Source organism: Micromonospora noduli, assembly GCF_003264365.1.
Taxonomy (GTDB): Bacteria; Actinomycetota; Actinomycetes; order Mycobacteriales; family Micromonosporaceae; genus Micromonospora; species Micromonospora noduli.
The window spans coordinates 111,844-167,932 of record NZ_PYAK01000012.1 but is presented as its reverse complement, the minus strand read 5'-3'; the positions used below and the strand labels follow the sequence as shown (position 1 = coordinate 167,932).

Annotated in this window: 47 protein-coding genes and 1 pseudogene; 28 read left to right on the top strand and 20 right to left on the bottom strand. The window is 70.1% G+C overall.

Annotated elements, in window-relative coordinates; genetic code table 11:
• Positions 1–174 precede the first annotated feature (174 nt).
• The 8 genes from GUI43_RS12905 to GUI43_RS12870 all read left to right on the top strand — a co-directional run bounded on the left by GUI43_RS12905 (position 175) and on the right by GUI43_RS12870 (position 10,209).
• A complete protein-coding gene (locus tag GUI43_RS12905) occupies positions 175–2,457 on the top strand; it encodes a transglycosylase domain-containing protein (RefSeq protein WP_112601338.1) in 2,283 nt (760 codons plus the stop codon).
• A 763-nt stretch (positions 2,458–3,220) separates the two neighbouring features.
• Positions 3,221–3,496 carry a hypothetical protein gene (locus GUI43_RS12900; RefSeq protein ID WP_146754527.1) on the top strand — a complete coding sequence of 92 codons (276 nt, stop codon included), beginning with the start codon at positions 3,221–3,223 and terminating at the stop codon, positions 3,494–3,496.
• A gap of 23 nt (positions 3,497–3,519) precedes the next feature.
• Entirely contained in the window at positions 3,520–4,482 is a 963-nt protein-coding gene (locus GUI43_RS12895) for a hypothetical protein (protein ID WP_112698877.1), read from the top strand.
• Positions 4,483–4,746: 264 nt separating this feature from the next.
• The gene (locus GUI43_RS12890) at positions 4,747–5,256 is read left to right on the top strand and encodes a hypothetical protein (RefSeq protein WP_112724969.1); all 510 of its coding nucleotides are present in this window, start codon (positions 4,747–4,749) and stop codon (positions 5,254–5,256) included.
• A 230-nt stretch (positions 5,257–5,486) separates the two neighbouring features.
• Positions 5,487–6,614, top strand: coding sequence for a peptidoglycan-binding protein (locus GUI43_RS12885; protein WP_146758791.1), 1,128 nt, complete (start codon positions 5,487–5,489; stop codon positions 6,612–6,614).
• 6 nt (positions 6,615–6,620) lie between these two features.
• Entirely contained in the window at positions 6,621–7,283 is a 663-nt protein-coding gene (locus GUI43_RS12880; protein ID WP_112583910.1) for an ABC transporter ATP-binding protein, read from the top strand.
• A 119-nt stretch (positions 7,284–7,402) separates the two neighbouring features.
• A complete protein-coding gene (locus GUI43_RS12875) occupies positions 7,403–8,527 on the top strand; it encodes an ABC transporter permease (RefSeq protein WP_167457704.1) in 1,125 nt (374 codons plus the stop codon).
• A gap of 179 nt (positions 8,528–8,706) precedes the next feature.
• On the top strand, positions 8,707–10,209 hold the full coding sequence (locus tag GUI43_RS12870; protein ID WP_112583908.1) for a glycosyltransferase family 87 protein: 1,503 nt from the start codon (positions 8,707–8,709) through the stop codon (positions 10,207–10,209).
• Between the two features lie 118 nt (positions 10,210–10,327).
• On the opposite strand, the gene GUI43_RS12865 is transcribed toward GUI43_RS12870, so the two are convergent.
• Together GUI43_RS12865 and GUI43_RS12860 are read right to left on the bottom strand one after the other, a co-directional pair.
• On the bottom strand, positions 10,328–12,472 hold the full coding sequence (locus GUI43_RS12865; RefSeq protein WP_112698875.1) for a putative glycosyltransferase family protein: 2,145 nt from the start codon (positions 12,470–12,472) through the stop codon (positions 10,328–10,330).
• On the bottom strand, positions 12,469–13,260 hold the full coding sequence (locus GUI43_RS12860) for a deoxyribonuclease IV (protein WP_112583906.1): 792 nt from the start codon (positions 13,258–13,260) through the stop codon (positions 12,469–12,471). The genes GUI43_RS12865 and GUI43_RS12860 overlap by 4 nt, the downstream gene beginning before the upstream one ends.
• 627 nt (positions 13,261–13,887) lie before the next feature.
• Here GUI43_RS12860 and rpsF point away from each other — a divergent pair.
• The 4 genes from rpsF (at position 13,888) to rplI (ending at position 15,537) form a co-directional block, all read left to right on the top strand.
• Entirely contained in the window at positions 13,888–14,178 is a 291-nt protein-coding gene (rpsF, locus tag GUI43_RS12855; RefSeq protein WP_036391391.1) for a 30S ribosomal protein S6, read from the top strand.
• Positions 14,179–14,258: 80 nt separating this feature from the next.
• On the top strand, positions 14,259–14,795 hold the full coding sequence (locus tag GUI43_RS12850; RefSeq protein WP_181518404.1) for a single-stranded DNA-binding protein: 537 nt from the start codon (positions 14,259–14,261) through the stop codon (positions 14,793–14,795).
• The gene (rpsR, locus tag GUI43_RS12845; RefSeq protein ID WP_051723758.1) at positions 14,795–15,076 is read left to right on the top strand and encodes a 30S ribosomal protein S18; all 282 of its coding nucleotides are present in this window, start codon (positions 14,795–14,797) and stop codon (positions 15,074–15,076) included. The genes GUI43_RS12850 and rpsR overlap by 1 nt, the downstream gene beginning before the upstream one ends.
• Before the next feature lie 14 nt (positions 15,077–15,090).
• Complete coding sequence (rplI, locus tag GUI43_RS12840; protein WP_112583905.1) at positions 15,091–15,537, top strand: 50S ribosomal protein L9; 447 nt, start codon at positions 15,091–15,093, stop codon at positions 15,535–15,537.
• Between the two features lie 197 nt (positions 15,538–15,734).
• Here rplI and GUI43_RS12835 read toward each other — a convergent pair whose 3' ends face one another.
• Entirely contained in the window at positions 15,735–17,288 is a 1,554-nt protein-coding gene (locus GUI43_RS12835; protein ID WP_112698874.1) for a hypothetical protein, read from the bottom strand.
• Positions 17,289–17,702: 414 nt separating this feature from the next.
• Between GUI43_RS12835 and GUI43_RS12830 the strand changes: the two genes are divergently transcribed.
• Positions 17,703–21,785 carry a replicative DNA helicase gene (locus tag GUI43_RS12830; protein ID WP_346265196.1) on the top strand — a complete coding sequence of 1,361 codons (4,083 nt, stop codon included), beginning with the start codon at positions 17,703–17,705 and terminating at the stop codon, positions 21,783–21,785.
• A 22-nt stretch (positions 21,786–21,807) separates the two neighbouring features.
• On the opposite strand, the gene GUI43_RS12825 is transcribed toward GUI43_RS12830, so the two are convergent.
• From GUI43_RS12825 to GUI43_RS12805, 5 genes are all read right to left on the bottom strand, one after another.
• Entirely contained in the window at positions 21,808–22,485 is a 678-nt protein-coding gene (locus GUI43_RS12825) for a maleylpyruvate isomerase N-terminal domain-containing protein (protein WP_112698872.1), read from the bottom strand.
• Between the two features lie 104 nt (positions 22,486–22,589).
• Positions 22,590–22,973, bottom strand: coding sequence for a TFIIB-type zinc ribbon-containing protein (locus GUI43_RS12820; RefSeq protein WP_091396643.1), 384 nt, complete (start codon positions 22,971–22,973; stop codon positions 22,590–22,592).
• A 22-nt stretch (positions 22,974–22,995) separates the two neighbouring features.
• The gene (locus tag GUI43_RS12815) at positions 22,996–23,628 is read right to left on the bottom strand and encodes a phosphoribosyltransferase (protein WP_112583901.1); all 633 of its coding nucleotides are present in this window, start codon (positions 23,626–23,628) and stop codon (positions 22,996–22,998) included.
• Positions 23,629–23,669: 41 nt separating this feature from the next.
• A complete protein-coding gene (locus GUI43_RS12810; RefSeq protein WP_112698871.1) occupies positions 23,670–25,019 on the bottom strand; it encodes a glycosyltransferase 87 family protein in 1,350 nt (449 codons plus the stop codon).
• A gap of 50 nt (positions 25,020–25,069) precedes the next feature.
• Complete coding sequence (locus GUI43_RS12805; RefSeq protein WP_170158721.1) at positions 25,070–27,592, bottom strand: putative bifunctional diguanylate cyclase/phosphodiesterase; 2,523 nt, start codon at positions 27,590–27,592, stop codon at positions 25,070–25,072.
• A gap of 743 nt (positions 27,593–28,335) precedes the next feature.
• Here GUI43_RS12805 and GUI43_RS12800 point away from each other — a divergent pair.
• The 5 genes from GUI43_RS12800 to GUI43_RS12780 all read left to right on the top strand — a co-directional run bounded on the left by GUI43_RS12800 (position 28,336) and on the right by GUI43_RS12780 (position 34,423).
• On the top strand, positions 28,336–31,440 hold the full coding sequence (locus tag GUI43_RS12800; protein ID WP_112698869.1) for an AfsR/SARP family transcriptional regulator: 3,105 nt from the start codon (positions 28,336–28,338) through the stop codon (positions 31,438–31,440).
• Between the two features lie 262 nt (positions 31,441–31,702).
• Positions 31,703–32,194, top strand: coding sequence for a cyclic pyranopterin monophosphate synthase MoaC (gene moaC, locus GUI43_RS12795; protein WP_088987073.1), 492 nt, complete (start codon positions 31,703–31,705; stop codon positions 32,192–32,194).
• Complete coding sequence (locus GUI43_RS12790) at positions 32,191–32,661, top strand: MogA/MoaB family molybdenum cofactor biosynthesis protein (RefSeq protein WP_112601339.1); 471 nt, start codon at positions 32,191–32,193, stop codon at positions 32,659–32,661. Before moaC ends, GUI43_RS12790 begins: the two co-directional genes overlap by 4 nt.
• A 77-nt stretch (positions 32,662–32,738) precedes the next feature.
• Positions 32,739–33,998: a molybdopterin molybdotransferase MoeA gene (locus GUI43_RS12785; RefSeq protein WP_112583897.1), complete on the top strand. Its 1,260-nt coding sequence runs from the start codon at positions 32,739–32,741 to the stop codon at positions 33,996–33,998.
• Positions 33,995–34,423, top strand: a complete 429-nt coding sequence (locus tag GUI43_RS12780) for a molybdenum cofactor biosynthesis protein MoaE (protein WP_091396665.1) — start codon at positions 33,995–33,997, stop codon at positions 34,421–34,423. Before GUI43_RS12785 ends, GUI43_RS12780 begins: the two co-directional genes overlap by 4 nt.
• A 4-nt stretch (positions 34,424–34,427) precedes the next feature.
• Here the strand turns inward: GUI43_RS12780 and GUI43_RS12775 are convergent, their stop codons facing one another.
• Both GUI43_RS12775 and GUI43_RS12770 read right to left on the bottom strand, forming a co-directional pair.
• Complete coding sequence (locus tag GUI43_RS12775; RefSeq protein ID WP_112583896.1) at positions 34,428–35,891, bottom strand: glycosyltransferase 87 family protein; 1,464 nt, start codon at positions 35,889–35,891, stop codon at positions 34,428–34,430.
• A gap of 215 nt (positions 35,892–36,106) precedes the next feature.
• Positions 36,107–36,652, bottom strand: coding sequence for a DoxX family protein (locus GUI43_RS12770; protein WP_112583895.1), 546 nt, complete (start codon positions 36,650–36,652; stop codon positions 36,107–36,109).
• Between the two features lie 133 nt (positions 36,653–36,785).
• On the opposite strand from GUI43_RS12770, the gene GUI43_RS12765 reads away from it, so the two are divergent.
• Positions 36,786–37,334, top strand: a complete 549-nt coding sequence (locus GUI43_RS12765; RefSeq protein WP_091396674.1) for a GNAT family N-acetyltransferase — start codon at positions 36,786–36,788, stop codon at positions 37,332–37,334.
• 24 nt (positions 37,335–37,358) lie between these two features.
• Here GUI43_RS12765 and GUI43_RS12760 read toward each other — a convergent pair whose 3' ends face one another.
• The 3 genes and pseudogenes from GUI43_RS12760 to GUI43_RS34545 form a co-directional block, all read right to left on the bottom strand.
• Entirely contained in the window at positions 37,359–38,600 is a 1,242-nt protein-coding gene (locus GUI43_RS12760) for an ATP-binding protein (RefSeq protein ID WP_091396677.1), read from the bottom strand.
• Between the two features lie 156 nt (positions 38,601–38,756).
• Positions 38,757–39,206 (bottom strand): LppU/SCO3897 family protein, encoded by a 450-nt coding sequence (locus GUI43_RS35025; protein ID WP_112584006.1) that lies wholly within the window; start codon positions 39,204–39,206, stop codon positions 38,757–38,759.
• A 464-nt stretch (positions 39,207–39,670) separates the two neighbouring features.
• Positions 39,671–40,153: pseudogene (locus GUI43_RS34545) on the bottom strand (LppU/SCO3897 family protein); the annotation flags it as partial.
• Between the two features lie 402 nt (positions 40,154–40,555).
• Between GUI43_RS34545 and GUI43_RS12740 the strand changes: the two are divergent.
• Together GUI43_RS12740 and GUI43_RS12735 are read left to right on the top strand one after the other, a co-directional pair.
• Complete coding sequence (locus tag GUI43_RS12740; protein WP_181549274.1) at positions 40,556–41,560, top strand: EamA family transporter; 1,005 nt, start codon at positions 40,556–40,558, stop codon at positions 41,558–41,560.
• Between the two features lie 10 nt (positions 41,561–41,570).
• The gene (locus GUI43_RS12735; RefSeq protein ID WP_112583893.1) at positions 41,571–42,224 is read left to right on the top strand and encodes a prepilin peptidase; all 654 of its coding nucleotides are present in this window, start codon (positions 41,571–41,573) and stop codon (positions 42,222–42,224) included.
• 133 nt (positions 42,225–42,357) lie between these two features.
• On the opposite strand, the gene GUI43_RS12730 is transcribed toward GUI43_RS12735, so the two are convergent.
• The 5 genes from GUI43_RS12730 to GUI43_RS12710 form a co-directional block, all read right to left on the bottom strand.
• Positions 42,358–45,537, bottom strand: coding sequence for a UvrD-helicase domain-containing protein (locus tag GUI43_RS12730; RefSeq protein WP_112583892.1), 3,180 nt, complete (start codon positions 45,535–45,537; stop codon positions 42,358–42,360).
• A 61-nt stretch (positions 45,538–45,598) separates the two neighbouring features.
• Positions 45,599–46,843, bottom strand: a complete 1,245-nt coding sequence (locus tag GUI43_RS12725; RefSeq protein WP_112583891.1) for a metallophosphoesterase — start codon at positions 46,841–46,843, stop codon at positions 45,599–45,601.
• Between the two features lie 13 nt (positions 46,844–46,856).
• The gene (locus GUI43_RS12720; RefSeq protein WP_091396696.1) at positions 46,857–47,111 is read right to left on the bottom strand and encodes a MoaD/ThiS family protein; all 255 of its coding nucleotides are present in this window, start codon (positions 47,109–47,111) and stop codon (positions 46,857–46,859) included.
• 2 nt (positions 47,112–47,113) lie between these two features.
• Positions 47,114–48,127 carry a GTP 3',8-cyclase MoaA gene (gene moaA / locus GUI43_RS12715; RefSeq protein WP_112698868.1) on the bottom strand — a complete coding sequence of 338 codons (1,014 nt, stop codon included), beginning with the start codon at positions 48,125–48,127 and terminating at the stop codon, positions 47,114–47,116.
• Positions 48,124–49,038 (bottom strand): fructosamine kinase family protein, encoded by a 915-nt coding sequence (locus tag GUI43_RS12710; RefSeq protein WP_112698867.1) that lies wholly within the window; start codon positions 49,036–49,038, stop codon positions 48,124–48,126. Before GUI43_RS12710 ends, moaA begins: the two co-directional genes overlap by 4 nt.
• A gap of 174 nt (positions 49,039–49,212) precedes the next feature.
• Between GUI43_RS12710 and GUI43_RS12705 the strand changes: the two genes are divergently transcribed.
• The 4 genes from GUI43_RS12705 (at position 49,213) to GUI43_RS12690 (ending at position 51,800) form a co-directional block, all read left to right on the top strand.
• Complete coding sequence (locus tag GUI43_RS12705; RefSeq protein ID WP_112698866.1) at positions 49,213–50,256, top strand: DUF4192 domain-containing protein; 1,044 nt, start codon at positions 49,213–49,215, stop codon at positions 50,254–50,256.
• A gap of 61 nt (positions 50,257–50,317) precedes the next feature.
• Entirely contained in the window at positions 50,318–50,569 is a 252-nt protein-coding gene (locus GUI43_RS12700; RefSeq protein ID WP_112583887.1) for a hypothetical protein, read from the top strand.
• On the top strand, positions 50,566–50,964 hold the full coding sequence (locus GUI43_RS12695) for a hypothetical protein (RefSeq protein ID WP_112698865.1): 399 nt from the start codon (positions 50,566–50,568) through the stop codon (positions 50,962–50,964). Before GUI43_RS12700 ends, GUI43_RS12695 begins: the two co-directional genes overlap by 4 nt.
• Before the next feature lie 119 nt (positions 50,965–51,083).
• A complete protein-coding gene (locus tag GUI43_RS12690) occupies positions 51,084–51,800 on the top strand; it encodes a GAP family protein (RefSeq protein WP_112583885.1) in 717 nt (238 codons plus the stop codon).
• Positions 51,801–51,813: 13 nt separating this feature from the next.
• On the opposite strand, the gene fdhD is transcribed toward GUI43_RS12690, so the two are convergent.
• Entirely contained in the window at positions 51,814–52,680 is an 867-nt protein-coding gene (gene fdhD / locus GUI43_RS12685; RefSeq protein WP_112583884.1) for a formate dehydrogenase accessory sulfurtransferase FdhD, read from the bottom strand.
• A 214-nt stretch (positions 52,681–52,894) separates the two neighbouring features.
• Between fdhD and mobA the strand changes: the two genes are divergently transcribed.
• The 3 genes from mobA (at position 52,895) to GUI43_RS12670 (ending at position 55,080) form a co-directional block, all read left to right on the top strand.
• Positions 52,895–53,629, top strand: coding sequence for a molybdenum cofactor guanylyltransferase (gene mobA / locus GUI43_RS12680; protein ID WP_112698864.1), 735 nt, complete (start codon positions 52,895–52,897; stop codon positions 53,627–53,629).
• Positions 53,626–53,892, top strand: a complete 267-nt coding sequence (locus tag GUI43_RS12675; RefSeq protein ID WP_112698883.1) for a DUF6457 domain-containing protein — start codon at positions 53,626–53,628, stop codon at positions 53,890–53,892. Before mobA ends, GUI43_RS12675 begins: the two co-directional genes overlap by 4 nt.
• Positions 53,893–53,973: 81 nt before the next feature.
• Positions 53,974–55,080, top strand: a complete 1,107-nt coding sequence (locus GUI43_RS12670) for a T3SS (YopN, CesT) and YbjN peptide-binding chaperone 1 (protein ID WP_112601295.1) — start codon at positions 53,974–53,976, stop codon at positions 55,078–55,080.
• A gap of 6 nt (positions 55,081–55,086) precedes the next feature.
• Here the strand turns inward: GUI43_RS12670 and GUI43_RS12665 are convergent, their stop codons facing one another.
• Positions 55,087–56,043 carry a zinc-binding dehydrogenase gene (locus tag GUI43_RS12665; protein ID WP_112698863.1) on the bottom strand — a complete coding sequence of 319 codons (957 nt, stop codon included), beginning with the start codon at positions 56,041–56,043 and terminating at the stop codon, positions 55,087–55,089.
• Positions 56,044–56,089 lie beyond the last annotated feature (46 nt).

The window sequence follows — 56,089 nt, the reverse complement described above, 5'->3', positions numbered from 1 at the left end:
CGTAGAGGCTCGCCTCGGGGATACGACGCATGACGGGCGCAGCGACCTCGATGATCAGCATCTCGGTGAGGAACTGGTCCGGGCGGTCCCGGGGGGCCAGGCGGTCGTGGGCCGGGCGGTCGTGGGCCGGGCGACTCGGGCGCCGCCGCGGCGCGGGCGAAGAAGCGCAAGCGGATGAACCTGCTGATCGCCGGGTTCGCCGTCTTCATCATGCTCGCCGGCATCGGCGTGGTCGGGTTCACCTACTACTCGACAAGCGTGGTGCTTCCGGACGAGATCACTCCGCCGCAGGCGACCACCCTGTACGCCTTCGACAACAAGACGATCATCGCCAAGGTGGGCGATCAGAACCGCACTCTGGTCACCATCGAGCAGATCCCGGAGTGGGTCCAGAACGCCGTCGCCGCAGCCGAGGACCGGAACTTCTACCGACACTCCGGTGTGGACTACAAGGGCATCGCCCGTGCCGCCTGGAACAACGTCTCCGGCGGCGACAAGCAGGGTGCCTCGACCATCACCCAGCAGTACGCCCGTAACGCCTACGACAGCCTGGAGGGCGATACGTACGCCCGGAAGGTGCGGGAGGCGATCTTCGCCTCCAAGCTCAACGACGAGTACACGAAGCCGCAGATCATGCAGCACTACCTCAACGTGATCTACTTCGGTCGGGGTGCTTACGGCATCGAGGCGGCGGCGCAGACCTACTTCGGTAAGTCGGTGAGTAAGCTCGAGCCGGCCGAGGGAGCGGTGCTCGCGGCCCTGATCAAGCAGCCGGAGCCAACCTCCACCCACCAGGGCTACGACCCGGCGATCAACCCGACCGCGGCCCAGGATCGCTGGAACTACGTGATCGAGGGCATGGTCAAGGAGGGCTGGCTCGGTGTGCCCGGCAAGAAGGACCGGCCCATCGAGTACCCGACAAAGACCCTCAAGGCTCCGAAGAAGGGCGGCATCGGCGTCGACTTCGGCGTCGACACGCCGTACGGCAACGTCATCAACTACGTCCGGGAAGAGATGCGGGACAGGGGCATCTGCGTCGACAAGGACACCCAGGTGACGGACGCCAAGCCGCTGTGCTCCCAGGCGCTGATGGCCGGCGGTTACCGGATCCGTACCACAGTCGACACCAAGATGCAGGCGGCGGCGGTCGCGACGGCCCAGCGCAAGTCCAAGGGCTCCGAGTTGGCCGGTGAGCGCAGCAACATCATGGCCGCGGTGGTGTCGATCGACCCCACCAACGGCCGGGTCGTCGCGTACTACGGCGGTGACAACGGCACCGGCACCGACTATGCCGGCAAGAACACCGACTCCACCGGGGCGATCAGCGGCGGCCACTCGCCCGGTTCAAGCTTCAAGATCTACACCCTGGCGGCCGCGCTCAAGGAGAAGAAGGCGCTCGAGTCTCGGTGGAAGGGCAAGGCCTTCAAGCCGGAAGGCACCTTCAAGGTCAGCAACGCGGGCGACGACAACCCCGACTGCGGTAACTCCTGCACGCTGCGGGTGTCCACGCTCAAGTCCCTGAACGTGCCGTTCTACTACGTCACGGAGGAGATCGGCGCGGACAAGGTCGTGGACATGGCCAAGCAGGCGGGCGTCACCACCATGTGGCGCACGGACACCAACCCGGCGAAGGCCTACGACCTGACCAAGACCGACCCGAAGGACATCACGCCAGAGCCGTTCTTCAACGTTGTCGGCTACGGCCAGTATCCGATCACGGTGCTGGACCACGCCAACGGCGTTGCCACCTTCGCCAACGGGGGCGTCTACAACAAGGCGCACTTCCTCTACTCGGTGGAGAAGCAGAACCCGAACACCGGTAAGTGGGACAAGGTCTACAGCGAGAAGCTCGACTCGAAGCGCAGAATCGACAAGAGCGTGGTGGACGACGTGACGTCGGTGCTGAAGGACTACCCGGCCGCTGTCAACCACCGGCTCGATGACGGCCGCAAGGCTGCCTCCAAGACCGGCACTTGGGAACTCAAGGACGGCAGCGAGGACAACGGCGACGCCTGGATGATCGGTTACACGCCACAGTTGGCCACTGCGGTGTGGGTGGGCAACGTGAGGGACCGGAAGCCACTCATTCTCAAGGACGGCCGTAAGGTCAGCGGTGGAAACCTCCCGGGCGAAATCTGGGAGCGGTTCATGGACGAGGCGCTGAAGGGCAAGCCCAAGCTCGACTTCCCGCCAGCGGCAAACGTCGGCGATCCGGATTCCGGAAACGGTGAAGCGCCTCCGCCGCCTCCGCCGCCTCCGCCACCGACCAACCCGGGCGGTCGGCCCGGCCAGGGCACCCCCTGTAACCCGCTGATCGACCTGTTCTGCCCCGGTGGCAACCCTGGAGGCAATCCCGGCGGTAACCCCGGGGGCAACCCTGGCGGTAATCCCGGTGGCGATGGCACAGGTGGTGGCGGCGGTGGGCTGTTGCCCAGCCTGCCACCCAACCGGGACTGAGCCACACCAGCGCACGACGCCGCCGCCGGCCGGACGACCTGTCCCGGCCGGCGGCGGCGTCTTCGTACCCGTCACTCCGCGCCGGGGCGTCTCTGCGTTGATCGGTGAGCCGTTTTGCGACCACGCGCCTGGGCTCGACCGGCCGGCGGGTCGGGAGTGGCGCTTCGGGACCGTCGTGCGGATTTTGCTGACGCTGGCGGCGCTGGTGTGCCTCACGCATCGGTGATCGTGACCCGAGCATCAGCCAGGGCAGTGGTTTTACGACCTCAACGCGGTCGTGCTGGCGCGCTCGTCTGAGGAATGGGGCCAGGCATCAACCCTTTTTTGCCCTGCAAGCGTGCCGTATCGCACAGTAGTGCGACCTACCTCACATCCAGAGTAGAAACTTAGCATCTCGTCAGCTTTGATCAGCCAAAACTTCTTGGGCTTCGAAAGGTCCGCTGGAGCCCGCGCTACCTAGCGTATTTGATTTTTGGACATCTCGGTCACGGCTTTGTCGTTCTCGAAAAAAGCGCCCCCTGCGGCAGTGCGCGCACTCGTATGCTTCGGCACCAGTAAGCCAGTTGATCTATCGAAGGAGGGGCTCATGCCAATGGGGTCAAAGGTCGTCCGCCAAATCACGCGGACCGCTGCAGTGGCCGGTGCGTTCCTGCTGGCATCGGCGTTGCTACCAGGCAGCCCGGCCGTAGCGGCGGACACCGGTGACGGCTGGGAGCCCTGCAACCGCGGGGAGATCTGCCTTTACCAGGCTCAGTATGCCTACGTGGACAGCAACAATGGCAGCCGGCAGTTCTGGTATGACGACATGAACCACCGGGACGACCGCTTCTGGCTGCCCAACCAGAACGAATACGGCATCGTTGTTATGGACAAGGTGAAGTCTGTCCACAACAAGGACACTCAGTGCGGCGTTCGTATGTGGGACGTCAACGGCTCGGGCACCTGGTACGTCTACCAGAACATCGAGTTCGGCGGCGCCTACTACAACCAGGAGAACACCAACCCGTACAACAACGGCCACGACCGTTACCCCTGCTGACCAATTGCAAGGATTTGGATCACATGATGAGCACGAAGGGGTGGCTGTCACGCCGTCCCGGGCACAGTGCTGCGGCCATCTTCATGGCCGCGGCACTGGTCGCCGGCTGTACGGCCGAAGCCAAGCAGGGTCCCGGAGGTACTCCCTCCGGCGCGGGCTCCTCGCACGAGGATGCAGCGCCGCAGCCGTTCGACGTCTTCCTTGGTGCAGAGTTGGGATTCATCGAATACGCCACCAAGAAGATCCGGGATGCATGCATGCGTGACGCCGGCTTCCCTCAGTTGCAAAAGGTGTCGACCGGCAAACCGGCCCGTCTGTTTGAGGAACTGATCGTAACTCCCGGAACCTTCATGCCAGCCAGCGATGAACTCGCACGGAGTCGGGGCTTCGGACGAGACCTGCCCGCCAAGCCGGCGAGACTGGTCTCGAAGGACCCCAGCTTCGACCAGAATCTCGAAAGGTGTGGCAAGCAGTCGTGGGAGGCGATTGGTCCTGACGCGAACCAAGTCTGGAAGACCTACTTCGAGTTGGGCAATGAGTTGACTCAGGCCATGGTGCCCGTCTATCGCGCGCACCCACCGAGCAAGGTGGGCGAAAGCATGGCTGAATGCCTTGCCGGTGAAGGCTACGTCATCCCTAACAAAGATCACTGGGTTAAAGAGCCGTCGATCAATGTTTTCGGTGTTCCCTTCGGCCGTCACGCTGAGCCAGTCGAGGCACGCTGGCAGCCAAGACGCGATGCGGGCGATGTGCAGATCGGACCGGCGGTGCCACCGGCCCCATATGTTCCCACCGAAGGCGAGAAGAAGCTCGCGACAGCCTGGCGGAAGTGTGGGACGGCAGCGGGATTCGACGACTTTTTTCTCGATATGTCAATGCGGCAGCAGAAGATCACGATTGATCGCCTTGAAACCCAGTTCACGGAGCTCAATCCGCAGATAACCAGTCTGGCCAAGAAAGCCGCGGCGCTCACGGAGTCAACGTAACCGCTGTGGCGGACACTGCCGCTTCTCGAGGATCCGGCTCCAAAACTCTTCGGCGTCTCGCCCGGAGACCTTGAGAACGGCGGCGACAAGTGGGAGCCGAAGCGGATCAGGTTCACTGTGCAGGTCGGACCATCCGTCTTGGCACCCGGTAGGTGGCGACGGCCGAGGAGTCCTGGCTGTTTCCTTGCTCCAGTGCCGGGCGCTCGCACAGGCCCAGCACCAGGTCGGCGATCGCTCCCTACCCTGCTCGAACACGGAGAACACATGAAAGACCGTGGTACCCGAAGCAGCGCGCTGTCGCTTCTGCCGCTGTCGACGGCAGCCGTCTACGCCGTAGTTTTGGTGGTAGTGGCGGAGGCGCTCTCGGGCCGCGCCGAGGCCGTGGCGTCCGGGTGTTGGTGGGTCGTCTCAGCGGTCGGCGTCGGCTGGCTCGGACGGCTGCTGGCCCTGAGGAGTGCGCGTCTCGTTCCGGTAGGCGTACTCGCTGTCGCCGTACCGGTGGTGGCGTCACCACTAGCCTTTACCTCGCTGCTCGGAGAGCACTCGATCGTCGCCCTGGCGGTACTGGCGGTACTGGCGATCTGGGCGGTCGCTCTGGTGATCGCTACCGTGCTCGTCGAAGAGATCCCGGCGGCCAGAGCCAGAAGGGCAGCTGTGGTCGCGGTGGGCCTCGGTAGAGCCGTCGTGCTCGGGCATCTCCCCGGCAGGACGGAAGCATCGCGACTGAATGCCCGAGACGGGTTCCTGGCCGATACCGTAGGGGTGGCGCGCTGATGAGTCGTCTTCTTACGGGCAGGTCATTCCGTTTCGTCGCCCTGGTAGGCCTTACCGTGGTCGCTGCCCTGGTCGCTGGCGCGGTGTGGGTCGGAAGCCAGCTTCGCTCTCCTGCCCAGGCAGCTGCGGATGCTGCCCCGCCGCCGGCCTCCAACGTGACGAGCCGGGTCGAACGGAGGATCCTCAGCGAGCCGGTTGTCCTTCGTGGCAAGGTCACGCCGGGAGCGAGCGTGAAGCTGATGCCTCCACCGGATGTCGTCGGGCCGAACAGCGTCGTCACGAAGGTGCACACGGCGAAGAACGAGCGGATCAGGTCGGGTGATCCGGTGGTGGAGATCGCCGGAAGGCCCCTGTTCGCTCTGAATCTCCCCTTCACGCTCTACCGAGACATACTCGGTGGCATGGAGGGCCCGGACGTGGTGGCTGTCCAGAAGGCTCTGCGCGCTCTGGGTTACTCCCCGAGCCGCAGCGGGAAGCTCGACCTGCAGACGCAGCAGGCCCTCGGCCGGTTCTACCGGGATCGTGGCTACCAGGCTCCGGTCGACAGCGAGGCCAGTGACAAGGCGAAGGTCGCCCGAGACGGACTCGAACAGGCGGAAGCAGCCTACAGAGCGGCCACGAAACCTCAGGGTGCTCCGACCGCGACTCCGGAGGAAGGCCAAGAGCCGAATCCTACGCAGCCAACGGTCGCCGAGGCGAAGGAGCAGTTGGCGGAGGCCCGGCGGCAACTCGCCAAGACCGAGGTTCTTGCTGGTCCGTCGTTGCCGCGAGCCGAGGTCATGCTGCTGCCGAAGAATGGCGGAACCGTGACGGCGCTACGCGTGAAGGTTGGAACGACGCTGAAGGCCGGGGACGAACCAGTCGCCGAGTTGGACGGTGCCCCCGTGTACATTTCCGCCGTCGTGGATAGCGAGCAGGTCAGCCTCCTGCGAGTTGGCATGCAGGGCAGCGTCTTCGACGATGCGACCGGAGTAGAGGCGCAGGCCGCCATCTCCTCGGTGGGCACGAAACAGGCTGTGGACAGCACGACCGGAGCAGCCGGCTACCAGGTGGCCTTCGCGTTCACAAGCTCCAGCATGGACGCCTCAGCAGACAGGTCCGTGCGGGTGACGATTCCGGTCGCCGCGAGCGCCCAGCCTGTACTGGCGGTTCCTGTGACCGCAGTTTCGTCGCGACCGGACGGCACTACCTTCGTGACACTCGACAACGAGCAGAGCGGCACGCAGGAAATAGGTGTTCGGACGGGTCAGGTCGCCGGCGGTTGGGTGGAGATAAAGCCGGAGGTGCTCGATCAGGTGGCCGAGGGGGATCTGGTCGTTGTAGGTGTTTCTGGATCCGGTCTATCAGGAACGGAATAGATTCTCTTGCTCGACCTGGTCGACGTTTCGCGCTCCTACGACGACGGTCACCTTATTGAAGCGTTGCGGCCGACGACGCTCGCGATAAATGATGGTGAGTACATCGCAATCACGGGCCCGTCTGGGTCCGGAAAATCCACGCTTCTCAACCTCCTCGGAATGATTGACAGGCCGACGTCAGGGCTCTATCGCATCAGTGGTATCGATACGACATCACTGACCGACACAGCACGGGGTGCAATCCGCGGTCAGATATTCGGGTTCGTCTTCCAGGCTTTCCACCTGCTGCCTGGGCGAAGCGCCGTCGAGAATGTGGAGCTTGGCATGCTCTACGGCCCGCATTCGAGACGTGGTCGCCGCAGCCGCGCGTACGAGGCGTTGGAGCGGGTCGGTCTGGCGGACAGGCGGGACTCCGACCCGCGAACGATGTCGGGCGGTGAACGCCAGCGTGTCGCGATCGCGAGGGCGGTAGCCGGACGTCCGCGGGTGCTTTTCTGTGATGAACCGACCGGAAACCTTGACAGCGCCAACACCCGCAAGGTGCTCGGACTTCTTCAGGAACTCAACGCTAGCGGGTTGACCGTCGTGGTGGTGACCCATGACGCCGACGTGGCAGCAGCGGCACCTCGACGACTGATGCTGTCCGATGGCACGGTGACGGAAGGATGACCTTGTTCAGGTTTCGATTCACCTCGACGAGGCGCCAGATCCGTGCCGTGTCCGAAACCCTCCCGGTGCGCACGGCGCGACTCCGTATGGCTGACTGGGTGCGTGAGGCATCCTTGTCCGTGAGCCGCAACGCCGGTCGATCCACGGTGACCGTGTTGGGAACAGCCCTCGGCTCCGCGGCTTTCGTTGCGACGCTCGGTCTCGGTTCGACATTGCAGCGGCAGGTATCGGACTCGTTCGACGTCCGGCGGGCCACCGAGGTCGTGGTACGGCCGGAAGACAAGAGCATCGACCATCAGTGGCAGTCGGACGCGAGTTTGGAGCGGGTACGCCGGCTGAACGGGGTCACCTCGGTCGGACGGCGGCTTTCCCTGCCGGAGCAGACAGTCACCCGGGCGCTGGCCGTGGAAGGTAGCGCCATGAACGTGATCGGCGCGGACCCCGGCGCACTTGCGGTCATCCAACCCAGAATCCTGCAGGGCCGCAGCTACGACGCATTTCATGAGCGGACTCGTTCCCGGGTAGTCCTGGTTCCCCAGGCGCTCGCTCAGTCGCTTGCCGTTGATCGGCCTGGTGTGGCCATCTTCATTCATGATCGCGCATACACGGTAGCCGGCATCTTCGACGAAGTGCAGCGCCGGCCGGAGTCTCTACTGGCAATTCTCATGCCCGCCTCGGCAGCACAGGAGCTGGAGAACTCAAGGCAGCCTGGCGAACGCGACGTCCTCGTGGCGACAGCGCCGGGAGCGGCTCAACTCATTGGCGGCCAAGCGGCATTGGCGCTGCGGCCCGAGGGGCCGGGCGTGTTGCGTTCCATCGCACCCGCCGATCCCCGGACGATGCGACGCGAGATCGAGTCGAGCATTACCACCTCGAGCCTTCTGCTCAGCCTCATCTCCTTGGTGGCCGGTGCGTTGTCGATCGCGAACGCCGCGATGGCGTCCATCGCCGTACGTACTCCAGAAATCGGTCTCCGCCGCGCGATCGGCGCTCGCCGAATCCATATCTTCGCGCAACTCATCGGGGAAACCACCGCCCTCGGGAGTCTCGGTGGGCTGGTTGGCGTCGGGGCCGGTGTCGTCGCCATCTGTGTGGTCAGCTTGATCAACACTTGGTCGCCGGTCCTTGATCTCAGGGCAACCGCGTTGGCGGTCGCACTCAGCGCTGCTACCGGGCTGTTGGCTGGCCTCTGGCCGGCGGCCAAGGCCATGCGAATCCAGCCGGTGGCGGCGCTGCAACGCTGACTGATCCAGGCGGGGACGTCGCGGATCCGGCTGCTGCCAGCGCCGGGGAGGCGAAACGGTGTGCCCGCGCTCGGTGGCTGACGCCGCATGTCGCCGAGGGGCGCGCGGCGCTGATTGCCGTAACAGATCCGGCAGAGTCGGCTTCTGGAGGCCACCGCAATAGGGCAGGATGCACCCTCATGAGCACGCAGTCGACGCAAGGCATCGACGACGCCGGAACCAACGATCACCCGTCCCGCTCCGACGGGTTCGTCCGCGGCATCTCCAGCGTCATCGGCGGGCCGTTGGGCGATCACGCGACCGCGCTGGACCGGCCGGCCGGTCGGGAGCGTCGCTTCTGGACCGCCGTGCGGATCGTGCTGGCGTTGGCGTGCCTCACGCTCGCGTTGCACTGGGTGCAGAAGTCGCCCTGCCAGGACGGCGCCTGGCAGAACAACGTCCAGTACACCCGGTTCTGCTACACCGATGTCCTTGCCCTCTACTACGCCGAAGGTCTCAACGAGGGCAAGGTGCCCTACCGCGACCACCCGGTCGAGTACCCGGTGCTGACCGGCTACTTCATGGGGGCGCTGGGCCTGCCGGTGCACGCCATCGGCGACGGCGACCCGAGCATCAACCAGGGTCAGTGGTTCTACAACCTCAACGCGCTGGTGCTGAGCGCGCTCGCGGTCGCGACGGTTGCGGTGATCCTGGCGTTGCGCCGACGACGACCCTGGGACGCCGCGCTGTTCGCACTCGCCCCGGCGCTGGTACTCACCGCCACCGTCAACTGGGACCTGCTCGCCATCGGGCTGGCCGCCTTCGGGCTGCTGGCCTGGGCCCGTAAACGACCGGCCGTGGCCGGCGTGTTGCTCGGGTTGGCCGGCGCGGCGAAGCTCTGGCCGCTGTTCCTGCTCGGGCCGATCCTCATCCTGGCGCTGCGGGCCGACCGGGTTCGTGCCGCGCTCGTCGCCATCGGTACGGCGATCGCGGCAGTGGTGCTGGTGAACCTGCCGGCCGCGCGGGCGTACCCGGAGAACTGGGACCGGTTCTTCGAGCTGAACACCACCCGGCCGATCGACTGGGGCACGTTCTGGTACATCGGGCGCTACCTGGACGGCAAGGTCGGCAACGACCCCGCCAAGCTAGGCCCGTTCGAGTGGCTGAACGCCAACATCCCGACCCTCAACACCCTGTCGTACGCGCTGTTCGGGCTGGCCTGCCTCGGCGTGGCCGTGCTGGCGCTGCGAGCGCCGCGCCGACCGCGGCTGGGTCAGCTCGCCTTCCTGGTGGTCGCCGCGTTCCTCATCTTCAGCAAGGTCTGGTCGCAGCAGTTCGTCCTCTGGCTGCTCCCGCTGGTGGTGCTGGCCCGACCGAAGTGGGGCGCGTTCCTGGCCTGGCAGATCGCCGAGGTCTGCTACTTCGTCGCCTTCTACGGCGAACTGCTCGGCGCGGCAACCAGCAAGCCGGTCTTCCCGGAGGGGGTGTTCGTGCTGGCCTCGACGCTGCGACTGGCCACTGTGGTGGTGCTCTGCGTGTTCGTCGTCAAGGAGATCCTGCACCCCGAGCAGGACGCGGTGCGGGCCACCTACCCGGACGACCCGGACGGCGGCGTTCTCGACGGCGCACCCGACGCCCCCTGGATGGACCGATGGCGCCGCCCCGCAAGAAGCGAGCACTCCGTGGAACCCATCACCACCTGACCCCTTGGGCTGAACGCGACCCGGACCAGGTCAGGGTTTTCGGGGGAGCCCGTCCGGCGCAGGGATCAAGCCTGACCGCCCGGAGCCGGGCGGGCTCCCCCGAAAACCGCCCTAAGCCTCAGAGGCGATAGACGACAGCGTCGCCGACGTCCTGCCGGCTGATGCCGAGCGACTCGACCGGCGCGTCGATGCTGATCTCCCACGGTGTGCCGGCCACCTGACCGCGCAGCAGCACCACCGTGCGGACGCCGAGCGTGCGCAGGTAGTCGACGCTCGTCTGGTCCGGGAACGACTGGCTCACCCGGCGGACGTCGTCGAGCTGGCGCGGCGTGAAGCCGCTACCGCCGTTGACCACGTCCGGGAACCCGCTGGTCGACCAGAGCATCACGTGCTGATCCAGGCTCTGATTGCTGGGCAGCACCAGCAACGGACCCTCCGCCGAACGCATCGCCGCCGGCTGGGTCGGCACCACCGGGTGTGGGGTGGTGTTCAGGCCTTCGACGGTGACCAGCAGCAGCGGCAGCAGGGTGGCCATCCGCAGCCACGGCCCCGGCCACGACGGAATCCGTTGCGCTGTCAACTCGCGGACCCGGTCGGTGAGCGCGGTGACCGCGCCCGCCGCGAGCAGGCCGAGCAACAACGTGGTCCAGAGCATCAACCGCCCGGGGGTACGCAGCCCGCTCCAGCCCGGCAGGTGCTCGAAGAGGGGCACGTAGGTGAAGGTGCCGTCGAAGAAACGGGTGCCCATGGCGAAGGCCATCGTCAGCAGCACCCCGGCGAGCAGCAGCAGTCGATGCCGCAGCCGCCAGACCGAGAAGAGCAACCCGCCCGCGGCGAGCGCGTAGAGCACGAAGCCCGGCAGCAGGGTCATCTCCGGGTGCCACGGCAGCGCCGCCCGGGCACCCTCGTGCAGCCCACCCCAGATCCGCGACTCCCCGGGCGCCGTCACGAAGCCCGACGCCGGCGGCGAGAAGAGGCTGATGTCGGCGATGGTGCGCTCGGCGTACGGGTGCAGCTCGGTCACCTTGAAGAACGGGAACGCCATCAGCAGACCGACACCGGCGAACAACACCCCGCCGAGCACGTCGGCGGCGAACAACCGGCGACCGAACGGGACGGCCTGCCCGGTGCGCAGCCGCCGCGCGAAGAACAGCACGGCAGTGACCAGCACCGCGCCGGCCAGGAAGTACGCGAATGGCAGCCCGATGCCGAAACCGAGGCTGAGTTGCCAGGCCGCCACCAGCCAACCGGCGTAGACCCAACCGTCATGCCGGCGCTCCGGCCGGTAGCCGTGTCGGAGGGACCACCCGTGCCCGCGCGCCAACATTGCCAGCGCCAGCGGAATGCCCCCGTTGGAGAGCACGTGCAGGTGCCCGGCCTGGGCCAGCAGCCACGGCGCGTAGGTGTAGCTCACCCCCGCGACGGCCGCGCCGATCCGGCCGGCCCCGAGCTGTCGGGCCAGCGCGTACGCCCCGAGCGTGGCGAGCGCGTGCGCCAGCACGAACATGATGTTGTAGCGCAGCACGGCGTCCTCGGGACCGCTGCCGACCATCCCGGCCGGGGCGTACCCGAGCAGCGTGTCGGAGAACGCGAAGCTCCACAGCTCGGGGAAGAACGTGTTGGACTGCCACAGCCTCGCCGGCTCGGCCAGCAGGATGTGCCCGGACCAGGCCATCTGCCAGGCTTGCAGGCTCGGGTCCCAGTAGTCCTGCGGGAGGGTGTAGCGCGGATAGCGCAGCGTCGGCCAGGTCATCAACACGGCCAGTGCCAAAGCGCCGAGGGCGGCCAGGGTCCACTCGTGGATCAGGAATCGACCGACCGCCCGGACCACCCGACTGACGATGGAGGGCTTCGGCTCAGGGGCGGAGGCGAACGCCTCCCAACGCTCCGGGCCGACCGGCTTGACCTCGCTGTCGGCCTTGTCCTTACCGCCGGTGCCGTCCGCCTTCGCGTCCTTGGCTGTGTCGCCGTCCTTGGCCGGGTCGCTGTCCTTGGCTGGTTTGCTGTCCTTGATCGCGGCGCTGTCCTTGACCGCGCCATCCACCGTGCCGCTGTCCTCGGCCGTGTCGCTGTCCTTGGATGCGTCGGTGCCCTTGGTAGTGCTGTCGCTGGCCGCGGTGCCGCTCTCGGCGGCATCCTGCTTGGTCGCGGCGTTCTGCTGGGTGGGGGTGCCGGCCGCGGCCTTGGTGGGGGGTTGACTCTCGGCGGCCGCGCCGGTGGGGGTGGGCCGAGCGTTGCCGGTCCCGGGCTGTCCGCTCGTCATGCTGCCGGGCTCTCCGCTCCGAGCTGCTCACGCAGAAAGTCGATGTCGGCGGCCTGGCCGGTCACACCGCCCGGTGTTTCGACGACCACCGGCGCGCCGGCCGCCCGGATCACCGCCACCACCAGCTCCGGGTCGATCGTCCCGCCGCCCAGGTTGTCGTGACGGTCCTGGCCGGAGTTGAACGCGCCCTTGGAGTTGTTGGCGTGCACCAGATCGATCCGCCCGGTGATCGCCTTGACCCGGTCGACCAGACCGAGCAGCTCTTCACCGCCCGCGTACGCGTGGCAGGTGTCCAGGCAGAAGCCGACCTCGTAGTCACCGATGGCGTCCCAGAGTCGGGCGAGCGCGTCCAGCCGTCGGGCGCAGGCGTTGTCGCCGCCGGCGGTGTTCTCGATCAGGACCGGTACGCCGAAGCCGCCGGAGTCCGCCGCGTACGCGAAGGTCTTGCGCCAGTTGTCGAAGCCGACGGCCAGGTCGTCGCCGGCGTTGACGTGGCCGCCGTGGACGATCAGGCCCTTGGCACCGATGGCGGCGGCCGCGTTGGCGTGTCCGAGCAGCAGCTTGCGGCTCGGGATCCGGATGCGGTTGTTGAGCGTGGCCACGTTGATGACGTACGGCGCGTGCACGTAGAGGTCGACCTCGGCGGCGCGCAGCCGCTCGGCATCTTCGCGAGGCTTGGGCGCCTTCCAACCCTGTGGGTCGGCGAGGAAGAACTGCACGGTCTCGGCGGACCGGGCGGCCGCCTCCGCCAGCGGGTCGGTCGAGTCGACGTGGGCTCCGATACGCATGCGAGCGAGCCTACGTCGCGACCCAGACCGGCGGGGCGACGGCCGGGGCGGTGTCGCGTCACCGGAGGGACCGACGATCGTTGATGGGTTTGAACCGGCGACCAGTATCCCGGTGCCGCCAGCGGCGCGAGCGTCGCACACGGCGACCGGCGGTCGACGGCCGACAGCGAGGTCACCCCCGCGGCGCGGCCCGGCGCAGCGGGGGCGACCCCATCGCACACCAGTACCGAGCGACGACGAATCTCGGAAAATTGTGCTTTTCCCCCCGACAAGGTACGAGTGCTGTTGTATCGTCAGATAACAACACGATAAAGCTCCGCGGGGCGTCTTCGGTCCAACCTCATCGGTGTGGTCGTTCCTCCCCAGGTCCCACCCAAGGAATGCGGACCGGACGCCCCGCGGCCTCGTAGACGGGGGTCCACCACGACCGATTGACGGTCGGACGGTGGGCCCCCGTCGGCACGTCCGGGTCCGGACCCGACCACCCCGGGCATGATCGTTGGGACCGGGTATCCTGGTCAGGTTGTCCGCGTCCGGCCGGGTTCCCTCGGCGCGTGCGGGCAACGACACAAGACCTCCTGCCACGGAAGGACCGTGGCCGCTTAGCCCACAGGAGGTGAGCACGTCTTGCGTCACTACGAACTAATGGTCATCCTCGACTCCAGCCTCGAGGAGCGCACCGTCGCACCGTCGCTCGACACGTACCTGAACGTGATTCGGACCGCGGGTGGCTCGGTTGAGAAGACCGACGTGTGGGGCCGTCGGCGCCTCGCGTACGAGATCAACAAAAAGGCCGAAGGCATCTACGCCGTCATCGACCTGCAGGCCACGCCTGCTGCGGTGGCCGAGCTGGACCGTCAGCTCCGGCTCAACGAGTCCGTGCTGCGCACCAAGGTCATCCGACCGGAAATGCGCTAGAGCATCCAACCCCGGTTCGTCCGGATCAGCCTCCGCGACTCTGTCGTACGGCTCTGCGAGCCTGTACGACGAGACGCTGAGTGCGCGAGGAGATGGTCATGGCAGGAGACACCACCATCACGGTCATCGGCAATCTGACCGATGACCCCGAGTTGCGGTTCACCCCCTCCGGGGCTGCGGTCGCCAAGTTCCGAGTCGCTTCGACGCCCCGTTTCATGGACAAGGCGTCGAACGAATGGAAGGACGGCGAGCCGCTGTTCCTCGCATGCACCGTGTGGCGGCAGGCCGCCGAGCACGTCGCCGAGTCGCTGCAGCGTGGCGCTCGGGTGATCGTGTCGGGCCGGCTTCGTCAGCGGTCGTACGAGACCCGCGAGGGTGAGAAGCGCACTGTCATCGAGCTTGAGGTCGACGAGATCGGCCCGTCGCTGCGCTACGCCACGGCGAAGGTGCAGAAGATGTCCCGCTCCGGCGGTGGCGGCGGCGGCTTCGGTGGCGGCGGTGGCGGTGGCAACCAGGGTGGCGGCGGAGGCAACTTCGACGACCCCTGGGCTTCGGCTGCTCCTTCTCCCGCGCGTGCCGGTTCGGGCGCCAATTTTGACGAGGAGCCACCGTTCTAATGGCGCCTAGCGCTCGCGATCGCAAACCAGGAGCACGTGCAACGGCCAAGGCTGCGGCACTGCGCAAGCCCAAGAAGAAGGTGAACCCGCTCGACAAGGACGGGATCGCCTACATCGATTACAAGGACACCGCGCTGCTGCGCAAGTTCATCTCCGATCGCGGCAAGATCCGCGCTCGTCGGGTGACCGGCGTGACCTCGCAGCAGCAGCGGCAGATCGCCCGTGCGGTCAAGAACGCCCGTGAGATGGCGCTCCTGCCATACACGGCCACCACCCGCTGAGAGGAGGCACCGATATGAAGATCATCCTGACTCAGGAAGTGTCCGGCCTCGGTGCCCCGGGCGACATCGTCGAGGTCAAGAACGGCTACGGCCGTAACTACCTGCTGCCGCAGGGCTTCGCGATCGCCTGGACCAAGGGCGCGGAAAAGCAGGTCACGGTCATCAAGCGCGCCCGTGGGGCCCGCGAGATCCGCGACCTCGACCACGCCAACGAGGTCAAGGCTCAGCTCGAGGGTCTCAAGGTCAACCTGAAGGTCCGCGCCGGCGACGGCGGACGGCTCTTCGGCTCGGTCACCCCGGCCGAGATCGTGGACGCCGTCAAGGCGGCCAGCGGCCCGGTCCTCGACCGGCGTCGGCTGGAGGTGCCCGGTCACATCAAGTCAACCGGCACCTACCCGGTGAAGATCAAGCTGCACCCCGAGGTGACCGCAGCGTTCAACCTGAACGTCGTTCAGGGCTGACGTCCGCAACACCACCACGAGGGCCCGCACCGAGCGATCGGTGCGGGCCCTCGTGCGTACGTCATCCAACCCGGCACTGCCCGGGCCAAGACAGGCTCGCCCGGCGTGCCCGACGGGGTGCCCAGCGGGCCGCGACCTGCCTCCGGCCAGGGGCCCCGGCCCGATGCCCGCCCGCTCTGGCCCGGCCCGCCGACGGCTCAACCGATGGGCTGGCCCGTCACCGCGCTGATCAGCACCGTGGAGAGGCCGCCGCCCACCACCGCAGCGGCAACCGCGATGGTCGCCGAGCGCCAGGTCGTACCCACCCGCCGCAGCAGCGCCGCCACCACCAGGCTGCTCACCAGAGCCAGACCGAAGCGCGGCGAACCGGCCAGAAGTGACTCCAGTGCGCGGGACCGGGCGGACTCACACCCGCCCCCGCTGATGTCGGTCACGCAACCAGCCGGCGCCTGGCTGTCCAACGTCAGCAGCCAAACGAAGATCAGCATCGCCGGCACCAGGTAACAGGCCGCCGTGTACAGCAGAGGCCGGACGGACCCACCCGGATCCGGGTCCAGCAGGTCGTCCTCCAGACGCCGCGCCCAGGCACCCGTGGCCGCCGACTCGACCCGCCGACGTACCGACGCCGTTCCCACCGCCGGCCGGTCCGCCCGACGCCGGGGCGTACCCGGACGCGGCGCGCCCGGACGCGGCGCAGGCGCGCTGCGCGGCCGTGGGGCGGTGTATCCCACCACCGGAGAGCGGGGCGCCGACGTCGTCGGATCCATCCAACGTGGGTCGTCATCGGCCAACCGAGTGCCGGACCAGAACCCGTCATCCCGGCTCGGCCACCCCTCGGCCGCCACCGAGCGATCGGAGCGCGGCGCCAGCGTACGGTCCCACTGGTCGTCCTCGATCGCGGACCGCTCCCACTGGCCGGTGCGGTCCGACCGTTCCCAGCCACCGACGCTCTCCACCGCCGACCACTGCCCGCTCAGGTCCCCGCTGTCCGTGCCGGCCGTCGGCGGCCACGCGTGCACGCCCGAGGCGTCCCACGGGTCCACCGCGGGCGGGTACGACGGTTCGGGCTCCGCCACCCGGTCCGATCCGCGGGCCCACGGGTCGGCCGCCGGACGTGACCAGGACTCCTCCGCCGCACGGCGGCTACGCCGGCTGGGACGGCTCGGCTCCTGCTCCGGCACCTGCTCGCTCTTGGCGGACTCCGGCTCCCCGCCCGACCAGATAACCTGCGGACGGCCAACGGGCGCGCGGCGGGGACGCCGGTCCGAGACAGCGCCGGAGACCGGCTCGTCCTCCCCGGCATCGGCCCGCCGGCGGCCGGAGTAGCCCTGTTCCTGCGGCCGGTCGAGCGTCCACTCCCGGGTGTGGTCCGAGTCCGGCGCCGGGCCGATTGCTGCCTGCTCCCGCCGACGCGGCTCGCTGCCCCGCCGCCGACCACTCGACGACTCGGCGGACCGTCGGCCTGCCCCGGAGATCGGCCGCTCGGGCTCGTCCTCGTCGTCGTCCGGTGCCGCGTGGCGACCACCGCCGTCCGCGTGCCGGACCCCGGACTCCAGCGCCCACCGGGGCAGGTAGGCGTCGACAGGCTCGTCCTGGCCGCGGTCCAACGCACGCCGCCTGCTGGAGGTGCGGTAGCGCCCGTCCTCGTCGTACGGGTCAACCGGAACAGACGCCGCGCGCTCACCCCACGAGGCGGTTGGCTGGCGCTCGCGCGGGCTGCCATCGCCGCGTCCCCAGTCCCGGTAATTCACGGCCGGAGTGTGACCCTTCTGAACCGAAAGCGGAATCCGCTGTCCAGGTGTAGCCGTTCGCTGGAGATAGTACGGGACGATCGTGTCACAGGCCCGACCGAAATATTCTCCTCCACAGGCTGGGGAGCGTGTTTTCGCAGGTCAACCACTTATGGCCGAGAATTCCCCAATGGTTATCCACAGGCTGTGCACACGCTGCGCACATGCTGTCCACCGGGATCCACAGGTTGTCCCGAGGCTCGTCCACCGGCGTTGTTGAGTCTCTGACCTCGGGGTCCGTATGGTTGGCCCTCGACCGCCGGCGATGGCCCCCGATCGACCGGCCCGGTCGAAGGAGAAGTGTCGTACCCCAGCGGTAGAGCTGGGGTTGGATCCGGCGCAGTGGAGGGGGGACCCGTGTCGGTCACCGACGACATGCGGGCAGAGCCACGCTCCGGCGGGGGCCAGCCACCCGCGCAGCGGGATGGCCAGTTCGACAAGACCCCGCCCCAGGACGTCGCGGCCGAGCAGTGCGTCCTCGGCGGCATGCTGCTCTCCAAGGACGCCATCGCCGACGTCGTCGAGATCCTCAAGACCAACGACTTCTACCGGCCGGTGCACGCCACCATCTTCGACATCATCCTCGACATCTACGGCCGGGGTGAGCCGGCCGACTCGATCACTGTCGCGGCGGCGCTCGCCGACTCCGGGGATCTGGTACGCATCGGTGGCGCGCCGTACCTGCACACACTCATCGCCAGCGTGCCCACCGCCGCCAACGCCGCCTACTACGCCCGCATCGTCAGCGAGCGGGCGGTGCTACGCCGACTGGTCGAGGCTGGCACGAAGATCGTGCAACTGGGCTACGGCACCGCCAGCGGCGGCAGCCGAGACGTGGACGACGTCGTCGACCTCGCCCAGCAGGCCGTGTACGACGTCACCGAACGGCGGGTCAGCGAGGACTTCGCGGTCCTGGCCGACATGTTGCAGCCGACGCTCGACGAGATCGAGGCGGTGGGGGCGACCGGCGGCATGATGACCGGCGTGCCGACCGGCTTCAGCGACCTGGACCGACTGCTCAACGGCCTGCACGCCGGACAGTTGATCATCGTGGCCGGAAGGCCGGGTTTGGGCAAGGCGCTCGCGCTCGACACCCCACTGCCGACCCCGGATGGCTGGACCACCATGGGCGAGGTCAAGGCGGGCGATCAGCTACTGGCTGCGGACGGATCTCCGACCACTGTCACACACGCCTTCGACGTGATGCACGACCGTCCCTGCTACGAGGTCGAGTTCTCGGACGGCACCGTCATAGTGGCGGACGCTGAGCACCTGTGGAAGACGACCACGCGGGCGATCCGGCGGCAGGAACCGGCGCGGCAGAGGCGGCACTGGCCCGAATCGTCGCTGGCCAACGTGCGTGCGGCACATGAGCGGCTGAGCTCCCTGGGGAACCAGCCGATCACGCTCTTCGACACGATTGAGCAGGTTGGGCCGGAGTTCCGGCATGTCCTGCACACCGTCGCCCGTGAGGTCGGGTCGGTTGGCCGGATCAGCCGTCCCATTGTCCGCAACGGCAAGCCACAGAACTGGACTGCACCGGGCTATCCGGCCGGTCCGCTTCTGGGCACGCTTCTTGAACGAGCCGAGCGGGAGGTCAATGCCGGCAGCCGGGCCGACCACGACGGCGTTGTCACCACCGCCCAGATCGCGGCCACGCTACGTACCGACACCGCCCAGCGACGGCTCAACCATGCCGTACGCAACTGCGCTCCCATCCAACTCCCGGACCGTGAGCTGCTGGTCCCGCCCTACACCTTGGGAACATGGCTCGGTGACGGGCACAGCGACGCCAGCCGCTTCACCACGGCAGATCCGGAGATGGTCGCGCACGTCGAGGCGGACGGATTCGTCGTGCGGCCCAGCGGGCCGATGGTCTACACCATTCTGCTGCAGCCCACGTCCGCTGCTGCGGGGAGCGGTGTCTGCGTGGACTGTGGCGCTTCGACCAGGGCGTTGCGTGAGAATCCAGCGACGAGGAAGTGTGCCGACTGCCGTCACCGGAACGGTTCCTTCCTCGGGCTGTTGCGTCAGGTCGGGGTAGCGGGGAACAAGCACATCCCGGGCGTCTATCTGCGCGCCTCGGAGGCTCAGCGCAGGGCGTTGCTCGCTGGGCTGATGGACACCGATGGGACCGTCGCCCCCTCCGGCAACTTGCAGTACACGTCGACCTCGAAGCGGCTGGCTGATGACGTACGCGAACTCATCGTCAGCCTCGGCTACCGCTGCACGGTCAACGCGAAGCCGGTGCGCGGACGCACCGACGAGTCGTCGATCGCGTACACGCTGAACTTCTCCACACCGGATGTCATCTTCCGGCTCAGGCGGAAGCAGGATGCACACGCCGAACGCCGCCGCACCACCTCCGACGTTCGAACGACCTCGCGGTTCATCGTCGACGTCCGGCCGGTCCCCAGCGTTCCGGTGCGGTGCGTGACCGTCGACAACGACGAACACCTGTACCTGGCCAGCCGGGCGATGATCCCTACCCACAACAGCACGGCCAGCATGGACTTTGCTCGAAATGCTGCTATTCGCGCCAACCAGGCGGCAGCCATCTTCTCGCTGGAAATGAGCAAGGTCGAGATCGTCATGCGGCTGCTCTCCGCTGAGGCGCGGGTGCCGCTGCACGTGCTGCGCAGCGGTCAGCTCTCCGACGACGACTGGACCAAGCTGGCCCGGTGCATGGGTGAGATCAGCGAGGCGCCGCTCTTCGTCGACGACACGCCGAGCATGAACCTGATGGAGATCCGGGCCAAGGCTCGGCGGCTCAAGCAGCGGCACGACCTCAAGATGATCGTGGTCGACTATCTCCAGCTGATGACCTCACCGAAGCGCACCGAGAGCCGCCAGCAGGAGGTCGCGGACCTGTCCCGTGGCCTGAAGCTGTTGGCCAAGGAGGTCGAGTGCCCGGTGATCGCGGTCAGTCAGCTGAACCGTGGCCCCGAGCAGCGCACCGACAAGCGACCCCAGCTGTCTGATCTTCGTGAGTCGGGCTGCCTTACTGCGGAGACCCGGGTGGTACGCGCGGATGACAACACCGAGATCACGCTCGGTGAGCTGTTGTCCAACGGCGCAAAGGACATCCCGGTCTGGGCGTTGGACGAGAGCCTTCGCTATACGCCTCGCACCATGACCCACGTCTTCCCGAGCGGCACCCGCGAAGTTTTCCGGCTGACCCTCGCGTCGGGCAAGCAGATCGATGCCACAGCGAATCACCCCTTCCTCGCGTTCAGCGGCTGGTTGCCACTCGGTGAGTTGTCGCCCGGAGACCGCATCGCTACGCCGCGACACCTACCGCCTCCAATGGTCACCCGCCCGTGGGTCGACGCCGAGGTGGTCATGTTGGCGCACCTCTTGGGCGACGGGTCCTTCGTGCGGCACCAACCCATCCGGTACGCGAGTTGTGATGAGCTGAACCTGCAGGCCGTGACCGAAGCAGCGAAGCACTTCGGGATTTCCGCCGTCCGCGACGACTATGCGGCTGCGAGGGTGACAACCCTCCGCCTGCCGGCCCCCTATCGTCTGGCTCGCGGTCGGCGTAACCCGATCGCGTCTTGGTTGGACGAGTTGGGCCTCTTCGGTCTGAGGTCACACGAGAAGTTCCTCCCTTCTGCCGTCTTCAGCCTGCCCAAGGAACAGATCACCAGCTTCTTGCGGCACCTCTGGGCCACGGACGGTTCGGTGACCGTCAACGGCACAGGCCGCGGAGGGCGCGTCTATTTCGCGTCCACGAGCCGACGAATGCTCGAGGACATCTCTCGACTGCTCCTCAGGTACGGCATCACAGCCCGACTGCGGGCCGTACCAGTCGTGGGACATCGCCCTCAGTTCACGCTCGACATCTCCGGTCGGGACGACCAGTTGAGGTTCCTGCGCGAGATTGGCGTCTACGGGCAGCGCTCGGAGGGCTGCGCTGCTCTGCTTGCTGCTCTGGAGTCGACGGAGAGCAACACCAACGTTGACACCGTGCCGCGCGAGGTGTGGACCAGGGTGAAGGAAATCTTGGTCGAGCAGGGGATGACCCACCGTGAGTTCGCGGCTGCCATCGGCACCCAGTTCTGTGGCAGCGCCCTCTGGAAGCGCGCGCCCAGTCGTTCCCGGCTGGCGGCGATCGCCACCGTCCTCAATGCGGCCGACCTCGACTTGCACGCGACCAACGACATCTTCTGGGACTCGATAGTGTCCATCGAGTCGCTCGGTGAACAGGAAGTGTTCGACGCGACTGTGCTCGGGAAGCACAACTTCATCGCCAATGGCATCGCTACCCACAACTCGATCGAGCAGGACGCCGACGTTGTCATCCTTTTGCACCGCGACGACTACTACGACAAGGAGTCGCCGCGGGCCGGGGAGGCGGATTTTATTGTTGCCAAGCATCGAAATGGACCGACCGACACCGTGACCGTCGCGGCCCAGTTGCACCTGTCCCGCTTCGTCGACATGGCCATCGGCTGACCGGCGCGGCAACCGTCGTTCGTCAGCCGAGCAGTGGGAACCAGCCCGCCGACTCACCCAACTCCAGCCGGTCCCGGTCGGTCAGCGGTACGCGCCCGGTGGCCTTCAGCAGGAAGTCGTGGTCGTCCCACGCGGTGGGTCGAACGGTGTCGTCGCTGAGCAGGCCGTCCATTGTCGCTACCGCGACGCGTACCGCCAGTGGGCCGGGCGGCGGCGCGTCGGGCAGTTCCAGCGTCAGGTCCAGGTGGTGGACGGCGGCCTCGGTGGTAAGGGTGGCGAGGAAATCCGGCACGCGCAGCACGTGTCCCTGGGTGGTCACGTACCCCTCGGGGTCGGCTGACGTGGCGGCGCGGACCGCCGCCGGCGCGGTGTCGCGCCAGAACTCGACGATCCCGCTCGGGCGGTCGAAGGCGGCAGCCGATCGGCGGACCCACCAGGCGTGCCGGGCGGCCTCGTCGTCGTTGCCGGGAAAGTCACGCCAGTAGCTCACGTCGTCGACGTCGGCGGGGCCGTCGACGGGGCTGGCCAGGGTGACGAGTGCCCGCTGGGCGTCGCCGAGCACGTGCAGGAGCAGGTCGGCGATGAGCCAGCCCCGGCAGCGGGTGGCTTGTTGCAGGCCGGCATCGTCCAGGCGACCGACCACCGCGGTGATGCCGTCGTACGCTTGGGCCAGCGCCTCGTCCGGTCGGATCGCGGTCATGCGACTCAGCCTCGCATGAAGCATCGTGCCCGCCAACGACCAATGGCCCGGGTGGTGTGCCCGGGCCGACGCGTGATCGACCCGGGCGGGGGGTCGGCCTGGGCTCAGCCGAACATCTCGTCGAGGAAGCCCTTGCGCTTCTTCTGCCGGTAGTGGCCGTGGTAGCCGTGGTGTTGCTGCTGCTGGTGGCCGTAGGCCGGCTGCGGCGGGTAGCCGTGGGCGGGCGGGGGCGGCGGCGGGACGGCGCCGTAACCGGGCTGGTGCGGCGGGGGCGGCGGGGGCGGGTAGCCGGCCGGCTGCTGCGCGGGCTGCCCCGGCGCGCCGCCGGTCTGTTGGCGGCTCCAGTTGGCCTCCGCCTCGAACAGCTTCTCCAGCTCGCCGCGGTCCAGGAAGATGCCTCGGCACTCCCCGCACTGGTCGATGACGACGCCGCTGCGCTCGTACTGGCGCATTTCTCCGTGACACTTGGGACAGGTGAGGCTACTCATCGCCCGACGGTACCTGGTGGACCTATGCAGTTGCTGTGAGCGCCTCGGTGACTTCTTCGTCGGACACCTCGTGGAAATCGTCGTAGTAGACGCTGACCGCGCCGAAGTCCGCCGGGCGTTGCGCGCAGATGACCTGGTCGGCCTCGGCGGCGAGCAGTTCGTACGCCTCCTGCGCGCCGACCGGGACCGCGACCACGACGCGGTGTGCCCCGAGTTGGCGGACGACCTCGACGGCGACGCGGGCGGTTGCGCCGGTGGCAAGGCCGTCGTCGACGATCACGGCCGTCCGCCCGGTGAGGTCCAGCTGTGGGCGATCGCCCCGGTAGAGCCGTTCCCGGCGTTCCAGTTCGGCTTGCTCCCGATGGCGGACCTCGGCGATGTCGTCGCTGCTGAGTCGGCTGGCCACCGCGTCGTTGAGCACTTGGACACCGCCCGGCCCGAGTGCGCCGAAGGCGACCTCCCGGGCCCACGGCATGCCGAGCTTGCGGACGACCAGCACGTCCAGTGGTGCGCCGAGGCGTTCGGCGACGATCCGGGCGACCGGCACGCCGCCACGGACGAGGCCCAGGACGACGACGTCCGGGTCGCCGATGAGTGCGGTGAGCCGTTCGGAGAGCGCCCGGCCGGCGTCGGCCCGGTCGCGGTACGTGGTCATGCCTTCAGGTCTACGCCCTGACGCGCCGTTCCGCTCGGAAGTTACGCCGAAGTGGTCCGACCGGACCCCTCATCGGCAGCCGCGGCGGTCGGTGTGTCGCCCGGGCGGTGCAGGGCGGGAGCCCAGGTCAGCAGTGCCAGCGGGTACAGCAGGTAGCCGAAGCGGGTCGAGGGCATCAGGACGATGGCGGCGAGCAGCCCGTACCCGCAGATGAGCGCGGTGGCGACGGCGGTGCGGGGCGGGCGGCGGGCGAGCCGGACGGCGATGGCCACTCCGACGGCGACCAGCAGCCCGGCGGCGATCAGCCGGCCGGCGGGTAGCGCGCTGGCGATCAGGTAGCCGGGGAACGGGGACTGCGCGGGGCTGGTGACCAGCCCGTGGCCGAGGGGGAAGCGCAGCACGTTCTCGGTGAGGGCGTCGCGGTCCACCAGCAGCGCCGGCAGTAGTGCGGCGATGGGCAGTCCGATGGCGCCGACAGCGACTCGGGTGCCGGCGCGTCGCGTCAGGCCCCAGACGATCAGGACCAGGGCGACCGGCCAGGCGAACAGCTTCAGCGCGCCGGCGAGCCCGACCGCGAGGCCGGCCCGGCCGGGTCGGTCGGCGGCGGCGAACGCGAGGGCCAGCAGGCAGAGCGCGAGTACGGGTAGGTCGTCGCCGCCGGTGGCGAGGGTGAGGGCACAGATCGGCAGTACGGTGGCGGCCTGCACGCCGCGCAGCAGGGCGGCGTCCCGCCGGTGGGTCGCGGCGGTGGTGGCCTGCCCGGCGGTGGCGGGTGTTCTGCGCATGGCGGCCACGGCCAGGGCGAGCACCAGCGCGGTGCCCACCGCGAACCAGACCCGGGAGTCGGTCCACCAGGTGTCGAGCAATGCTCTGGGCAGGCCGAACATCGCCATGCCGGGCTGGTACGGGGTGTAGCCCATCAGTTGCTCGCCCGGTGGCAGGGCGGCGATGGCGTCGGGTCCGAGGTATGGCGTGCCGTGTTCCAGGAGGCGGCTGCCAGCCTGCTCCACGACCAGCACCTCCTCCTGGGCCCGGTCGGTGCGCCCACCGGCCCGGTCGATGCTCTGCCAGGCCAGGGGCAGCAGTGTGGTGGTGGCCCAGGCGAGGCCGGTGACCGCCCAGCGGGCTGGCAGACCGGTCAGCCGGGAGGTCGGAGAGCGTCGACGTAGCAGAAGTTGGGCGATCACCGTCAGCGTTGCGAGCAGGTAGCCGACGGAGGCGACCGCGCCCCAGGCGCGGTGCGGCAGCAGGGTGGACGTGACCGCTGTGATCGCGGCGAAGGTGGCCGAGACGGCGTAGAGGCCCAGGTCGAGGGCGAGTCCGCCGGCGGCGTTGTCGAGCGTGCGCCAGTGCCAGCGACTGCGGTGGGCGGTCGGGTCGTCGACGATCACGCGCGACAGTCTGGCAGACCGGGCTGCCCGCGTAGCGGGGCGATGCCTGCTCAGGCGGGCAGGTGTGGCAGGCGGTCGGGCCTGGAGCGGCCGACCTGGCGGCGGTTCTGGCTCAACCGGATCACCGCCCCCGTGTCGTGCAGAGGCGCGGCGAGGGTGCCCGGTCGGCCGCCCGAGCCGCGTTGCATCGCCGCGAGCAGAGTGCCGGACGGCATCGGCCGGGCGAACAGGTGCCCCTGGCCGGCGACGCAGCCCAACTCCCAGAGGGCGCGCCGCTGCGGCTCGCTCTCCACCCCTTCGGCCACCACGTCCAGGTCGAGGCTGCGACCCAGGTCGAGGGTGGAGCGGATCACGGCGGCGGCCTCCGCCGAGCTCTCCATCGTCGTCACGAAGCTCCGGTCGATCTTCAGCTCGTGAACCGGGATTCGGGAGAGCAGCGAGAGTGAGGAGTAGCCGGTGCCGAAGTCGTCCAACGCCAACCGGACTCCCTCGTCGCGTAGTCGGCTGAGCACCCGGTCGACCACGTCGAGTTGGCTGAGGGTCAGCGTCTCGGTCAACTCCAGGACCAGCCGGTCCGGTGGTAGGTCGTGGGCGCGCAGCCGGGCCAGCACCGAGCCCGGGAACCGCGCGTCGAGCAGGCTGCGCGGGGACACGTTGACCGCGACCGGTACGTCGAAGCCGGCGTCGCGCCAACTCACCGCCGCGATCAGCGCCTGGTCGAGGATCGCTTCGGCGAAGGCCGGTAGCAGCCCGGACCGTTCCACCGCCTCCAGGAACCGCAGCGGGTCGATCAGGCCGTGGGTGGGGTGGTGCCAGCGGGCCAGCGCCTCAGCGCTGGTCACCTCACCGGTGCCCAGGTCGACGATCGGTTGGAAGTTGACGACGAACTCGTGGTCGGCGACCGCGCGCGGTAGGTCACCGCCGAGGGTGAGACGACCGAGGTCGGCGGTGTCGCGGGTCGGGGCGTACGTGGAGATCCGCTGCCCGGCCCGCTTCGCCTGGTACATGGCCACGTCGGCGCGGCGCAGCAACTCGGCCATGCCTCCGTTGGACGGGGCGCCGGAGATCCCGCCGCTGGCCTCGACGCTGATTCGCATGCCGTCCAACTCGAACGGCTCGTGCAGGGCGGCGAGCAGCGTCTCGGCCCGGTGCGCGGCGACCGCCGGGGCCGGCAGACCGCGCATGAGTACGGCGAACTCGTCGCCTCCGAGGCGGGCCACCAGGTCGCTCGGCTGGGCCGCACCCCGCAACCGGTCGGCCACCTGCACCAGCACCTGATCGCCGGCGGCATGCCCGAGCGTGTCGTTGACCTCCTTGAAATGGTTGAGGTCGATCAGCACCAGCGCGGTCACCCCGTCGGCGTGGCGGGTGCTCAACTGTTCGGTGCCCTCGTCGAGGAGGTGCCGGCGGTTGGCCAGGCCGGTCAGCGCGTCGTGTGAGGCCGCGTACGCGTGCTCGTCGGCGACCCGGGCCAGTTCGGCGTACGCCTGGGCGTTGCGGACGGCCGTGCAGAGCGCGGAGGCGAAGGTGCGCAGGGTGTACTGCTCCCGCTCGGAGAGCTGCACCGGGCCGCGGAAGCGCAGTCGAAGCATGCCGACGTCGACCGTCCGGTCGTGGCCTTCCAGCGGCGCGGGGACGATCGTGCCGTCCACGTCGGTGGGCGTGCCGGTCGGGCCGTCGAAGGTGATGCCGCCGGTGCCGCCGCGTACGGTGCGGCCGCCGTCGCGCAGCTCGATCTCGACCTCGTCGGCGGAGAACAACTCGGCGGCCTGGGTGACAGCTGTGGTGAGGACGTTGTCCAGGTCGACCACGTTGAGCGCGTCGGTGGTGCGGGCGAGCCGCTGCCACGCCTGCTGCTCGGTGCGGCCGCGGATGCGCGCGGAGTAGGCCAGGTGCAGGCTCAGGACCAGGGGCGGGACGGCGAGCAGGAGCCGTGGATCCATCTGGAGGGTGAGCAGGGTCAGGGCCGCCACCACGAACCGGACCGCGTAGCCGGCCAGGCGAAGATCCAGGTTGCTGCGGAACTGAGTCGAGATCTTGGTGCCGGAGGCGAGCGCGATCACGGGGATCGCCAGCACCTCGTCGAGGAAGGCGGCGAGGAGGTACGCGACCGACAGGATCCCCACCAGCTGCGGGGCCTGCATGGCGGGCCAGGTCCAGCCGAGCAGTGCGAAGGCAGTGCCTGCCCCGGCCGCGACGAGGACGTTCTTGCCGACGCCGAAGGCCAGCTTGATCGGTGGTAGCCGGGCCGAGGCGATGGTGATCCCGATGCAGGTGCAGAGCACCACCCACGGAACGGGGGCAATGGCAGCCGCGATGACGATCGCCGCCTCGCTCCAACTGATCAGGTGCACCGCGGACCGGACACGTACGCGCGTCTTGACGAACGCACCCAAGGCGATCATTGCGGTCAGCGTTACCAGGGTTGCTCCGTCGGGTGTCGGAGCCTCGGCCGCAGGGAAGGTCAGTCTCAGGGAGGCGAGCGCAACGATCGTGGCAGCAACGACGAGGAGACCGACGATCAGCCGTAGCCGTCGATCGGTCCCGTCATCGCGTCGTTGTGAAGAGGCCACGCAACTCCTGGATTACCTCGCCTGTCGTACCCGCAACCATATCGCCGAGCGATGCAGAAGTCCTGCACCGATGTCAGCCCCACTCGTTTCCGCGCATTTCACCCACCCTCTCCTTCGTGAGCTTGTCGGACTCCGTTGAAGCCGACTCTCTACGAATGGAGCTTAAATGGGGTTGGCCCTAGTTAGGGATGATAAATGTCGTTATCCTCAACATTAGTTAATCCTGTGCGCATAAGTGACATTCTGTTTGCGTTCCGGTGCGGAGAGCGCTGGGATGCTCGCCTGTTGCATCCGGTCCGTTGCGGAATGTCGTGAGCGGTGCCGAGTGATTAGACCGCGTCCCCAGTGTGGGTGCTGTCGTGCCGCAACTCATCCGCCGATTCGGTCGACCGCTCGTCAGCTTCAGCCAGGAGTCCCCTTCGTCGACCGTGGCGCAACCGTTCGCAGATGAACATTGATGATGGTGGCACTGCCCCGGGGCGTTCCCGGGGTCAGGACCGAGGTCGGTACCGAAACCACTAGTTGGGGGCTTTCGCTCCTTCTCTCCGCGCTGCGGCATGAGTCGAGAACGCCGACGCAACCGGTGGTTCTTGCAATGTTCGCATTGCACTCGTCGGCCGGTCGCAGCGGACGGCCGCGGGAGCGTTCGCATCGGCAGCCTGATTGGCATCAGCCGTTACATCCGGTGCCCGTAAGCTTCGTTGCGTGATCGGCTGAATACCCCGCTGAAGCAGGGGGGACGGGTGGAGATTCAACTTCTGGGCGGCCTCTCGGTGCAGCTGCTCGCTCGCAAGCTGCACCTGGGTACGCCCAAACAGCAGGCTGTCCTCGCGATGCTCGCGGTTCAACCCGGGCAACTGGTGACCCTCGACGACCTGGTCGACGAGCTGTGGCCGGACGCCCCGCCGCGCTCCGCGGTGGCGAACGTACGGACCTATGCCGCCAATCTGCGCCGAACCTTCGAGGCTTTCGAGTCCGGTCGGGGTGTCCTCGTCAGGCAGCAGAGCGGCTACCGTCTCACCATTGGGCCGGATGCTATTGACGTGTTTCGCTTCGAGGCGGAGTGCGCTGCGGGTCGCGAGGCCCTGATAGCCGGCCACGTCGAGCGCGCCCTGGAACGGTTGGGGTCCGCCGTAGGGCGCTGGCGGGGTGCGATGCTCGCCGGCATCGCGCTCGGGCCTGTGCTCGGCGCGCGCGTGGTGGCCGCCGAGGAGGAGCGCCTGCTGGCCGTGGAGCTCCTTGCCGACGCGCAGCTCAGGGCGGGACGGGGCGACCAGGCGATCCCCCTGTTACGGGAGGTCATCGCCCGTCATCCCCTCCGGGAACCGGCGTACGTCCTCCTCGCGCGGGCGCTGCACGAGCGCGGCGACCACGCGGGCGCGCTCGTGACGTACGACGAGGTTCGGGCGAAGCTGATGGCCGAACTCGGCGTCCTCCCGGGTTCCGACCTCCAGGCTCTCCAACGCACGATCGTTTCGGCTGTGCCAGCCCGGCGACCGGCGAACCGCGCCGCATCCCGTCCGGCCGGCCAGAGCGCCCGCCCTGCTACGAACCCAACGTCCACAGTCGGTGTCCTGGTGCCCGCAAGAGCGCCTCAGCCCGACCTGGTGGATCACCTCCCGCGAGCGGTCACCGACTTTGTCGGCAGGGAGGACGTGGTGTCGCGGCTGCTGGCGGAGACCCGGCGGGTCGAGGAGAGGGTGCCAGCCGTGCACATCATCGACGGCATGGCGGGTAGCGGCAAGACGACACTTGCCGTGCACCTGGCCCGCCGGTTGGCCGATCGATACCCGGACGCCGCGCTGTTCATCGACCTGTGCGGGCACGGCGAGAAGAACCGGGTGGAGCCGGCGAGTGCTCTGGTCTCCCTGCTACGGCAGTTGGGCGTTCCGGCTGGCCGTGTACCGGTGGAGTTCGACGACCGGATGGAGTTGTGGCGGCAGGAGTTGGCCCGGCGGCGGTCAGTGATAGTGCTCGACAACGCGGCGAGCAGCGAGCAGATCATGCCCCTGCTGCCGGTCGAGCCGACCACCGTCGTACTGGTGACCTCGCGGCGGCGTCTGACCCACCCGCATGTCGGGCCCTCGCAGACGCTTCCGCTCCTCAGCCCTCGGGAGAGCGTTGAACTCCTCAGCCTGAGCGTCGGTCGGGACCGGGCAGAAGCCGAGCCGGAGGCGGCCGCCGAGGTGGTGCGCCGATGCGGGTACCTCCCACTGGCGATCCGGCTGGCCGGTGCCAGGTTGGCGCATCGGCGGGGCTGGCGGTTGGCGGACCTCGCCGGACAGATGGCCGACGACGCTCCGGTGCTGCGCCATCTCGCTCAGGAAGAAAGCACCGTCACCGGAGCGTTCGCCGCTTCCTACGAGCCGCTTCCGAGTTCGACCAAGCGTGTCTTCCGATTCCTGGGTCTGTATCCCGGTAGCCGCTTCAGCACGCCGGCAGTCGCCGCGCTGACCGGTCTGACGATCGCGGAAGCTCGCGCGGCGCTCGACGACCTCGTCGACAGCAACCTGGTGGAGGACCTGGACTCGACGCGATATCGACTGCACGACCTCATGCGGCAGTACTCCATCGAACTCTGTTCGCGTACCGACTCCGCGAGCGACCGAAAGGCCGGGCTGGCTCACCTGTTCGATTTCACTCTGGAGGTGGCACTGAGGGTCGCCAAGACGCTGGAGTTCAACGACCTGGGATCTCGCGTCACACATCTCCCGTTCGGGCGACCCGAGTTGATCGACGCGATCGGGGAGCCCACCGCCGACTGGTTGGAGAGGGAGCGGACGGACCTGGTGACGATGGTGCGGTCAACCCTCGATGAGGGCTTCCACGAGCACTCCTGGCGACTGGCCCGTGCTCTCTGGCGATTGTGTTACATCCGCGGATACTTCGAGGACATCATCACGACCCACCGGTACGCGCTGACCGCAGCGGAAGCATCCGGGGACGTCGGCGCAACGGCATTGATGAACAACTACCTTGCTTCCGGATACGTCCGCACCGGCGACAACCGGGCAGCGCTGCGCCATCTGACTCGCGCTGTCGCCCTCGCCGGAGAAGCACGGGACGTGCTGAACGCCGCCCGATACCGCGCCAATCTCGCCGCCGTCTACTGGTGGAGCGGCAATCTGGCCGAAGCGGTGACAGTCGGTCTGGAGTGCCTGCGTGACTACAAGGGGTACGGCAACGTCAGGGTGCCGATGGTGCTGCCGAATCTCGGCATCGCACTGACGTCCCTGGGGCGTTACGAGGAGGCGTTACGGATGCACCGCCTGCACCTGGCGTGGGCCCGAACGAACTCCGACGATTTCCACACGCTCAACGCTCTCAGCCACATCGGCGCCGTTCGCCTTCGGATGGGTGACCTTCCGCAGGCGATCCGAATTCTCCTGGCCTCGTTGGCGCTGCGCGATCGGACCGGCCACCGGTATGCCGAGGCCGAGGTGCGCAACGACCTCGGGATCGCCTATCGCGGTCTGGGTCGTCTGGTGGAGGCCCAGCAGGAGCACGAGTTGGCCCGGAAGTTGTCGATCGGTTCGGGGGAGCGACACGTCGAGGCGGCTGCGCTCAACGAACTCGGCCGCACCCTGCTGGCGCAGGGTCGGGGCGGCGAGGCGTTCGAGGTGCACCAGGAGGCGTTGCGGTTGGCCACGCGGATCGCGCACCCCCACGAGCAGGGTCGAGCGTTGGCCGGGCTCGCCGAACACTTCGGCCGCATCGACCCGGCCGAGGCGCGGCGGCACTGGGAGCGGGCGTTGGCGATCTTCCGACGGATGGGCGTGCCGGAGCGCTTCGAGGCCGAACGTCGCCTCGCCGAGTTGACTGGCGCGACAGTGGTCGCAGAGCGCTGACCAGCCTGAACGGCGCTTATCGATTTCTTATCGGCGGGCCCGGTAACTTGGCGGCCGTATCGGCGAACGGGGGAGGTTCTGCCCCTGGGCAGAACCGGGTCGTCGACACGCGCCCGCTGCCAGGTCCCCCCCAGCGACCTCGGCGGCGGGTCGGTGAGGGAGGAGCGGCGTCGGGACCGTTGCGCCGTCAGCACCCGGCGCGTCGTCAGTGTGACGCCGCTCCTTCCGACCGCCGTCGTACCGCACCGATAGGCTCACGACCGTGACCGAACCCGCGCAGCTCAGCCACGTCGATCGCGCCGGCGCGGCCCGTATGGTCGACGTCTCTGCCAAGGCGGTGACGGGTCGGTTGGCCGTCGCGGCCGGCCGTTTGCGGACCACGCCCGAGGTCATCGACCTGTTGCATCGCGACGGGCTGCCCAAGGGTGACGCGTTGGCCGTCGGGCGGCTCGCCGGGATCATGGGGGCCAAGCGCACTCCTGATCTGATCCCGCTCTGCCACCCGATCGCCCTGCACGGTGTCACCGTCGACCTACGGCTGACCGCCGACACCGTGGAGATCACGGCCACTGCCCGCACGGCAGACCGGACGGGGGTGGAGATGGAGGCACTGACGGCGGTTGCTGTCGCCGGTCTCGCCCTGGTCGACATGGTCAAGGCGGTCGACCCGGCGGCCTCGGTGGAGGCGGTCCGGGTGCTGCGCAAGGAGGGCGGCAAGACCGGCGAGTGGGTCCGTCCGGAGGACCGGCCGTGATCCGGGCTCGGGTGATCGTCGCTTCCAACCGGGCCGCGGCCGGTGTCTACGCCGACACCAGCGGGCCGCTGCTCGTCGCCGGCCTGCGTGAGCTGGGCTGCCAGGTCGACGACCCGGTGGTGGTGCCCGACGGTGAGCCGGTCGGGGACGCTTTACGGGCCGCCCGCGCCGATGGTGTCGAGGTGGTGGTGACCAGCGGTGGCACCGGAGTGACCCCGACGGATCGGACACCGGACGTGACCCGGGGCCTGCTGGATTACGAGATCCCCGGCATCGCCGAGGCGATCCGCGCGCACAGTCGTGACCGGGTGCCGACGTCGGTGCTGTCCCGGGGCCTGGCCGGGGTCGCCGGCCGGATGCTGGTGGTCAATCTGCCCGGCTCGACCGGCGGTGCCCGGGATGGCCTGGCCGTTCTCGGGCCGATCCTCGGGCACACCGTCGACCAGCTCCGCGGTGGCGACCACTGACCGCTTCGCGGTGGCGACCACCGACTGGTGCGCGCCAGGCCCGGGCGGGTGTCGGTCCGTGCCGATAGGCTCGGTCGGTGAGCACGGAAACCGCACCCACAGCGGATCGGGTCACCGCCCCACCGCCAGCCGGGTGGGAAGAAGCCCGTTCGCGGGTCTACGCGGTCGGTCTGGCCGCCGCGCTGCCCGCCGCCGCCCGACCACTTGTCGACACGGACGGGTCGACCCTGGCCGAGCCGTTGACCACCCGCACTGACCTGCCGGCGTTCCCGACCTCCAGCGTGGATGGCTGGGCGGTGCGCGGCAGTGGGCCGTGGCGCGTCGTCGGCCGGGTCCTGGCCGGCAGCACCCCCGCGCCGCTCACCGAGGACGACACCACCGTCGAGATCGCGACCGGCGCGATGGTGCCCGAGGGCGCCACCGCCGTGCTCCGCGTGGAGGAGTCCGCCGCGTCCACCACCGGCCTGATCAGCGGCACTCCCCGGAAGACGCCCGAGTGGCGGAACCCCGGCGAGGAGGCGTACGCCGATGAGGAGTTGTTGCCGGCCGGCACGCCGGTCGACCCGGCGGTGATCGGCCTGGCCGCCGCCTGCGGGCACGACACGCTGCGGGTCCGGCGGGCGCCACGCGCCGCGCTGCTGGTCTTCGGCGACGAACTGCTGACGGCGGGCCCGCCCGCGGCGGGTCGCATCCGTGACGCGCTGGGCCCTGCGGTGCCGGCCTGGCTGCGACGGTACGGCTGCCAGGTCCGCCCATCCGACGTGGTCGGCCCGGTGGCTGACACGCTGCCCGCGCACGTGGCGGCCCTACGCTCGGCGCTGGGCCACGCCGATCTGGTCTGCACCACCGGCGGCACGATGAACGGTCCGGTCGACCACCTGCACCCGACCCTGGAGGCGCTCGGCGCCGACTACGTGGTCAACACGGTGGCGGTCCGCCCGGGCTTCCCGATGCTGCTGGCCCGGCTGACCGGCCCCGACGGGCGAGCCCGGTTCGTGGCCGGGCTGCCGGGCAACCCGCAGTCGGCCATCGTGGCGCTGGTGTCGCTTGTCGCCCCGCTGCTCGCCGGCCTCCAGGGCCGGTCGATGCCGGTGCTGCCGCAGGTCACGCTGGCCGAGGCGGTGCCCGGTCGCGGTGACCACACCCACCTGGCGTTGGTCCGACTGGACCGGTCCGCCGGCGTCGCGTTCCCGGTTCGTCACGTCGGCTCGGCGATGCTGCGGGGCCTGGCCGGCGCGGACGGGTTCGCGGTCATCCGACCCGGCACCAGCGGTGAGCCTGGCGACCGGGTGCCGATCGTGCCACTGCCGTTGTTTCCCGGGGAGCGTGCATCATGACCGCACCAGCGATCACCTTCGGCGAGGTCACCGACCAGCCGCTCGACCTCGCCACGCACGAGGCGGCGGTCGCCGACCGCCGGGCCGGCGCCGTGGTGTCGTTCCAGGGTGTGGTCCGCGACCACGACCACGGTCGCCAGGTCACCAGCCTGGAGTACGAGGGGCACCCGAGTGCCGCACAGGTGCTGCGCGAGGTGGCAGCCGAGATCGCCGCGGAGCCCGACGTCTACGCGGTGGCGGTCTCGCACCGGGTCGGCCCCCTGGTGATCGGTGACGTGGCGCTGGTCGCTGCGGTGAGCACCGCGCACCGGGCGGCGGCCTTCGCGGCCTGTGCCCGACTGGTCGACGAGGTCAAGGCGCGACTGCCGATCTGGAAGCGGCAGGTCTTCACCGACGGCACCGAGGAATGGGTCAACTGCCCCTGACCGCTCAGCGACGGCCGTTGACCACGGCCCGGGCGAGCCGGTCGCCGTAGAACGCCGGCTCTGCGCCTGGCCGCCAGGGCAGCGCGGCGACCAGCACGATCAGCGCGAGCGCGAGCGAGTTCTCCATCAGTGCCCCGAACAGGCCGTCCTGGTAGTGCGACATCTCCGGCAGTTGGTGTTCGTACGGCCAGATGGGGGAGATCAGGAAGAGCAGGTAGAGCCCGATCGCGGCGAAGCCGTGGCGGAGCCCGGTCAGCGTCGGGTACCAGATCGGCGGGCGGAGCCCGTTGACCCCGGGTAGACCGCCGAAGACCGCCCCCTGGCCGGTGCGCTGCGGCATCCCCCGGCTCGCCTCGCGGCGACGCACGGCGGCGTCGGCCAGCACGATGATCGCCGGGATCACCCAGACCAGGTGGTGCGTCCAGGAGATCGGGCTGATCACGTTCGCGGTGAGACCGACCAACGTGAAGGCGGTCAACTCGTCACCGTCGGCGCGGGAACTGGCCGCCCGGGACAGGCCCAGCGCCAGGACCAGCACCGAGAAGGCGAGCCACAGCAGCCCCGGGGTCTCGATCGAGTCGTACAGCCGGGCGAGCAGGCCGGCGAGGGACTGGTTGGGCGTCATGTCCGCCGCGCCGACCCGTTCGGTCTGCCACAGCACGCTGCCGAAGTAGGTCCGCGACTCGTCACCGACGATCGCGAAGGTCCCCAACGTCACGCCGATCGTGGTGCCGATGGCGGTGGCCGCCACCCGCCACTGACGGGTGATCAGCAGGTAGGCGATGAACAGCGCCGGGGTGAGCTTGACCGCGGTGGCGAGGCCGATACCGGCCCCCGCCCAGGCCCCGCCGTAGATGAAGCGCAGCAGCGGGCCGTCGGTGGCGGCGTAGTGGGTGCCCCGGCGGGACCGCCAGCGAAGGCCGATCAGGTCAGCCATGATCAAGGCGAACAGCAGGATGTTGACCTGGCCGTAGCCGAGCGTCTCCCGACCCGGCTCGATGGCGACGGCGAGCGGCACCGCCAGGGCCACCGTGAACCACAGTGGCCATCCCAGTCGGTCCACGATGGGTCGGAGCAGCCCGGCCAGCACCAGCGCCAGGGCGGCGATGCTGGCGGCGGCGTTGACCAGGCCGGCCGCGCCGATCGGCAGCTGCGCCATCGGCAGCATGACCAGCCCGGCGAAGGGCGGATAGGTGAACCCGAGTGTGGTTTCGGGCGCGATGAACTCGTAGAGCTCGTGACCGCTCGCCCACCACACCACGGCACCGTGGTAGATCTTCATGTCGAAGAAGTTGTACGGCCGCCCGAAGGTGCCGATGGCAAGCCATGCGGCATAGGCGACGGCGGCCACGATGGCGCCCCGTACGACGTTCCTGCGATCGATCCCGCGCGTCACGCGGTCGATCCCGCGTGTCACACGTTGGATTGGGGCGAGGCGGTCCGCCCGTCTACCGACATCCGTCGGCATGGCGTGGCCACCCCCGTACCAAGGTCGTCCTACCCGTCCAGGTCCTGCACGGAGCCTAGAACGGCGCCTCACGTCAGTGCCTCCCGCGTTATGCGACCGTGTCCGATCCCACACATGTTTTTGACATTTCCACCGCGTTAACGCCTACCGGGTGGTTCAGGTAATTCGTGGCCTTAGCGAGGGGTGTGGGCGGGACGGAGACGGATCGACGCAGGTCAGCCGGGGAGTCGACGTGCGGTGGACGCGGAGCGGACGGCGATTCGGGCCTCGCGGCGGGCGGTCCGGACGGCGCGTTGCATGGAACGTCGAGAGTGGCCGATGCGATGGCCCGTCCGCCACCGCAGACCCGGCTTGCCGCCGGTGTCCGCCGCGGCGAGCAGTAGACCGCCGAGGAGCCCGAGGTTCTTCAGGACATGAATCTGATTGTTGTTCTTGGCGATCGGGTCGTCGTTGTTCCAGAAGGGATGCCCGGCGATGGTCACCGGGACCAGCGTGCCGGCCAGAACCAGCGCCGCAGGTCGGCTGAACCGGCCGGTGGCCAGCATCAGACCGGCGCTGACCTGCACGGCCGCGTTGAGCCGGATCAAGGTCTCGGTCTCGGTGGGGAAGCTCGGGTGCGCCTTCTTCAGCACTGGTGCGACCTTGTCGGTCACCGGTTTGGCGGCCACCGCGAGCCGGCCGGGGTCGCGCAAGTTGCGATACCCGCTGACCACGAAGATGCCGCTCAGCATGGCGCGGGCGAGGGAACGTACGGGCGTCATGGATCAGTCATACCCCGTCGCGACGTTTGCTACCCCGTCAACCGCAGGATCGGATTGGTGTTCGTACACGTACGCCACGCCGAATCGAGCGACCGTCACGGATGGACGGGCGCTGGCGGGTAACGTCGCGCGGGTGACCACGCTGCGGCTACGCCCCGAGGACCCGGCCGACGCCGGACCGGTCCGCCGCGTGCTGGCTGCCGCCTTCGCCCGTCCGGACGTGGCGACACCGCCTGAGGTCAGCCTGGTCGACGAGCTACGCGACACCACCGCCTGGTTGCCGGAGTTGGCCATGGTCGCCGAGTACGGCGGTGAGGTGGTCGGTTACGCGCTGCTCACCCGGGTGCGGCTGCGGCCGGAGCGAGGCTCGGACGTGCCCGTCCTGGCCCTCGGCCCGGTGGCTGTCGCGCCGCACCGACAGCGTGTCGGGCACGGCACGGCGGTCGTGCAGGCTGCCCTGGACGCCTCCACCGAGTTGGGCGAGCGGCTCGTCGTCGTCCTCGGTGCCCCGGTCTTCTACCGCCGGTTCGGGTTCGGCCCGGCGAGTGAACTGGGCCTGACCGGCCCGTGGGCCGGCCTCGGTGAACCCTGGCAGGCGCTGGTGCTGCCGCCGTCCACCAGCGAGGAGGGGCCCCCGCCTCGCGGTGAGGTGCTCTTTCCGGCGCCCTGGTCGAAGGTCTGACCGGGTCGACGCGATTGTCGGGGGTCAGGCCGGCTGCGTCCGCAGGTACCGGCCGAAGTGCGGGACGGTGAAGGCGACAGTGCCCCGCTCACCGGAGTAGATCAGCCCCTTCTTGATCAGCGCGTCCCGGGCCGGGGACAGACTGGCCGGCTTGCGGCCGAGGGCACGGGCGATCTCCGCGGTGGGCACCGCGGCGTCCATGTCGTCGCGGACCACCGCGCCGGGCTCGCCCTCGACCGCGGACATCATGGCCATCGCCCGCATGTACTCGCGTTCGGCGGGAGTGGCCCGTTCGAACCGGGAACCGAAGAACCCGACCGCCAGTTCGGCCTCCGCCTCGGGCGCGGCGACCCGCACGTCGGCGGCGGTGATCGGCGAGCGTGGCGCGTGGTCCCAGGTGGCCTTGCCGTACGCCTGGACGAAGTAGGGATAGCCGCCGGACTTCTCGTAGAGCAGGTCGAGTGCCTTCTGCTCGTACTCGACCTCCTCGCGCTCGGCGGGTGCGCAGAGCGCCCGGTCGGCGGCGATCCGGTCGAGCCGGTCGATGCGTTGATAGCGGAACAACCGTTCGGAGTACGACTTGGCGGCGCTGAGCACGGCCGGCAGGTGCGGAAGGCCGGCGCCGACGACGATCAGCGGCGCGCCGAGCTGGGACAGCTCGTGGCAGGCGGCGCAGAGCGCCGACACGTCCTCCGGGCCGAGATCCTGCATCTCGTCGATGAAGATGGCGATGCCGGTGCCGACGTCGCTGGCCACGGCGGCGGCGTCACTGAACAGTTCGACCAGGTCGATCTCGATGTCGCCGGAGTCGGCCCGGCCGCTGGCGGCCGGCACGTCGATACCGGGCTGCCACCGGTCGCGCAGCTTGGTGGCCGCACCGGCCCGGCCGGTCGGGTTGGACCGCTGGGCGAACGCCTTGAGGACGCCGAGGAACGCGTCGATCCGGTCCGGTGCGCGGTGGCGGGGGGCGAGCTCCCGGACCGCCATGTGCAGTGCGGCGGCGACCGGTCTGCGCAACGACTGGTCCGGTCGAGCCTCGATCTTGCCGCTGCCCCAGAGCCGGTTGATCGCCTGGGACCGGAGGGTGTTGAGCAGGACCGTCTTGCCGACGCCACGTAGCCCGGTGAGCATCAGGCTGCGCTCGGGTCGGCCCCGGGCGATGCGCTCGAGCACGATGTCGAAGACGTCAAGCTCTCGCCCCCGCCCGGCAAGTTCGGGCGGACGCTGACCGGCGCCCGGCGCGTACGGGTTGCGGACCGGATCCACGCATCGCAGATTATCGGGCCATCTAGCTGCGAGGCTAGACATGGATAGATGGGGCTACCGGCGTGTTGAGCCCGTCGAGCACAAACTAGGGCTGTCTAGCGTGGACGCTAGACAGCCCTAGTTTTGGCAATCGGACCATCGATCGGCCAGATCGGACTAACGCTTCTTCAGACAGAGCACGTAGTCGAACAGATCGACCGAGTTGTCGTGCACGTAGTTCGCGGTCGCCTGTGGCGCGAGCGTCTCGCACCGGTCGCCGTCCGTGGTCGCCGGAATTCGCAGCAGCACCTGATAGGTGTTCGGGCCGCAGGGCACCTTGCGGAGTTCCGCGTCGGTCTCACTGCCGTCGTTCACCACGCAGTCACCCCTGGCGAACTCCTCGCCCGGAGTCGGGGCGGCCGACGTCGGGGCGTCGCTGGGCAGCGCGGGTGGAACGTCAGGGGCACTCGTCGACGGGGTACGCGCCGCGTCACTGCCAGCGTCGGCCACCTTCCAGACCGCCCATCCGGCCAGGCCGAGGCACGGACAGAGCACGAGCAGCACCACCACCGTGATGATGAGAGCGACGTTGCGGCCGGTCTTCTTCGCCGGCGCGACGGGCGGCATCCCGTATCCGCCGGGAGGCTGCTGATCCCACGGCCCGGCCGGCTGACCCGGCATCGGCCCGGCTGGCTGACCCGGCATCGGGCCCGCCGGTGGGAACGGCCCGGCCGGCTGACCGGGCATCGGGCCCGCCGGTGGGTACGGCCCGGCCGGTGGGAACGGCCCGGGCGGTGGGTAACCCGGGCCCGAGGTGGGCGGCGGCGCCCACATCGGTGTGGTCGGCGGCTCCGGGTTGGTGGGCGGCGGCGCCCACATGGGTGCCGTCGGTGGCTCCGCGCCGGTCGGCGGCGGACCCCACTGCTGCCGGGTCGGGTCGTCACCGGGCGGCGGGGTGCTCCACTGGGGCACTGTCGGGTCCACCGGTGGTGAGCTGTCCGGCCCACTGGGCGGGCGCTGGTACGGATCGTCCGGCTGATCGGAACCCGCAGGTCCGTAGGTCGTCATGTCATCCCCGGGGGTGGGTGGTCTCAGCGTTGCTTGAGGCAGAGGACGAAGTCGAGAGTGTCCAGCTCACTGTCGAAGAAATACCAGTTGGTGTAGCCCTCGACCTTGCCGCACTTGGCCTCGGCGTCCCGCTCGCCGCTGGTCGGGCCGTCGATCCGGCTCAACACCTCGTACGACTTCGCGGTACAGCCGCTGATCAGCAGCTTCGGCTTGCCGCCGGCGGTGCCGTCGTTGCGGACGCACTGGCCGACCTTCGCGAACCGGGGATCGGCCGACGACTCCGGCGCGGCCGCGCTCGGCGCGGGCTCGACCGCGTCCGCGCTGGGCTCACCGGCAACGGCCGAACTGCTCGGCGCGGCCGCCGGTGCCGGGTCGTTCTGCCCGCGGCGGAACCAGAACACCCCGGCGACGGCCACCACCAGCAGTACGACGGCCAGTACCGCGATCAGCGGCCCCCGACCGCGTCGGCTCGGTGTCGGATCCTCGCCGTACGGGTCGTCGGGTCGGTACGGCTGCCCGCCGTACGGCGGGGTCGGCGGGGTCGGCTGGTACGCGCCGCCGTAGGGCGTGCGGGGCTCGTGGCTGTAGGGCGTGTCCGTCCCGCCACCGTAGGGCGCGCCGGGCGCCGCACCGTAGGGCGGGTTGGGTGGGCCGCCGTACGGCCCGGGTCGTCCCTGCGGTGCGGGCGGGTACGACGGGACCGCCGGCGGGTAGGGCTCCGACGCGGGCGGGTAGGGCTGCTGCGCCGGTCGACCGGGCGTCTCGTCGGGTCTTTGCCCACGCCACGGCCCTGGGTGGCCGCTCCCCGGTTGTCCGTAGTTCGTCATGCCGCCCTCCTGCACGAGTGGTGAGAGGCCGGCCACCAAAGCGCGACGCGGGCTCCGGGGCCACCGTAGCGTGGTCCACTGATGAGCTCACCTCCACCGAGCACCACAGCCCTCGTCGGCCGTCGTGCCAGCAGCACGCCGACAGTGATCTGGACCGCGTTGATCGTGGTCTACGTACTCTGGGGGTCGACCTATCTGGCCATCCGGATCACCGTGGAGACGTTGCCTCCGCTGCTGTCGGCCGCCCTCCGGTTCACGGTGGCCGGCCTGGTCCTGGCGGTGGTGCTGCGACTGCGTCGAGGCCCCGGCGCGCTGCGGGTGGACCGACGGCAACTCGGCTCGGCCGCGTTGGTCGGGGTGCTCCTGCTCACCGCTGGCAACGGCCTGGTGGTGCTCGCCGAATCGGGGCCGCCGGGAGTGGCGGTGCCGTCCGGGATCGCCGCGCTGCTGGTGGCCACGGTGCCGCTGCTGGTGGTGCTGTTGCGCTCGGCCACCGGGGACCGGCCGCCGATCTGGACGTTCGCCGGGGTCACCCTCGGCTTCGTCGGCCTCATCCTGCTGGTGCTGCCGGGCGGTAGTTCGGCCGCGGTGCCGCTGCTCGGGGCGTTGACAGTGGTGGCGGCGGCCACCTCCTGGTCGGTCGGGTCGTTCCTGTCCGGACGGATCCGGATGCCCGCCGACCCGTTCGTGGCCACTGTGTACGAAATGCTGGCCGGCGCGCTGGCGCTGGTGGCCCTCGCCGCCGGTCGGGGCGAACTGGCCGACTTCCACCCGGCGGCGGTGAGCACCCGGTCCTGGTTGGCGCTGGGCTACCTCATGGTGGCCGGCTCGCTGGTGGCCTTCACCGCGTACGTCTGGCTGCTGCACAACGCGCCGATCTCGCTGGTGTCGACGTACGCCTACGTGAACCCGGCGGTCGCGGTGGCGCTCGGCGCGCTGCTGGTGGCCGAGCCGATCACCCCGCAGGTGCTGCTGGGCGGTGCTGTCATCGTCGCCGGGGTCGCCCTGGTGGTGACCACCGAACGGCCGCGTCAGGCGGGCACGGGATCACGATCGGGGGACACGCCGGAGCGCGACCGCCAGTAACGTCCGGCCCATGTCGGCCGCCGCGCTGGTGTCGATCGCGCTGCTCGGCGCGCTGGTCGGCCTCGTCGTACCCCTGGTGTCGCGGCGCTTCGCCACCGCGGACGTCCGGCCATGGGAGTTTCCACTGCCGCAGCCGGTCCGACGGCCCTGGGTCGACCCGATGGCGGCGGCCAGCGTCTTTGTCGGCGTTGCCGTCGCCGTGGGTGACGACCCGGCGCTGCCGGTCTTCCTCGCGGTCGCGGCGGTCGGTCTGGTGCTGGCGCGGGTAGACCTGGCCTGCCTGCGGCTGCCCGACCCGCTGGTGCTCGTCGCCGGGTTGCTGGCCCTCGGAGGGCTGACCACCGCGGCGCTGCTGTCCGGCACTCCCGGCCGGCTGCTCGGCGCGCTGGGAGGTGCGGCGGTCGCGGGCGCGGCACACGTGCTGCTGGCCCTGCTGCCCGGCTCACGGCTGGGTTTCGGGGACGTGAAACTCGCCGCGGTCCTCGGCCTGCCGCTCGGCTGGTTGGGGTGGGACGCCCTGCTGGCCGGGCTGCTCCTGCCGCACGTGCTGCACGGCGGTCTGGTGCTCGGTCTCCTTGCCGCGCGGCGGGTGCACCGGAACACCCTGCTGCCCCTCGGCCCGGCCCTGCTGGTGGGCGCCTGGCTCGCCGTCCTCCTCGACTGACCGCCCTCGCCCCCTCACCCCGCCCCCGGCTTCGTCGATCTTGCAGTTTCTGCGCCGACATAAGGTGCATCCCACGCACAACGACGACCGAAAGTGCAAGATCGACAGGGCATGGGGCGTGGAGGACCGGGGGTCAGATCAGGCGGAGTTGGCGGTCCTTGGGGCGACGGGGTTCGGCTTCGCCGAAGCGTTCGAAGAGGCCGGGGTCGATGGTGCCGAGGAACGGCGAAGGTGCGCAGTCGCGCTCGGTGCCGTGCCGGGTGCGGCGGGCGGCGTGACTGACGTACAGCCGGTCCTGGGCTCGGGTCACGCCGACGAAGAAGAGCCGGCGCTCCTCGGCGACGGCTTCCTCGTCGGGCGTCGAGCCCGGCCAGCGCAACGGCAACAGCCCGTCCTCGACACCGACCAGGAAGACCACCGGGAACTCCAGGCCCTTCGCGGCGTGCAGGGTGAGCAGCGTGACCGCCTCGGCACGCGGGTCGAGCGCGTCCACCTCCGCGCCGGTGGCCAACTGCGACAGGAAGGCCTCCAGGTCGTCACCGCAGCGTCGGGCCAGCGGGGTCAGCAGGTCCACGGCCGAGCGGACGTCCTCGGGACGGACCGTGCTGCCGGCGCCATCCAGGGTGGGCACGGCGAACCGCTCGGCGACCACCTGACCGGCCAGCCGCACCCGGGCGGCCAGTGAGCCGGCCAGACCGTCGGCGTGCCGTAGCTCGCGGGCGATGGCGGCCACCCCGGGCCGGTCCCGCAGCCGGTCGTGGGAACGCTTCTGCACTGGGATGTTCGCCCGGGTCAGGGCATCCACGATCGGGGCGGCCTGCGCGTCGGTGCGGTACAGCACGGCGATGTCGGAGAACGACAGCGAGGTGGACCGGCCGTCGATGCGGCCCGAGTCCAGCGAACGGTGCGACAACCCGCCGACCAGATCGTCGACGGTACGCACCACGAAGTCGGCCTCCTCCGCCACGGACGCCGCCGGGTAGCGCCCAACCAGCGGCGCCTCCGGATCGAGCCGGGCCGGGTCCAGTCGCCGACCCCGGACCAGCGAGGACGGCGCGATGGCCTGCACGGCGGCAGCCAGGATCGGGGCCGACGAACGGTAGTTGCGGTTGAGCCGGACCAGTCGCGCGTCGGTGAAGTCCTCGGAGAAGCGCAGGAAGTAGCCGACGTCGGCGCCCCGGAACGAGTAGATGGCCTGGTCCGGGTCGCCGATCGCACAGAGGTTGCCGTCGGCGGGGCTGAGCAGCCGCAACAGCTCGTACTGCACCTCGTCGACGTCCTGGTACTCGTCGACGAAGATCCACCGCCAGCGGTCCCGGTACCGTTCGACCAACTTCCGGTCGGCCCGCAGCAGTTCCACCGGCAGGGTCACCAGTTCGTCCAGGTCGACCAGGTCCTGCTTGCGTAGCAGCGACACGTACGCGGCGCTGTCGTCGCCGGCCTCGGTGCGTGCTGCCGCCCGCTCGGCGTCGTCGGCGATCCGGAAGTCGGCCGGGAGACCCGCAGCGTCGGCGTTCTCCCGCAGGATGGTCAACCCCAACGCGTGGAACGTACCCACTGTGACGTCCTCGGCGACCGGGCCGAGCAGGCCGTCGAGCCGGTGCCGCAGCTCCTCGGCTGCCCGTCGGGTGAACGTGATCGCGAGGCAGTGCTCGGGAAAGACGTTCAGCTCCGCGCAGAGGTACGCGATCCGGTGGGTGAGCGTCCTGGTCTTGCCGGTGCCCGGACCAGCCACGATGAGCAGCGGACCGCCAGGAGCGGAGGCGGCCACCCGCTGCATGGCGTCGAGCCGGTCCAGCAGGCCGGTGCCGACCTCCTCCATGCCGGAGAGCATCGGCTCGAACGGCTCGTGCGGAGACGGCGGCGACGCGATCGGCGGCGCGGGCGCCGGGGCCGGCTTCCGCTTCGGCTCCGCCTTCGCCGCCGCCGGGCGCTTGGCCGGGACCCGGGGAGCCGACTCCGCGGGTCGTCGCTGCGCCGGCACCGGTACGTCGAACAGCGTCTCCTGCGCGCCCAACTCGGCCGGGTCGAAGAGCGTGATCACGCCGTACTCGCCGTCGTAACCGGGCACCCGGCGGACGTCGCCGCGCCGCAGCCGCCCGATGCCCTCCGCGAGCAGCTCACCACCGGCCTGGGCGATCTCGGCCAGCGGCGTCGTGGTCAGGATCTCCAACTCGGGGCCGAGCGTGGCCAGCAGTTCGTTGAGCCGTCCCTCGACCTTCTTCGACCGGGCACCCACCTTGTTGATCTCGCCGAGGATCTCGGCCAGCGGCACCAGGTGGGTGACGTCCCGGGCGTGTGCCGGCCGGTGCCCGTCCGGGCGGTCCGCCAACTCCTCGATCCGGCTGAGGACGCCCACGGTGAGGGGTTTGCCGCACTCGGGGCAGCGCCCGTCGGCCGCACGGGTGCGCTCCGGAGACCAGTTGACCCCACACAGCCGGTGCCCGTCCGCGTGGTACTTGCCCTCCTCCGGGAAGAACTCGATCGTGCCGGCCAGGCCGTCACCGGTACGCAGCGCCTCCCGAACGGCGAAGTAGTCCCGTTCGGCGGTCAGCACTGTCGCCTCCCGGCCGAGCGCCGGCGGCGAGTGGGCGTCCGAGTTGGACACCAGTTGGTAGCCGTCCAGGCTGCCGACCCGCCAGTTCATGGCGGGGTCGGAGGAGAGCCCGGTCTCCACGGCGAAGATGTGCTCGGCCAGGTCCGCGTAGCAGTCCGCGATCGCGTCGAAGCCGGACTTCGAGCCCAGCGCGGAGAACCAGGGAGTCCAGATGTGTGCCGGCACCAGGTAGCCGTCCGGGCTGGCCTCCAGGGTGATCTCCAGCAGGTCGCGGGAGTCCAGTCCGAGGATCGGCCGGCCGTCGGAGCCGAGGTTGCCGATCCGGCCCAGCGCGGTGTTGAACCGGGCCACCGCGTCCAGATCCGGCAGGTAGATCAGGTGGTGCACCTTGCGGGTCCGGTCATCCCGCTTGTAGATGGTGGAGATCTCCACGCTCAGCATGAAACGGACCGGGTCCGCCTCCGCGGTCTGCGCGAGCCGGGGTGGCAGCCGACGGGCGACGTCCCGTTCCGCCTCCGGGTCGAGCCGGTAGAGCCCCGGTTCGGCCGGGCGCAGCGTCTCCCGCAGGTGGTCGTACCAGGCGGGGTGGGTGAAGTCGCCGGTACCGAGCAGGCCGATGCCCTTACGTTGGGCCCACCACGCGAGGTTCGGCAAGGTGAGGTCACGGCTGCACGCGCGCGAGTACTTCGAGTGGATGTGCAGGTCCGCGACGAATGGCGGTAGGCCACCGGGGGGTACGGCGCTGAACGGGGGCACGCCGCATCCTGTCACGCCCGCCGCGCCGGCCACCCGCCGCCACGCGCGGACGTGACCTCCGCTATGCCGAGCGCAGCTCCACCAGACTGATCTGCGGCTCCGCGCCGACCCGGACCGGCGGCCCCCAGAAACCGGCGCCGTTGGTCACGTAGACCTTGGTGCCGTCGACCTCGCCGAGCCCGCTGACCACCGGCTGCTCCAGCCCGACGGCCAGGTTGAACGGCACCATCTGCCCACCGTGGGTGTGCCCGGACAGTTGCAGGTCGACGCCGTACCGGGCGGCCTCCTTGGCAGCCAGCGGCTGGTGCGCGAGCAGGACCACGGGTCGGCTCGGGTCGCGGTCGCCGAGAGCGGCGGCGAAGTCCGGCCCGGCGGCGAGGCCGGTGCCCGCCCCGGTGAGGTCGTTCACGCCAGCCAGGTCGAGCACACCGCCCCGGGCCTGGATCTCCTGCCGCCGGTTCTGCAGCACCCGCAGACCGAGCCGGTCGACCTCCTGGACCCACTCCTCCACGCCGGAGTAGTACTCGTGGTTGCCGGTGACGAAGAAGCTGCCGTAGCGGGAGCGCAGGTCGCGCAGCGGCGCGGCGGCCGAGCCGAGCTCGGCCACGGAGCCGTCGACCAGGTCACCGACGACCGCGACGATGTCCGCGTCGAGCCGGTTGATCGCGGCGACGATCCGCTCGGTGTGCGCCCGGCCGCGCAGCGGGCCGAGGTGGATGTCGGAGACGGTGGCGATGCGCAGACCGTCCATGCTGCGGGGAAGTTTGGCCAGCGGGATCCGCACCCGGTCGAGATGCGGCGGGCCAAGCGCCGTGCGGATGCCGTACCCGGTGACGCCGGTGGCGGTGAGGCCGGCGAAGATGGCCGCCCCACGGGCCAGCAGCAACCGACGGGACGGGTCGTGGTCCGGTGCCGCTACGGCGCCGGCTGCCGGTGGCTCGGTCGGCCCGGCGGCACCGACCAGCACCGGCTCGGGCGCGGCGGTGGTGGGCTCCGCGGCAACCACCCGGCGACGCAGCACCAGCCGGGTGACCAGCATCGGGACTTCCAGCACGACCAGTACGACCAGCAGGTAGAACATCAGCGCGAGCCACAGATAGCCCGGCCAGGCGAGCCAGTAGAGCCCGGCCTGCGTCCCGGCGAGGGTGACCGGCACGAGCAGGGCCAGCACCAGGGCGGCGATCCCGCCGATCTGTCGCCAACGGCCCGGCGTGGTGGTGTCCCGTACGAGTCGCTTCCACAGGTAGAGGTGGATGAGACCGGTGACCAGCGCCAGGACAGCCACGAACCCCAGAACCGCCATCATGTGTGCGCCTCCCTCAGCCGCCCGCGAACGGGGGCAGGACATCGATCGTGGCCCCGGCCGGTAGGGGTGCCTGACGATCATGACAGGTGACGCCGTTCACGAGGAAACTCGCCACCCGCAGCACCCCGGCGAGCCGGTCTCCGTGGCGCTGGGTCAGCTCGGCCGTGAGGTCGTCGAGTGACCGCCCGGCGGGGATGGCCTCCTCGGCGCGGCCGGCGGCGGCGCGGGCGCCGGCGAAGTAGCGGATGGTCAGCGGTGGCCCCTCCACGCTCAGCCTCCGATCGCGGACATCGGTCGGGTCGGCTGGAGGAAGGTGGGGTCGTCGATGCCGTGCCCGGCGCGCTTGCCCCACATCGCGGTACGCCAGCGCCGGGCCAACTCGTCGTCGTCCGCGCCGGTGCGCAGCGCGGCGCGCAGATCCGATTCTTCGGTGGCGAAGAGGCAGGCGCGGACCTGACCGTCGGCGGTCAGTCGGGTGCGGTCGCAGTCCCCGCAGAAGGGGCGGGTGACGCTGGCGATCACACCGACCCGGGCGGGGCCTCCGTCGACCAGCCAGGTCTCCGCCGGTGCCGCGCCGCGCTCGGCCGGGTCGGGGCTCAGATGGAAGACGGTACGCAGCGACGCCAGGATCTCCTCGGCGGTGACCATGGTGTCGCGAGCCCAACCGTGCTGGGCGTCCAACGGCATCTGCTCGATGATCCGCAGCTGGTAGTCGTGATCGAGGGCGAAGCGGAGCAGCGCCGGCGCCTCGTCCTCGTTGACACCCCGCATCAACACTGAATTGATCTTCACGGGGCTGAGCCCGGCGGCCGCCGCCCCGGCGAGCCCGGCCAGCACTGCGTCAAGGCGGGGGCGGCGGGTGAGCTTGGTGAACCGGTCCGGGTCCAGGGTGTCCAGTGAGACGTTCACCCGGTCCAGGCCGGCCGCCCGCAACGCCGGGGCCAGTCGGTCCAGGCCGATGCCGTTGGTGGTCAGCGAGACCCGGGGGCGGGGTTCGAGGGCGGCGACAGCCGTCACGATGTCGACCAGCCCCTGTCGGATCAGCGGCTCACCGCCGGTGAACCGCACCTCGGTCACGCCGAGCAGCTCGACAGCCACCCGGACCAGCCGGACGATCTCCTCGTCGGACAGCAGCTCGGGGCCGGCCAGCCAGGGGAGACCTTCCGCCGGCATGCAGTAGGTGCAGCGCAGGTTGCACTTGTCGGTGAGGGACACGCGCAGGTCCCGGGCGACACGGCCGTACCGGTCGACGAGGACGCCGTCGGTCCCCGGGGCGACGCTCACCTGTCGACCGTAGCGCGCTCGGCCCGGCTCAGGACGCCGCGGGCGGTCTGGACGACCACATCTCGGAAGCTGACGCCGAAGAGTGCGGTGTGCACGAGCAGCAGATGCAGCTGATGCACTGGCACCCGGTCACGCCAGCCGTCCGGTAGTGGCCAACTCTCCTGATAGGCGGCCAGCACCCGATCCAGGTGGGGGATGCCGCCGAAGAGGGCGAGCTGGGCGAGATCCGTCTCCCGGTGCCCACCGTGCGCTGCCGGGTCGACGAGCCAGGCCCGGTCGTCGGCCCCCCACAGCACGTTGCCCGGCCACAGGTCGCCGTGGATGCGCGCGGGCGGCTCGTCGCCGCCGAGCCCGTCGAGGCGACCGATCACCTGCTCGACCAGAGCGGCATCGGCGCTGGTCAGCGCGCCACCGTCGACCGAGCGTCGCAGGTAGGGGGTGAGGCGCCGCTCGGCGAACCAGGTCGACCAGCGCCCGCCGGTGGGGGTGTTGTCCTGTGGGAGCGAGCCGATGAACCCTGGCCAGGTGGCACCGAAGGCGGTTGCGCCCGCCCGGTGCAGCCCGGCCAACTCCCGGCCGAAGCGCTCCGCGGCCTCCGGCGTCGGTTCGCCGGGCTCCACCCAGTCGAGCGCCAGCAGCTCCGGCAACACCACGATCACCTCGGGTACGCCGACCGCGTCCGCCTCCCGCAGCCAACGCAGGCCGGCGGCCTCGGCGGCGAAGAAACCCTCCGGCGCCGGCCGGTCGGCGCCTTCGGGCCAGGACTTGGCGAAGACGGAGTGGCCGTCGTCGAGGGTGAGCCGGGCGGCCGCGCAGATGTTTCCACCGGCGACCGGCGTCTCCCGGAGCCGCTGATGGGTACGGAAGGTCGGGAGGTGGGTCGGATGCGCGCGCAGGTACGCCAGGTCCATCAGCGCACGGTAACCGCTCCTTACGACAGCCAGGTGTCGCCCGACGACATCGGCGCTCTTTCCGCACCCGTAGGTGTGGCGTGAGCAGGGGAAACACGTTCAGTAACTGTGGATAAGTCGCGTGTCGTCCACAGGGGGTGGCAGGGCCTGGTACGCCCGCCGCAGGCTTCCGACATGACCTCGACCGAACGCCCTCAGCTCGCCGTCCGCTCACCCGCCGATCTGATCGCCGCTGTGCCGTACCTGCTCGGCTTCCATCCCACCGACAGCGTGGTCGCCGTGGCGCTGGTCGGTCGACAGATCGTCTTCGCCGCCCGCGCGGACCTGCCCGATCCGACCGAGCCGGGCGGGTTGGCCGGGCACCTGGCCGGTGTGATCCGCAGGCAGGGCGCGGAGGCCGCCACCGTGGTGGGTTACGGGCAACCGGAGCGGGTCACCCCGGCCGTGGACGCGGTGCGCGACGCGCTCAACGACTTCGGGCTGCACGTGCTCGACGCGCTGCGGGTGACCGACGGCCGCTGGTGGTCCTATCTCTGCACCGAGCCCGACTGCTGCCCGCCCGAGGGTCGCCGCTACGACCCGACCGTCAACCGGCTGACCGCTTCGGCGGTCTTCGCCGGTCAGGTCGCACTCCCCGACCGGGGCGCCCTGGTGGCGCAGGTGGCACCGGTGGACGGCCCGGCCCGGGAGGCGGCCCGCGCGGCCACCGCTCGCGCCGAGCTGAGACTGGCCGAGCTGGTCGAGCAGGCACCCGAGAGTGACCTGCTCGGGGCGCGGGCGCTGCGCGCCGCCGGGGTGGCGGCGGTCCGCGAGGCCCAGCGCCGGCAGCGGCGTGGTGAGCGGCTCGACGACGACGAGGTGGCCTGGTTGAGCCTGCTGATGACCCACCTGCCGGTCCGCGATCACGCGTGGGAACGCACCGACGGCCGGGACCGGGACATCGCCCTCTGGACCGACGTGCTGCGCCGCGCCGAGCCGGAGGTGGCCGCCGCGCCGGGTGCGCTGCTGGCGTTCGCCGCCTGGCGTGCCGGACAGGGCGCGTTGGCGGCGGTCGCGCTCGAACGCACGCTGAGCCTGCACCCCGACTACTCGCTCGCCCTGCTGCTGGACGACCTGCTCCGACGGGGCGTGCCTCCAGCCGAGCTGGACGGCTGGCCGTCGGTCGGGATGCCCGGCGTCATCCGGCCCCGCCGACGGAGCCGACGTGGCCGCCGCTGACCAGCCCCACCGTCCGCGCGGTAATACCGCCGGTGCTACCGAGGTTGATAGGCTGGCGGACGTGACCGTGAAGCGCTCCGTGAGCCTCCCCGACGACGTCGCGGACTGGCTCGACCAGCAGCCCAACGTCTCGGCCGCCATCACCGCTGCGGTGCGGGTGCAGATGGCCCGCGTGCACCTCGACGAGGTGCTGCGGCGAGCAGGCATCGAGGTGACCGAGGCGGGTCGGGCGCGATGGCGGGAGCGCCTGGCGACGCCCATTCCGGCGGACGCTCTGGCCGAGGGACGCCGGATGTTGGGAGGCGCCGGATGAGCGATCAGATCGCTGTCGTGTTCGACGCGTCGGCGTTGACGGCTTACATCGAGGGCAACGTCTCGGTGGGGGAGTTGATGCTGGAGGTCGCCGACGAGGGTCGGCAGGTGGCCATCCCCGCGACCTGCCTGGCTGTCGCCTTCGCGAGCGTGGCCGACGAGATCGATGCCGCGCTACTGGCCCTGATGATGACCGCCCCGATGATCCGACTGCTGCCGCTCGACGCCGAGGACGTGCGCGACACCGGCTGGCTGGCCCGCGCCGCGGCCGGAGACATCTCGTTCGGCCAGGCCGCCCGTGCGGCACTCACCCACGAGGCGCACTACGCGACAGCGCAACCCACTGTGGCGGCGAAGGTGCTCCCCACCAACTGGAGCATCCTCAACCTGGCGTGACGGGTCCTCCGGCGACGCCTCCGTCGAAGGATGTACGCGTTGCTCCTGTCCACGGCCGACGCGGACAGGTCACCGCCGCCGGAGAATGATCTCGTGGCCGTTCTCCGCGTTGGTACGACATGACCCCCGAGTTGCTGCTGTCGCTGGCCGGGCTGGCGTTGATCGACAGCACCAGCATCGGCACCCTCTTCATCCCCGTCTGGTTGTTGCTCGCCCCCGGGCCGGTCAACGTCCGGCGAATCCTGGGCTACCTCGCCACCATCGCGGTGTTCTACCTCGCGGTTGGGCTGCTGCTGGTCTGGGGAGGCAGCAGGCTGGGCGACGCGCTGGGCGGCGCCCTGGACAACCGGGGCGTCCTCTGGGCACAACTCGTCCTCGGCGTGGGAATGCTGGCGCTCAGCTTCCGCTACGACGGCAAGCGGCGCCCCCGTACCGGTGGTGTTTTGCGCTGGCGGGACCGGGCCACCGCCGGAGATTCCTCGGCCCGCTGGTTGGTCGGGCTGGCGCTGCTCGCGGCGCTCGCCGAGGTGGCGACCATGCTTCCGTACCTCGGTGCGGTGGGTCTGCTGGCCACCTCGGGAGTGGGAGCGGCGAGCGTGGTGGCGCTGCTTGCCGGGTACTGCCTGGTCATGGTGCTGCCGGCGGTGTTGTTGCTGGGTGCCAGGGTGGCCCGCCCGCGACTGGTCGAGCCGGTGCTGGCCCGCCTGAACAACTGGATCGTCACGAAGGCGGGCAGCGCGTTGGGCTGGATCCTCGGCATCGCCGGTTTCCTGATCGCCCGTGATGCCGCCGCACGGCTGGCCCTGTTCGACCTGATCGACCGGATCGGTCGCTGACGGGCCGCTCGGGTCAGGCTGGCTGCTCCACCGTGATCCGGTGCGGCCCGGTGTAGACGTTCATGGTCCGCCCGCGCAGGAAGCCGACAAGTGTCATCCCCGCCTCGTCGGCCAGTTCCGCGGCGAGGGTGCTCGGGGCGGACACCGCGGCCAGCAGCGGCAAGCCCGCCATCCACGCCTTCTGGGTCAGTTCGAAGCTGGCCCTTCCGGAGACCAGCAGCAGGTGCCCGGCGAGCGGCAGTCGGCGTTCCCGCACGGCCCAGCCGATCACCTTGTCCACGGCGTTGTGCCGGCCCACGTCCTCCCGGAGCACCACCAGCTCACCGTCGGGGGTGAACAACCCCGCGGCGTGCAGCCCACCGGTCCGATCGAAGCCGCGTTGGGCGGCGCGCAACCGGTCGGGCAGCTCGGCGAGCAGCGTGGCCGGCACGCTGAGCGGGTCCGCCGCGACCGGGAAGAGCGACCGGGTGCGTACCGCGTCGATGCTGGCCTTGCCGCAGACCCCGCAGGAGCTGGTCGTGTAGAAGTTCCGGGACGGGTCGGTGGTCGGTTCCGGTACGCCGGGGGCGAGCACCACGTCCACCACGTTGTACGTGTTCGGCGTCTCCGCGCCGGCGCAGAGTTGCGCGGTCAACACGTCGTCGGTCGACCGGATCAGCCCCTCCGTCAGCAGGAACCCGATGGCCAGGTCCAGATCGTCACCGGGGGTACGCATGGTGACGGCGAGCGGCCGGCGTCGGCCGGGGCCGGCCGCGCCGACCCGGATCTCCAGCGGCTCCTCAACGGCGAGCGTGTCCGGTCGGCGGACGGATCCGCGTCCGGCGGTCGCCGCGTCCAGGTCGATCCGGAGTACGCCCCGTCGATCAGTTGCCCGTCCCATCCCGCCATCCTCCACCCCACTCCAACCCCAACCACCCCCAACCCCGCGCGTTGATCATGAAGTTGTCCGCGCGTGTCGTCGGTGTGTCGAGCGACAACTCCATGATCACCGAGGCGAGGCGAGGCGAGGCGAGGCGAGGCGAGCAGAGGCGCGGCGAGGCGAGGCGAGGCGCGGGGTCGGCACGATCGAGCGCCGGCACGGCTACGGTGGCCGGATGGGGACGTACGCCGCCGTGGTGCTCGCGGGTGGGGCCGCCCGACGGATGGGCGGGCTCGACAAGCCCGCGCTTCCGGTCGGTGGCCGATCGATGCGTGACCGGGTGCTGGCCGCCGTCAGCGACGCGACGCCGCGGGTGCTGGTCGGTGCGGCCGACGCCGTGCCGTCGGGTGTGCGGGTCGTCCGGGAGGACCCGCCCGGCGGAGGGCCGGTCGCGGCGGCGGCGGCCGGCCTGGCGCTGCTGGATCCCGACGTCAGCGTGGTCGCGCTGCTCGCCGCCGACCTGCCGCTGCTCACCCGGGCCGCGATCGGTGAACTGCTGAACCACCTCAAGCCGGAGACCTCCGACACCGAACCGGCGGGCGGCCGCTCTGCTCCCGCGCCGCCGGACCGCAGCGGCTCTGCTCCGGTGCCGCCGGCCGGCAGTGGCCTTGCTCCGGCGCCGCCGGCCCACAGCGGCCTCGACGGCGAGCGGGGACCGGACGGGGCGTGCTTCGTGGACGGGGACGGGCGGCGGCAGTCACTCTGCGGTGTCTGGCGGGTCGCCGCGCTGCGGGCAGCGGTGCAGCGGTTGACGGTCGAGTGGGGCGGAAGTCTGTCCGGAGCCCCGGTCCGGGCGTTGCTCGCCGGTCTCGTCGTGCGGGAGGTGGCCTGGTCCGGCGAGGGCCCGCCGCCGTGGTTCGACTGCGACACTGACGAGGACGTACGCCGGGCGGAGGAGTGGGCGCGATGACGGTGATGGACGACTGGGTCACGGCGGTGTGCGCCGAGTTGGATCTGGACCCGGCCGCGGTGCCGGTGCCGGCGGTGCTGGACCTCGCCCGGGACGTTGCCCACCAGGTGCTGCGTCCGGGTGCGCCGGTCACCGCGTACCTCTTCGGGTTGGCGGTTGGCCGGGGCGCGGAGCCGGCGGACGCCGCGGCCCGGCTCAGCGCGCTGGCCACCGCCTGGCCGGTCGAGCTGGGCGCCGAACCCACGGACCCGGCAACCCCCTGACCGCCGCTGTCCGATCCCGGTCCGGGCTGATTCGACCCACGGGCGGCGTGGGTAGGGTGATCGTGACGGACGGAGGCGATCATGACGGCTGACCACCCCTCGGCGCCGCACGGTGAGCTACCCGGCGCTTCGACTGAGCCGCCGGAATCGATCCTGCTCGACGAGCCCAGCACCACCGACCTGCGGGCGAAGGTGACCGAGGCGTGGCGGGAGTTTGCCCGCGCGCTCGCCGTACGGCTGCGGGAACTTCCCGTTGGCACGCACCTCGACGTGACCCTCGACCCCACCGCCTCCGGCACCGGGGACGCCGTCTATTCGATAAGCGTCGACGTGGACGCGGACCGGGTGCTGTCCGCCCGCGCGGTCGGCAACGCCGCTCTGCCGGCGGGCTACCGGCTGGACCGGGGCGCGGTGGCGGACATGGTCGCGCTCGGTTGGTCCCCGCCCGGGGTGGTCGCCGGCTCCGGCGGTTCCTTCGGGCTGAACGCCACGACGGCCGAGTCGACCCAGGTCGCCACGCTGCTCTCCCGCACGCTGCGGGACGTCTACGGGGCTCCGCACCCGGCCTTCCTCGTCTATCTGGTGCACGACGCCGAGGGCGAGCCGTTGGCCGTGGAGCCGCTGGGCACCGCCCGCAGTGAGTTCGGTCCGGACGCCGACGTCGAGGCGGACCTGGAGGAGGCGTTGGCCGAGGCGGCCGCCGCGCAGGTCGAGCGGGACGACGTGCTCGACCTGGCCGAGCGGGTCCGCACCGTGGTCTCCACGATGTTGAAGTCGGACACCGACCGGTTGCAGATCGACTCGGACGGCGACATCACCATCCGCGCCGGCTCGGCGATGGTCTTCGTACGGGTACGGGACAATCCGCCCCTGGTGGACGTCTTCTCCCCGGTGCTCACCGAGGTGGAGCCGACCGAGCGGCTCTACGTCAAGCTCTCGGAGCTGACGAACCGAATGCCGATCGGCCGCCTCTACTGCGCCGACGACACGGTGTGGGCGTCCATCCCGGTGTTCGGCCGCAACTTCCAGGCGACCCATCTGATGCTGGCGGTGCAGGTGATGACCGGTCTCGCCGACGAGTTGGACGACCGTCTGCACGGCGAGTTCGGTGGCAAGCGGTTCTTCGGTGAGGGTGACAAGCCGGTCCGGCGCGACGAGTCGGAGCACCGCACCGGCATGTACCTCTGAGCCTGATCAGGCCACGTCCAGCAGGGTCTTGCCGACCGTCGCGCGCGCCTCGATGGCGGCGTGCGCGTCGGCGGCGCGTTCCAGTGGGAAGCGCTGGCCGATGAGCGGTCGCAGCTGACCGGCCGCCGCGTCCGCCAGGGCCTGTTCGGTGTACGCCCGCAGCCGGGCCGGTGGCACGTCCGGGCGGACCACTGTGACCTGCCGTGCCGTGGCGGCCTCCGCCGACACCGGGGACCACTCCCCGCTCGCCAGCCCGAAGCTGACCATCCGGCCGCCCGGCGGGAGCAGGTCGAAGGCGGCCCGGGCCACCGAACCACCGACCCCGTCGAGCACCACGTCGACCCCGCCCACCGCAGCGCGGACCTGCTCGGCCCACTCGGGCAGCAGGTAGTCGACGGCCAGTTCGGCGCCCAGGCCGGGTAGCAGGTCCACCTTGCGTCGCCCACCGGCCGCGCCGATCACCCGGGCCCCGGCCCGGGCCGCGAGCTGCACCAACAGGCTGCCGACGCCGCCGGCCGCGGCCTCCACCAGCACCCGGTCACCTGGGCGGACGCCGACCGCCTCGATCAGCATGGTGGCGGTCCGTCCGTCGGCCAGCAGCGCCACCGCCTCGTCCAGAGCCAACCCGGCCGGCACCGCGATCGTCGCCGACGCGTCAACGGCCGCGCGTTCGGCGTAACCGCCGGAACCTCCGGTGGCGCTGACCACCCGCTGCCCGGTAAGCGTCGGGTCGACGTGCGACCCGACCGCCGTGATCACCCCGCCGACGCCGTTGCCGGGGATCAGCGGTGGGGTGAGGCGGAACGGGCCGGGGTGACCGGCGCGCAGTTGGGTCTCGATGAAGGTGATGTTCGCGTGCACGACGTCGATCAGCACCTGGCCGGGGCCAGGCACCGGGTCGGGCGCGGGGCCGGGCATCAGCACCTCGGGCCCGCCGAACTCACGTAACCAGATCGCTCGCATGACAGTCCCCTCGGCCCCGATGGGCTGTCTCGCCCACTCGGGGTCA

What these genes read in the sequence shown, in the direction of transcription:
- GUI43_RS12740 (WP_181549274.1), top strand. Translation starts at nt 40,556, where the DNA reads ATGAGCTCACCTCCACCGAGCACCACAGCCCTCGTCGGCCGTCGTGCC.
- GUI43_RS12820 (WP_091396643.1), bottom strand. Translation starts at nt 22,973, where the DNA reads ATGAGTAGCCTCACCTGTCCCAAGTGTCACGGAGAAATGCGCCAGTAC.
- GUI43_RS12890 (WP_112724969.1), top strand. Translation starts at nt 4,747, where the DNA reads ATGAAAGACCGTGGTACCCGAAGCAGCGCGCTGTCGCTTCTGCCGCTG.
- GUI43_RS12670 (WP_112601295.1), top strand. Translation starts at nt 53,974, where the DNA reads ATGACGGCTGACCACCCCTCGGCGCCGCACGGTGAGCTACCCGGCGCT.
- GUI43_RS12830 (WP_346265196.1), top strand. Translation starts at nt 17,703, where the DNA reads ATGCGGGCAGAGCCACGCTCCGGCGGGGGCCAGCCACCCGCGCAGCGG.
- GUI43_RS12895 (WP_112698877.1), top strand. Translation starts at nt 3,520, where the DNA reads ATGATGAGCACGAAGGGGTGGCTGTCACGCCGTCCCGGGCACAGTGCT.
- GUI43_RS12690 (WP_112583885.1), top strand. Translation starts at nt 51,084, where the DNA reads ATGACCCCCGAGTTGCTGCTGTCGCTGGCCGGGCTGGCGTTGATCGAC.
- GUI43_RS12825 (WP_112698872.1), bottom strand. Translation starts at nt 22,485, where the DNA reads ATGACCGCGATCCGACCGGACGAGGCGCTGGCCCAAGCGTACGACGGC.
- GUI43_RS12705 (WP_112698866.1), top strand. Translation starts at nt 49,213, where the DNA reads ATGACCTCGACCGAACGCCCTCAGCTCGCCGTCCGCTCACCCGCCGAT.
- mobA (WP_112698864.1), top strand. Translation starts at nt 52,895, where the DNA reads ATGGGGACGTACGCCGCCGTGGTGCTCGCGGGTGGGGCCGCCCGACGG.
- GUI43_RS12735 (WP_112583893.1), top strand. Translation starts at nt 41,571, where the DNA reads ATGTCGGCCGCCGCGCTGGTGTCGATCGCGCTGCTCGGCGCGCTGGTC.
- GUI43_RS12865 (WP_112698875.1), bottom strand. Translation starts at nt 12,472, where the DNA reads ATGACGAGCGGACAGCCCGGGACCGGCAACGCTCGGCCCACCCCCACC.
- GUI43_RS35025 (WP_112584006.1), bottom strand. Translation starts at nt 39,206, where the DNA reads ATGCCGCCCGTCGCGCCGGCGAAGAAGACCGGCCGCAACGTCGCTCTC.
- GUI43_RS12870 (WP_112583908.1), top strand. Translation starts at nt 8,707, where the DNA reads ATGAGCACGCAGTCGACGCAAGGCATCGACGACGCCGGAACCAACGAT.
- fdhD (WP_112583884.1), bottom strand. Translation starts at nt 52,680, where the DNA reads ATGGGACGGGCAACTGATCGACGGGGCGTACTCCGGATCGACCTGGAC.
- rpsR (WP_051723758.1), top strand. Translation starts at nt 14,795, where the DNA reads ATGGCGCCTAGCGCTCGCGATCGCAAACCAGGAGCACGTGCAACGGCC.
- GUI43_RS12905 (WP_112601338.1), top strand. Translation starts at nt 175, where the DNA reads ATGAACCTGCTGATCGCCGGGTTCGCCGTCTTCATCATGCTCGCCGGC.
- GUI43_RS12675 (WP_112698883.1), top strand. Translation starts at nt 53,626, where the DNA reads ATGACGGTGATGGACGACTGGGTCACGGCGGTGTGCGCCGAGTTGGAT.
- GUI43_RS12695 (WP_112698865.1), top strand. Translation starts at nt 50,566, where the DNA reads ATGAGCGATCAGATCGCTGTCGTGTTCGACGCGTCGGCGTTGACGGCT.
- GUI43_RS12770 (WP_112583895.1), bottom strand. Translation starts at nt 36,652, where the DNA reads ATGACGCCCGTACGTTCCCTCGCCCGCGCCATGCTGAGCGGCATCTTC.
- GUI43_RS12780 (WP_091396665.1), top strand. Translation starts at nt 33,995, where the DNA reads ATGACCGCACCAGCGATCACCTTCGGCGAGGTCACCGACCAGCCGCTC.
- GUI43_RS12725 (WP_112583891.1), bottom strand. Translation starts at nt 46,843, where the DNA reads ATGATGGCGGTTCTGGGGTTCGTGGCTGTCCTGGCGCTGGTCACCGGT.
- rplI (WP_112583905.1), top strand. Translation starts at nt 15,091, where the DNA reads ATGAAGATCATCCTGACTCAGGAAGTGTCCGGCCTCGGTGCCCCGGGC.
- GUI43_RS12815 (WP_112583901.1), bottom strand. Translation starts at nt 23,628, where the DNA reads ATGACCACGTACCGCGACCGGGCCGACGCCGGCCGGGCGCTCTCCGAA.
- GUI43_RS12710 (WP_112698867.1), bottom strand. Translation starts at nt 49,038, where the DNA reads ATGGACCTGGCGTACCTGCGCGCGCATCCGACCCACCTCCCGACCTTC.
- GUI43_RS12665 (WP_112698863.1), bottom strand. Translation starts at nt 56,043, where the DNA reads ATGCGAGCGATCTGGTTACGTGAGTTCGGCGGGCCCGAGGTGCTGATG.
- GUI43_RS12775 (WP_112583896.1), bottom strand. Translation starts at nt 35,891, where the DNA reads ATGCCGACGGATGTCGGTAGACGGGCGGACCGCCTCGCCCCAATCCAA.
- GUI43_RS12860 (WP_112583906.1), bottom strand. Translation starts at nt 13,260, where the DNA reads ATGCGTATCGGAGCCCACGTCGACTCGACCGACCCGCTGGCGGAGGCG.